The organism is Mycetocola miduiensis, assembly GCF_900115155.1.
In the GTDB taxonomy this organism is placed as follows: Bacteria; Actinomycetota; Actinomycetes; order Actinomycetales; family Microbacteriaceae; genus Mycetocola_A; species Mycetocola_A miduiensis.
Genome location: NZ_FOVM01000002.1, coordinates 348,579 through 402,971 on the forward strand (window position 1 = coordinate 348,579; position 54,393 = coordinate 402,971).

General features: G+C 64.0%; 66 protein-coding genes, 1 tRNA gene and 2 pseudogenes (2 of these 69 running past the window's edge). 41 read left to right on the plus strand and 28 right to left on the minus strand.

Annotated elements, in window-relative coordinates:
* The 4 genes in view from ileS to ndk are tightly spaced (at most 5 nt apart) and all read left to right on the plus strand, a layout consistent with a single transcriptional unit that may run on beyond the window.
* Positions 1 to 853, plus strand: partial view of an isoleucine--tRNA ligase gene (gene ileS / locus BM197_RS05355; RefSeq protein WP_090709508.1) — the 3' portion only. It extends 2,558 nt beyond the left edge of the window; the window shows 853 of its 3,411 coding nt (coding positions 2,559–3,411); the start codon falls outside the window, past its left edge; the stop codon is at positions 851 to 853.
* Positions 846 to 2,207, plus strand: a complete 1,362-nt coding sequence (locus BM197_RS05360) for a bifunctional folylpolyglutamate synthase/dihydrofolate synthase (RefSeq protein ID WP_090709510.1) — start codon at positions 846 to 848, stop codon at positions 2,205 to 2,207. Before ileS ends, BM197_RS05360 begins: the two co-directional genes overlap by 8 nt.
* Positions 2,195 to 2,563 (plus strand): DUF4233 domain-containing protein, encoded by a 369-nt coding sequence (locus BM197_RS05365; protein ID WP_090709512.1) that lies wholly within the window; start codon positions 2,195 to 2,197, stop codon positions 2,561 to 2,563. Before BM197_RS05360 ends, BM197_RS05365 begins: the two co-directional genes overlap by 13 nt.
* A gap of 5 nt (positions 2,564 to 2,568) precedes the next feature.
* Complete coding sequence (gene ndk, locus BM197_RS05370; protein WP_090709513.1) at positions 2,569 to 2,982, plus strand: nucleoside-diphosphate kinase; 414 nt, start codon at positions 2,569 to 2,571, stop codon at positions 2,980 to 2,982.
* An 825-nt stretch (positions 2,983 to 3,807) separates the two neighbouring features.
* Here ndk and BM197_RS05375 read toward each other — a convergent pair.
* Positions 3,808 to 4,407, minus strand: a complete 600-nt coding sequence (locus BM197_RS05375; protein ID WP_425435682.1) for a vitamin K epoxide reductase family protein — start codon at positions 4,405 to 4,407, stop codon at positions 3,808 to 3,810.
* A gap of 354 nt (positions 4,408 to 4,761) precedes the next feature.
* On the opposite strand from BM197_RS05375, the gene BM197_RS05380 reads away from it, so the two are divergent.
* On the plus strand, positions 4,762 to 7,215 hold the full coding sequence (locus BM197_RS05380) for an Rne/Rng family ribonuclease (protein WP_245762398.1): 2,454 nt from the start codon (positions 4,762 to 4,764) through the stop codon (positions 7,213 to 7,215).
* A 5-nt stretch (positions 7,216 to 7,220) separates the two neighbouring features.
* Here the strand turns inward: BM197_RS05380 and BM197_RS05385 are convergent, their stop codons facing one another.
* Entirely contained in the window at positions 7,221 to 7,526 is a 306-nt protein-coding gene (locus BM197_RS05385) for a DUF4031 domain-containing protein (RefSeq protein ID WP_090709516.1), read from the minus strand.
* 220 nt (positions 7,527 to 7,746) lie between these two features.
* Here BM197_RS05385 and rplU point away from each other — a divergent pair, with 220 nt between their 5' ends.
* The 15 genes from rplU (at position 7,747) to BM197_RS05460 (ending at position 19,860) form a co-directional block, all read left to right on the plus strand.
* Positions 7,747 to 8,055, plus strand: a complete 309-nt coding sequence (rplU, locus tag BM197_RS05390; RefSeq protein WP_090709518.1) for a 50S ribosomal protein L21 — start codon at positions 7,747 to 7,749, stop codon at positions 8,053 to 8,055.
* A 19-nt stretch (positions 8,056 to 8,074) separates the two neighbouring features.
* The gene (gene rpmA, locus BM197_RS05395) at positions 8,075 to 8,335 is read left to right on the plus strand and encodes a 50S ribosomal protein L27 (protein ID WP_090709519.1); all 261 of its coding nucleotides are present in this window, start codon (positions 8,075 to 8,077) and stop codon (positions 8,333 to 8,335) included.
* A 115-nt stretch (positions 8,336 to 8,450) separates the two neighbouring features.
* Positions 8,451 to 10,031, plus strand: a complete 1,581-nt coding sequence (obgE, locus tag BM197_RS05400) for a GTPase ObgE (protein WP_090709521.1) — start codon at positions 8,451 to 8,453, stop codon at positions 10,029 to 10,031.
* A 3-nt stretch (positions 10,032 to 10,034) separates the two neighbouring features.
* Positions 10,035 to 10,823: a glutamate 5-kinase gene (gene proB / locus BM197_RS05405; protein WP_090709523.1), complete on the plus strand. Its 789-nt coding sequence runs from the start codon at positions 10,035 to 10,037 to the stop codon at positions 10,821 to 10,823.
* Positions 10,824 to 10,869: 46 nt separating this feature from the next.
* Positions 10,870 to 12,159, plus strand: a complete 1,290-nt coding sequence (locus BM197_RS05410) for a glutamate-5-semialdehyde dehydrogenase (RefSeq protein WP_090709705.1) — start codon at positions 10,870 to 10,872, stop codon at positions 12,157 to 12,159.
* 51 nt (positions 12,160 to 12,210) lie between these two features.
* On the plus strand, positions 12,211 to 12,414 hold the full coding sequence (locus BM197_RS05415) for a hypothetical protein (RefSeq protein ID WP_090709524.1): 204 nt from the start codon (positions 12,211 to 12,213) through the stop codon (positions 12,412 to 12,414).
* 6 nt (positions 12,415 to 12,420) lie between these two features.
* A complete protein-coding gene (gene nadD / locus BM197_RS05420) occupies positions 12,421 to 13,020 on the plus strand; it encodes a nicotinate-nucleotide adenylyltransferase (RefSeq protein WP_090709526.1) in 600 nt (199 codons plus the stop codon).
* Positions 13,017 to 14,189: a hypothetical protein gene (locus BM197_RS05425; RefSeq protein ID WP_090709527.1), complete on the plus strand. Its 1,173-nt coding sequence runs from the start codon at positions 13,017 to 13,019 to the stop codon at positions 14,187 to 14,189. Before nadD ends, BM197_RS05425 begins: the two co-directional genes overlap by 4 nt.
* Positions 14,190 to 14,211: 22 nt before the next feature.
* The gene (rsfS, locus tag BM197_RS05430) at positions 14,212 to 14,589 is read left to right on the plus strand and encodes a ribosome silencing factor (protein ID WP_090709528.1); all 378 of its coding nucleotides are present in this window, start codon (positions 14,212 to 14,214) and stop codon (positions 14,587 to 14,589) included.
* 93 nt (positions 14,590 to 14,682) lie between these two features.
* A tRNA-Ala gene (locus tag BM197_RS05435) sits at positions 14,683 to 14,758 on the plus strand.
* Between the two features lie 173 nt (positions 14,759 to 14,931).
* Positions 14,932 to 15,162 (plus strand): helix-turn-helix transcriptional regulator, encoded by a 231-nt coding sequence (locus tag BM197_RS05440; RefSeq protein WP_090709530.1) that lies wholly within the window; start codon positions 14,932 to 14,934, stop codon positions 15,160 to 15,162.
* Between the two features lie 42 nt (positions 15,163 to 15,204).
* On the plus strand, positions 15,205 to 16,440 hold the full coding sequence (locus BM197_RS05445) for a tyrosine-type recombinase/integrase (RefSeq protein ID WP_090709532.1): 1,236 nt from the start codon (positions 15,205 to 15,207) through the stop codon (positions 16,438 to 16,440).
* 391 nt (positions 16,441 to 16,831) lie between these two features.
* A complete protein-coding gene (locus BM197_RS05450) occupies positions 16,832 to 17,410 on the plus strand; it encodes a hypothetical protein (protein ID WP_143094999.1) in 579 nt (192 codons plus the stop codon).
* A complete protein-coding gene (locus BM197_RS05455) occupies positions 17,407 to 18,573 on the plus strand; it encodes an XRE family transcriptional regulator (protein ID WP_090709537.1) in 1,167 nt (388 codons plus the stop codon). Before BM197_RS05450 ends, BM197_RS05455 begins: the two co-directional genes overlap by 4 nt.
* Before the next feature lie 300 nt (positions 18,574 to 18,873).
* Positions 18,874 to 19,860: an Abi family protein gene (locus tag BM197_RS05460; protein WP_177216729.1), complete on the plus strand. Its 987-nt coding sequence runs from the start codon at positions 18,874 to 18,876 to the stop codon at positions 19,858 to 19,860.
* Between the two features lie 745 nt (positions 19,861 to 20,605).
* Here BM197_RS05460 and BM197_RS05465 read toward each other — a convergent pair.
* Positions 20,606 to 21,612 (minus strand): annotated as a pseudogene (locus BM197_RS05465) (LLM class flavin-dependent oxidoreductase).
* Between BM197_RS05465 and BM197_RS16065 the strand changes: the two are divergent.
* A complete protein-coding gene (locus BM197_RS16065) occupies positions 21,593 to 21,895 on the plus strand; it encodes a hypothetical protein (RefSeq protein ID WP_143095000.1) in 303 nt (100 codons plus the stop codon). The pseudogene BM197_RS05465 and the gene BM197_RS16065 overlap by 20 nt on opposite strands.
* Positions 21,896 to 22,294: 399 nt before the next feature.
* Here the strand turns inward: BM197_RS16065 and BM197_RS05470 are convergent, their stop codons facing one another.
* The 5 genes from BM197_RS05470 to BM197_RS05490 form a co-directional block, all read right to left on the minus strand.
* Positions 22,295 to 22,906: a hypothetical protein gene (locus tag BM197_RS05470; protein ID WP_090709539.1), complete on the minus strand. Its 612-nt coding sequence runs from the start codon at positions 22,904 to 22,906 to the stop codon at positions 22,295 to 22,297.
* Positions 22,903 to 23,487: a DUF6286 domain-containing protein gene (locus tag BM197_RS05475; protein WP_090709541.1), complete on the minus strand. Its 585-nt coding sequence runs from the start codon at positions 23,485 to 23,487 to the stop codon at positions 22,903 to 22,905. The genes BM197_RS05470 and BM197_RS05475 overlap by 4 nt, the downstream gene beginning before the upstream one ends.
* The gene (locus BM197_RS16070; protein WP_143095001.1) at positions 23,484 to 23,699 is read right to left on the minus strand and encodes a hypothetical protein; all 216 of its coding nucleotides are present in this window, start codon (positions 23,697 to 23,699) and stop codon (positions 23,484 to 23,486) included. Before BM197_RS16070 ends, BM197_RS05475 begins: the two co-directional genes overlap by 4 nt.
* A gap of 158 nt (positions 23,700 to 23,857) precedes the next feature.
* Positions 23,858 to 24,052: a DUF2273 domain-containing protein gene (locus tag BM197_RS05485; protein ID WP_342714552.1), complete on the minus strand. Its 195-nt coding sequence runs from the start codon at positions 24,050 to 24,052 to the stop codon at positions 23,858 to 23,860.
* Positions 24,049 to 24,486, minus strand: a complete 438-nt coding sequence (locus tag BM197_RS05490) for an Asp23/Gls24 family envelope stress response protein (RefSeq protein ID WP_090709545.1) — start codon at positions 24,484 to 24,486, stop codon at positions 24,049 to 24,051. The genes BM197_RS05485 and BM197_RS05490 overlap by 4 nt, the downstream gene beginning before the upstream one ends.
* Positions 24,487 to 24,846: 360 nt before the next feature.
* Here BM197_RS05490 and BM197_RS16820 point away from each other — a divergent pair, with 360 nt between their 5' ends.
* From BM197_RS16820 to BM197_RS05505, 3 genes are all read left to right on the plus strand, one after another.
* On the plus strand, positions 24,847 to 25,188 hold the full coding sequence (locus tag BM197_RS16820; protein ID WP_425435689.1) for an MBL fold metallo-hydrolase: 342 nt from the start codon (positions 24,847 to 24,849) through the stop codon (positions 25,186 to 25,188).
* Positions 25,189 to 25,215: 27 nt separating this feature from the next.
* The gene (locus tag BM197_RS05500; RefSeq protein WP_090709549.1) at positions 25,216 to 25,530 is read left to right on the plus strand and encodes a protealysin inhibitor emfourin; all 315 of its coding nucleotides are present in this window, start codon (positions 25,216 to 25,218) and stop codon (positions 25,528 to 25,530) included.
* 1,257 nt (positions 25,531 to 26,787) lie between these two features.
* Positions 26,788 to 27,378 carry a CPBP family intramembrane glutamic endopeptidase gene (locus BM197_RS05505; protein ID WP_143095002.1) on the plus strand — a complete coding sequence of 197 codons (591 nt, stop codon included), beginning with the start codon at positions 26,788 to 26,790 and terminating at the stop codon, positions 27,376 to 27,378.
* A 791-nt stretch (positions 27,379 to 28,169) separates the two neighbouring features.
* On the opposite strand, the gene BM197_RS05510 is transcribed toward BM197_RS05505, so the two are convergent.
* A complete protein-coding gene (locus tag BM197_RS05510) occupies positions 28,170 to 28,439 on the minus strand; it encodes a DUF5652 family protein (RefSeq protein ID WP_177216730.1) in 270 nt (89 codons plus the stop codon).
* Between the two features lie 268 nt (positions 28,440 to 28,707).
* Here BM197_RS05510 and BM197_RS05515 point away from each other — a divergent pair, with 268 nt between their 5' ends.
* The 3 genes from BM197_RS05515 (at position 28,708) to BM197_RS05520 (ending at position 30,487) form a co-directional block, all read left to right on the plus strand.
* Entirely contained in the window at positions 28,708 to 29,247 is a 540-nt protein-coding gene (locus BM197_RS05515) for a hypothetical protein (RefSeq protein WP_090709553.1), read from the plus strand.
* 39 nt (positions 29,248 to 29,286) lie between these two features.
* A complete protein-coding gene (locus BM197_RS16235) occupies positions 29,287 to 29,457 on the plus strand; it encodes a hypothetical protein (RefSeq protein WP_177216731.1) in 171 nt (56 codons plus the stop codon).
* Between the two features lie 73 nt (positions 29,458 to 29,530).
* A complete protein-coding gene (locus BM197_RS05520) occupies positions 29,531 to 30,487 on the plus strand; it encodes a universal stress protein (protein WP_090709555.1) in 957 nt (318 codons plus the stop codon).
* A 181-nt stretch (positions 30,488 to 30,668) separates the two neighbouring features.
* On the opposite strand, the gene BM197_RS05525 is transcribed toward BM197_RS05520, so the two are convergent.
* The 5 genes from BM197_RS05525 to BM197_RS16240 form a co-directional block, all read right to left on the minus strand.
* Positions 30,669 to 31,127 carry an FMN-binding protein gene (locus BM197_RS05525; RefSeq protein WP_245762399.1) on the minus strand — a complete coding sequence of 153 codons (459 nt, stop codon included), beginning with the start codon at positions 31,125 to 31,127 and terminating at the stop codon, positions 30,669 to 30,671.
* Positions 31,124 to 31,651: a ferric reductase-like transmembrane domain-containing protein gene (locus BM197_RS16435; protein WP_218151820.1), complete on the minus strand. Its 528-nt coding sequence runs from the start codon at positions 31,649 to 31,651 to the stop codon at positions 31,124 to 31,126. The genes BM197_RS05525 and BM197_RS16435 overlap by 4 nt, the downstream gene beginning before the upstream one ends.
* A 247-nt stretch (positions 31,652 to 31,898) precedes the next feature.
* Positions 31,899 to 32,486, minus strand: coding sequence for a ferric reductase-like transmembrane domain-containing protein (locus BM197_RS16440; RefSeq protein ID WP_218151821.1), 588 nt, complete (start codon positions 32,484 to 32,486; stop codon positions 31,899 to 31,901).
* 240 nt (positions 32,487 to 32,726) lie between these two features.
* Positions 32,727 to 35,408 (minus strand): cation-translocating P-type ATPase, encoded by a 2,682-nt coding sequence (locus BM197_RS05535; protein ID WP_090709560.1) that lies wholly within the window; start codon positions 35,406 to 35,408, stop codon positions 32,727 to 32,729.
* 264 nt (positions 35,409 to 35,672) lie between these two features.
* Positions 35,673 to 35,909 carry a hypothetical protein gene (locus tag BM197_RS16240; RefSeq protein ID WP_177216708.1) on the minus strand — a complete coding sequence of 79 codons (237 nt, stop codon included), beginning with the start codon at positions 35,907 to 35,909 and terminating at the stop codon, positions 35,673 to 35,675.
* On the opposite strand from BM197_RS16240, the gene BM197_RS16075 reads away from it, so the two are divergent.
* Positions 35,892 to 36,038, plus strand: a complete 147-nt coding sequence (locus tag BM197_RS16075; protein ID WP_245762411.1) for a hypothetical protein — start codon at positions 35,892 to 35,894, stop codon at positions 36,036 to 36,038. The two genes, BM197_RS16240 and BM197_RS16075, sit on opposite strands and share 18 nt — an antisense overlap.
* 60 nt (positions 36,039 to 36,098) lie before the next feature.
* Here the strand turns inward: BM197_RS16075 and BM197_RS05540 are convergent, their stop codons facing one another.
* The 3 genes from BM197_RS05540 to BM197_RS05550 all read right to left on the minus strand — a co-directional run bounded on the left by BM197_RS05540 (position 36,099) and on the right by BM197_RS05550 (position 39,041).
* Positions 36,099 to 36,821 (minus strand): DUF4386 family protein, encoded by a 723-nt coding sequence (locus tag BM197_RS05540; RefSeq protein WP_090709562.1) that lies wholly within the window; start codon positions 36,819 to 36,821, stop codon positions 36,099 to 36,101.
* A 21-nt stretch (positions 36,822 to 36,842) separates the two neighbouring features.
* The gene (locus BM197_RS16245) at positions 36,843 to 37,082 is read right to left on the minus strand and encodes a hypothetical protein (RefSeq protein WP_090709564.1); all 240 of its coding nucleotides are present in this window, start codon (positions 37,080 to 37,082) and stop codon (positions 36,843 to 36,845) included.
* Positions 37,083 to 37,151: 69 nt separating this feature from the next.
* On the minus strand, positions 37,152 to 39,041 hold the full coding sequence (locus BM197_RS05550) for a heavy metal translocating P-type ATPase (protein ID WP_090709566.1): 1,890 nt from the start codon (positions 39,039 to 39,041) through the stop codon (positions 37,152 to 37,154).
* A gap of 155 nt (positions 39,042 to 39,196) precedes the next feature.
* Between BM197_RS05550 and BM197_RS05555 the strand changes: the two genes are divergently transcribed.
* From BM197_RS05555 to BM197_RS05580, 9 genes and pseudogenes are all read left to right on the plus strand, one after another.
* Positions 39,197 to 39,763 (plus strand): HAD family hydrolase, encoded by a 567-nt coding sequence (locus BM197_RS05555; RefSeq protein WP_218151822.1) that lies wholly within the window; start codon positions 39,197 to 39,199, stop codon positions 39,761 to 39,763.
* Between the two features lie 6 nt (positions 39,764 to 39,769).
* Positions 39,770 to 39,907: a hypothetical protein gene (locus BM197_RS16445; protein ID WP_218151823.1), complete on the plus strand. Its 138-nt coding sequence runs from the start codon at positions 39,770 to 39,772 to the stop codon at positions 39,905 to 39,907.
* Positions 39,871 to 40,068, plus strand: a complete 198-nt coding sequence (locus BM197_RS16450) for a hypothetical protein (protein WP_218151824.1) — start codon at positions 39,871 to 39,873, stop codon at positions 40,066 to 40,068. Before BM197_RS16445 ends, BM197_RS16450 begins: the two co-directional genes overlap by 37 nt.
* 15 nt (positions 40,069 to 40,083) lie before the next feature.
* Positions 40,084 to 40,764 (plus strand): annotated as a pseudogene (locus BM197_RS16690) (family 65 glycosyl hydrolase); the annotation flags it as partial.
* A gap of 45 nt (positions 40,765 to 40,809) precedes the next feature.
* Positions 40,810 to 41,388 (plus strand): hypothetical protein, encoded by a 579-nt coding sequence (locus BM197_RS16695; protein ID WP_281247402.1) that lies wholly within the window; start codon positions 40,810 to 40,812, stop codon positions 41,386 to 41,388.
* The gene (locus BM197_RS16700; protein ID WP_281247399.1) at positions 41,301 to 41,825 is read left to right on the plus strand and encodes a glycoside hydrolase family 65 protein; all 525 of its coding nucleotides are present in this window, start codon (positions 41,301 to 41,303) and stop codon (positions 41,823 to 41,825) included. Before BM197_RS16695 ends, BM197_RS16700 begins: the two co-directional genes overlap by 88 nt.
* Positions 41,826 to 41,963: 138 nt before the next feature.
* Positions 41,964 to 42,635 carry a BON domain-containing protein gene (locus tag BM197_RS05570; RefSeq protein ID WP_090709573.1) on the plus strand — a complete coding sequence of 224 codons (672 nt, stop codon included), beginning with the start codon at positions 41,964 to 41,966 and terminating at the stop codon, positions 42,633 to 42,635.
* Positions 42,636 to 42,692: 57 nt separating this feature from the next.
* The gene (locus BM197_RS05575; RefSeq protein ID WP_090709575.1) at positions 42,693 to 42,899 is read left to right on the plus strand and encodes a hypothetical protein; all 207 of its coding nucleotides are present in this window, start codon (positions 42,693 to 42,695) and stop codon (positions 42,897 to 42,899) included.
* On the plus strand, positions 42,875 to 43,342 hold the full coding sequence (locus tag BM197_RS05580; RefSeq protein WP_090709576.1) for a CPBP family intramembrane glutamic endopeptidase: 468 nt from the start codon (positions 42,875 to 42,877) through the stop codon (positions 43,340 to 43,342). Before BM197_RS05575 ends, BM197_RS05580 begins: the two co-directional genes overlap by 25 nt.
* A gap of 83 nt (positions 43,343 to 43,425) precedes the next feature.
* Here the strand turns inward: BM197_RS05580 and BM197_RS05585 are convergent, their stop codons facing one another.
* Positions 43,426 to 43,818: a hypothetical protein gene (locus BM197_RS05585; protein ID WP_090709578.1), complete on the minus strand. Its 393-nt coding sequence runs from the start codon at positions 43,816 to 43,818 to the stop codon at positions 43,426 to 43,428.
* Between the two features lie 448 nt (positions 43,819 to 44,266).
* On the opposite strand from BM197_RS05585, the gene BM197_RS05595 reads away from it, so the two are divergent.
* Together BM197_RS05595 and BM197_RS16825 are read left to right on the plus strand one after the other, a co-directional pair.
* Entirely contained in the window at positions 44,267 to 44,740 is a 474-nt protein-coding gene (locus BM197_RS05595) for a multicopper oxidase domain-containing protein (protein ID WP_218151825.1), read from the plus strand.
* A 174-nt stretch (positions 44,741 to 44,914) separates the two neighbouring features.
* The gene (locus tag BM197_RS16825; RefSeq protein ID WP_090709583.1) at positions 44,915 to 45,073 is read left to right on the plus strand and encodes a multicopper oxidase domain-containing protein; all 159 of its coding nucleotides are present in this window, start codon (positions 44,915 to 44,917) and stop codon (positions 45,071 to 45,073) included.
* A gap of 17 nt (positions 45,074 to 45,090) precedes the next feature.
* Here BM197_RS16825 and BM197_RS05605 read toward each other — a convergent pair whose 3' ends face one another.
* The gene (locus BM197_RS05605) at positions 45,091 to 45,531 is read right to left on the minus strand and encodes a universal stress protein (protein WP_090709584.1); all 441 of its coding nucleotides are present in this window, start codon (positions 45,529 to 45,531) and stop codon (positions 45,091 to 45,093) included.
* Between the two features lie 153 nt (positions 45,532 to 45,684).
* Here BM197_RS05605 and BM197_RS05610 point away from each other — a divergent pair, with 153 nt between their 5' ends.
* Together BM197_RS05610 and BM197_RS05615 are read left to right on the plus strand one after the other, a co-directional pair.
* Entirely contained in the window at positions 45,685 to 46,143 is a 459-nt protein-coding gene (locus tag BM197_RS05610; RefSeq protein WP_090709586.1) for a GyrI-like domain-containing protein, read from the plus strand.
* Positions 46,144 to 46,320: 177 nt separating this feature from the next.
* On the plus strand, positions 46,321 to 47,103 hold the full coding sequence (locus BM197_RS05615; protein ID WP_090709587.1) for an SDR family oxidoreductase: 783 nt from the start codon (positions 46,321 to 46,323) through the stop codon (positions 47,101 to 47,103).
* A 57-nt stretch (positions 47,104 to 47,160) separates the two neighbouring features.
* Here the strand turns inward: BM197_RS05615 and BM197_RS05620 are convergent, their stop codons facing one another.
* From BM197_RS05620 to BM197_RS05660, 9 genes are all read right to left on the minus strand, one after another.
* Positions 47,161 to 47,529: a DUF5655 domain-containing protein gene (locus BM197_RS05620; protein ID WP_245762400.1), complete on the minus strand. Its 369-nt coding sequence runs from the start codon at positions 47,527 to 47,529 to the stop codon at positions 47,161 to 47,163.
* A gap of 110 nt (positions 47,530 to 47,639) precedes the next feature.
* Positions 47,640 to 47,882, minus strand: a complete 243-nt coding sequence (locus tag BM197_RS05625; protein WP_090709589.1) for an acyl carrier protein — start codon at positions 47,880 to 47,882, stop codon at positions 47,640 to 47,642.
* Complete coding sequence (locus tag BM197_RS05630; protein ID WP_090709590.1) at positions 47,879 to 49,282, minus strand: dihydrolipoamide acetyltransferase family protein; 1,404 nt, start codon at positions 49,280 to 49,282, stop codon at positions 47,879 to 47,881. Before BM197_RS05630 ends, BM197_RS05625 begins: the two co-directional genes overlap by 4 nt.
* Entirely contained in the window at positions 49,275 to 50,255 is a 981-nt protein-coding gene (locus BM197_RS05635; protein ID WP_090709592.1) for an alpha-ketoacid dehydrogenase subunit beta, read from the minus strand. Before BM197_RS05635 ends, BM197_RS05630 begins: the two co-directional genes overlap by 8 nt.
* Positions 50,252 to 51,253: a pyruvate dehydrogenase (acetyl-transferring) E1 component subunit alpha gene (gene pdhA, locus BM197_RS05640; RefSeq protein WP_090709594.1), complete on the minus strand. Its 1,002-nt coding sequence runs from the start codon at positions 51,251 to 51,253 to the stop codon at positions 50,252 to 50,254. Before pdhA ends, BM197_RS05635 begins: the two co-directional genes overlap by 4 nt.
* Positions 51,250 to 53,052 carry an acetate--CoA ligase gene (gene acsA, locus BM197_RS05645; protein ID WP_090709596.1) on the minus strand — a complete coding sequence of 601 codons (1,803 nt, stop codon included), beginning with the start codon at positions 53,050 to 53,052 and terminating at the stop codon, positions 51,250 to 51,252. Before acsA ends, pdhA begins: the two co-directional genes overlap by 4 nt.
* 138 nt (positions 53,053 to 53,190) lie before the next feature.
* Positions 53,191 to 53,382, minus strand: coding sequence for a hypothetical protein (locus BM197_RS05650; RefSeq protein ID WP_090709597.1), 192 nt, complete (start codon positions 53,380 to 53,382; stop codon positions 53,191 to 53,193).
* A gap of 325 nt (positions 53,383 to 53,707) precedes the next feature.
* Complete coding sequence (locus BM197_RS05655) at positions 53,708 to 54,145, minus strand: universal stress protein (RefSeq protein ID WP_090709599.1); 438 nt, start codon at positions 54,143 to 54,145, stop codon at positions 53,708 to 53,710.
* A gap of 81 nt (positions 54,146 to 54,226) precedes the next feature.
* Positions 54,227 to 54,393, minus strand: partial view of an erythromycin esterase family protein gene (locus tag BM197_RS05660; protein ID WP_090709601.1) — the end only. The gene runs 1,138 nt beyond the window's last position; the window shows 167 of its 1,305 coding nt (coding positions 1,139–1,305); its start codon lies beyond the right edge, outside the window; the stop codon is at positions 54,227 to 54,229.

Genomic DNA, 54,393 nt, shown 5'->3' on the forward strand with positions numbered 1-54,393 from the left:
TGAGGACGACGTGCTCGTGCGGGCGATGGACTCGATTCGGGCGATCAGCTCCACGGTGCTCTCGCTGCGCAAGCAGGCGGGCCGCCGGGTCCGGCTGCCGCTCGCGAGCCTCACCGTCGTCGCCCCGGATCCTGCCGTGCTGGCTCCGTTCGAGGACATCCTCCGCGACGAACTCAACGTCAAGGAGGTGCGGTTCGTGCAGTTCGCCGAGTCCAGTGCCGCTGATTACGGCATCACGTCGCGACTTACCGTGAACGCTCGAACAGCGGGTCCGCGGTTGGGCAAGAACGTCCAGACGGTCATCAAGGCCGCCAGGGCGGGGGACTGGAGCGAGACCGACGGTGTCGTCACCGCTGGCGGCATCCCGCTGGAGCCGGGCGAATACGACCTCGTCCTGGAGACGGCATCCACCGACGGCACTTCGGATTCCGCCCTCGCGCTCCTCGCCGGGGGAGGTTTCGTTCTGCTTGACACGGCGACCACGCCTGCCCTCGAAGCGGAAGGACTCGCCCGCGACGTGGTGCGGTCGATCCAGGACACCCGCAAAGCGGCCGGGTTCGACGTCAGTGACCGGATCGTCCTCGGGCTGGTCTTCGCGGACCCCGGCGACGCGGATGCCATCTCGTTCGTCACCGACGTCGACATCGCCGCCGAAACGCTCGCGACGACCTCGTCCATCCATGTGCTCGACGAGGTCCCCGAAGTCAGCCGTGCCGGCACCCCGGCCGAATGGCTGCCCGCACTGTTCGACGGGCCCGTCGAGTTTTACCAGGAGTACGAGCAGGGTGCATTCGCGAACGCCGGATCATTCACCGTGGCCGTGCGCCGCGCAACCAGGAGCATTGATGTCTGAGCACGAGGACGAATACACCGAACAGGGCCGCGCGGTCTACGAAGCGCTGCTCGCCCGCACCGGTGAGGGCGCGCCACAGCCGCGACTCGAGCCGACCCGCCGGACGCTCGACCTGCTCGGCGACCCCCAGCGGGCTTTCCCGATCATCCAGCTCGCCGGAACGAACGGCAAGACGAGCACGAGTCGCATGATCGAGGGCATCCTCCGCTCCTACGGGTTGCGGACGGGGCTGTTCACGAGCCCTCACCTCGTGCACTTCAATGAGCGGATCGTCGTCGACGGCGAACCGATCTCGAACGAGACCCTCGTGCGCAACTGGGAAGACATCCAGCCGTACGTCAACATGGTCGACCTTGAACTCGAGGGAGCCGGCGAGCCTGCTCTGACCTTCTTCGAAGTCCTCACCGTCCTCGGTTTCGCCGTCTTCGCTGACGCTCCCGTCGATGTGGCTGTCGTCGAGGTGGGCATGGGCGGCGAGTGGGATTCCACCAATGTCGCCGACGCGCAGATCGCCGTCTTCACGCCAATCGACCTCGACCACACGAACCGTCTCGGCAAGACGATCAGCGAGATCGCGCGCACCAAGGCGGGGATCATCAAACCGGCAGCGACCGTCGTGACGGCGGCGCAGCATCCGGATGCCATGGCGCAGCTCGTCAACGCGGCGGAACTCTCCGAAGCGCCGATCATCGCTCAGGGCGTGGACTTTGAGCTGATCAGCGACGTCGTCGCCGTCGGCGGCCAGGTTCTCAACGTACGGGGACGGGCCGGCGTCTATTCCGACCTGTACCTTCCGCTGTACGGCGACCACCAGGGACAGAATGCTGCCGTCGCGATCGCCGCTGTCGAGACGTTCCTCGGCAACGGGCTCCAGCGGCTCTCAACCGATCCGCTCACCGAAGGGCTCACGGAGGTGGAGTCACCCGGTCGGCTCCAGCTCGTCGGCATCGAACCGACCGTGCTCGTCGACGCGGCCCACAACCCGCACGGCGCTCGTTCGCTCGCGGCGGCCCTTGGCAAGTACTTCGACTTCCGTGAGATCGTCTTCGTTCTCGGGGTTCTCAGCGAGAAGGATGCAGAGGGAATCCTCGAGGTACTCGCGCCGATTGCGCAGCGGCTCCACATCACGACATCCGCCTCGACCCGCTCGATCCCGGTGGACGAACTCGCCGACCGCGCGAGGGCAATCGTCGGCCCCGCCCTGGTGCACAGCTACGACAACCTTGAGGATGCCGTCTTCGAAGCGCGCGACTGGGCCAACGAAGGTGAAAGCCGACTCGTTGTCGTCACCGGCTCGGTGGTCCTCGCCGGTGAAGTCGTTGAGCTTGCCGAGGCGAACGGGTGGAAGAAGTGAGGCGGCAGAAGCGCGGGGTACGTCAGTCCCTCGCGTCGATCGTCCTCGCCTTCGAGCTGATCGTCGTCTTCCTCGCCTCCCTCGTGGCGTGGGGGCTCAAAGTGCAGCCGGGGCCTGTCGCGCTGGTCGGCGGGGGAGTGGTGTGCCTCGCGATCCTGTTCACGCTCGCCACGCTCCGCTACGACTGGGCATTCGTCGTGGGCTCGGTGCTGCAAGGCGTTATCGTTGCCACGGGCATCTTCGTACCCGTGATGTGGCTCATCGGCCTCGTGTTCGCGGGTATGTGGGTGTACTGCATGGTCGTCGGTGGCCGGATCGACCGACAGAACGCCGCCACACCCGAAACGGAAAGTTGAAGCACATGGTTGAAGAAACACTCGTACTGATCAAGCCGGACGGCGTTGCGCGCAACCTCACGGGGGAGATCCTCCGCCGCATCGAGGCGAAGGGATACTCGCTCGTCGACATTCGCCTCGTCGAGCCGGAGCTGTCCATCCTCGCTGCGCACTACGCGGAGCACGAGGGCAAGCCGTTCTACGAGCCGCTCGTCGAGTTCATGCTCTCGGGCCCGATCGTCGCCATCCGGGTGGCGGGCGACCGCGTCATCGAGGGCTTCCGGATGCTCGCGGGCACCACGGATCCGACCCTTGCCGCCCCCGGCACCATCCGCGGTGACTTCGGGCGTGACTGGGGCCTGAAGGTTCAGCAGAACCTCGTGCACGGCTCCGACAGCCCCGAGTCCGCCGCCCGCGAACTCGAACTCTGGTTCGCGTAGGCGTTTATGCTTCCGGCGGCATGCGTTTTCACGGGTGCCGCCGTTTCGCTGCCTGCGGGCGCTCCGCGGGCGCTCTGGGGGTTCGGTGATTCGCGGCTCGGCTGGGTGGGCCTTTGTGGTCGTTCGGGGGCCTGCCGAGTAGCCGTTGCGGCCCCCTCAGCACCGGAGCGGCCGGGCTGAGCCGTCGCGCTGCGGTCGATTGGGCCCGAAGGGTGGTTTGTTCGTGGGGGAGCAGCCCTTATGGCCCAATCGATTCGGGGAGCAGCCTTTTGGGCCCAATCGATGGCGTAGAGCGCCCGTTCGTTGGTTCTCTGGGGCTCGAGTCGCCAGTGAATGTTGCCTGCGGCATCCGCGGCAACAGAACACTGCAACTTCGGCGCGGGGGCGACCACAGTGATCGGGCCTTTGTGGTCGTTCGGGGGCCTGCCGAGTAGCCGTTGCGGCCCCCTCAGCACCGGGGCGGCCGGGCTGAGCCGTCGCGCTGCGGTCGATTGGGCCCGAAGGGTGGTTTGTTCGTGGGGGAGCAGCCCTTATGGCCCAATCGATTCGGGGAACAGCCTTTTGGGCCCAATCGATGGCCTCGTCTGTGGGCGATTGTTGCTCGCCCAGGGCGAGGGCGTCCACGTAGCGTTGCTTTCTGCATTCGGGCGGCGGCACAGTGCGGGGACTCGGGTTTGAGCGACCGTGCTTCGTGGCAAATGGACCCTCGCTCGACCGATTGGGCCCGAAGGGTGGTTCGTTCGTGGGGGAGCAGCCGTTATGGCCCAATCGATTCGGGGAACAGCCTTTTGGGCCCAATCGATGGTCGTGAAGCGGCGTCCCTGCTCAGAGGCTCCCGAGCACATCCAGGCGCAACTGGGCGAGGATCGTAATCAGCAGGTAGCAGCCGACAGTGATCAGCACGACCCAGCCGCTCAGCACCCCCGCAAGGCGCCGGATGCCAGCCGGCGCCGGGAGCATGCGGTCAGCAACGTTACGCAGGGTGACAACCCAGAACAACGGAATCGTCACGGCCCAGGTCACCATGCACCACGGGCACAGGGTGCCGAGCACGAAGATGCTTTGCGAGATGAGCCACACCACGAAGACGAACGCCGCCGTCACCCCGAGTTGGAAGAGAAGCCAGAACCACCGGTCGAACCGCCCCCCAGCGAGCAGCGCAGCGCCCACGACGATCGGGGCGACCCAGCCGGCGAGCCCAAGGATCGGGTTCGGGAAGCCAAATACCGACCCCTGCGGCGAATCGAGGTTGGCGCTGCACTGCACCAGCACGCTGACGTCGCACGACAACGCGGCATTCGGCGACTGGAGCAGCGCGAATTTCTCCACGGTGAGGGCGAACGCTGCGATCCATCCGACGACGCCGGCAACCATCAGGAAAGTCCCGAAGCCGACAGGGCGCCGGGCGATTTCGGGGGAGTTCACTCTCGGATTATGACACGGGCGGATGCCGTCCCAACCGCGTCGGCGCGCGGTTTCGGCCCGGGCCGTGCGATAATGGCTGGACGAGGACAGGGCCGCGCCCTGGACCCGTACAACAGAAGGCTTATCGGGAATGTGATCGTAAAGAAACGGTCGAGGCCCGATGTTCGATGGAAACAGAGTTTCGTCGGTCAGCACGATCGACACAGAAGGATCGACACAGAAGGTGTGTGACTAGAGCCAGAGGGCCGGTCGCTCACATACAGGATTTGCGGGGGGAACGCGCAAGCGGCTTCCCGCTCGATATTTCCCGCAGGGGCGGCGCGGTCGCCCCGCCGGATGAGGAGTACACCAGTAATGGTGAATAAAAATTCAGACAGCAACGCAGAACCGCTAAACGACGAGATCGGCCAGGGCGTCGCCGGGCCAGAAGCGTCCGAGCCTGAAACCACCGAGCCAGAATTGACCGGCACAGAATCGACCGGCACGGCCGAGACGGTCGACCAGGCAGCCCTCGAAGCGGCCACCGAGGCGGTAGCCGAGGACCCCGCACCTGCGGTCGAGCAAGAAGCCCCGGCAGCACGCGTGTTCACCGGCGCACCGACGACCGCGCTCTTCTTCCAGGCCCCTGACGTCAAACCCTTCCTCGCGCGTTCCGGGAACGACGAACACGATGACGATGACGACGACGACGACGAGCCGTCGACGGTTCGCCGCCGTGCGCGCCGCCGTTCCAACGACGACCGCCGCTCGAACTCGAACGACCCGGCCAATACCGTCGTCAAGGTCCGCCAGCCGCGTGAGCCGCGTGAGCCGCGTGAAGCAGAACTCATCACCGAACCGCAGCGGATCAAGGGTTCAACGCGCCTCGAGGCCAAGAAGCAGCGTCGCCGTGACGGACGGGATGCCGGTCGCCGCCGCCCCGTCGTCACCGAGGCCGAGTTCCTCGCCCGCCGCGAATCCGTGGACCGCAAGATGGTCGTGCGCTCCAAGAACGGCCGCATCCAGATCGGCGTTCTCGAGGACGGTGTGCTCGTCGAGCACTATGTCGCGCGCAACCAGGAAGCATCGCTCATCGGCAACGTCTACCTCGGCCGGGTGCAGAACGTGCTTCCGAGCATGGAAGCAGCGTTCGTCGACATCGGTCGAGGCCGGAACGCCGTGCTATACTCCGGCGAAGTGGACTGGGACGGTGTCGAAACCGGCAACCAGCCGCGTCGCATCGAACTCGCCCTCAAGCCAGGCGACCGCGTGCTCGTGCAGGTCACCAAGGACCCGATCGGCCACAAGGGCGCCCGGCTGACCAGCCAGGTCTCTCTGCCGGGCCGGTACCTCGTCTACGTGCCGAACGGCTCGATGAGCGGCATCTCACGCAAGCTGCCGGACACCGAACGCGCCCGGCTCAAGAAGATCCTCAAGGAAGTACTCCCGGAGAACGTCGGCGTCATCGTCCGCACCGCCGCCGAAGGTGCAACCGAAGAGCAGCTCACGCTCGACGTGAACCGCCTCATCAACCAGTGGGCTGAGATCAGCAAGCAGATGGAGAGCGTCCAGGCGCCCGCCCTCCTGCACAGCGAACCCGACCTCCTCATCAAGATCGTCCGGGATGTCTTCAACGAAGATTTCCAGAAGATGCTCATCGCCGGCGAGGACGCGCAGGAGGTCATCGAAAGCTACCTCCGTGGGGTCGCCCCCGACCTTCTCGAGCGCGTCGAGCGCTACGAGGGAACCCGGGATGCGTTCGACGAGTACCGGATCACCGAGCAGATCGAGAAGGCGCTCGACCGCAAGGTCTGGCTGCCGTCCGGCGGTTCGCTCGTCATCGACCGCACCGAGGCGATGACGGTCGTCGACGTCAACACGGGAAAGTTCGTCGGCTCCGGCGGCAACCTGGAAGAGACCGTCACGAAGAACAACCTCGAGTCGGCCGAAGAGATCGTCCGCCAGCTTCGCCTGCGCGACATCGGCGGCATCATCGTCGTCGACTTCATCGACATGGTTCTCGAATCCAACCGTGACCTCGTGCTCCGCCGGCTGATCGAATGCCTCAGCCGCGACCGCACCAAGCACCAGGTCGCCGAGGTCACGTCGCTCGGCCTGGTTCAGATGACCCGGAAGAAGCTTGGCCTCGGCCTGCTCGAGTCCTTCAGCGAGCCGTGCGAGGTCTGCGCCGGTCGTGGCGTCGTCATCCACCACGACCCCATCGTCAAGCACCGCCAGAGCCCCCAGCCCGAGACCAAGCGCCGTGGCAAGGGTTCAGCGAACGAATCGCGGAGCTCCAACGGCAACGGCAACGGCAACTCCAACGGCAACGTCTCGAACGGCGGCGGCGCACCCAAGGCGTCGACCCACGCGATCACCGACGACGCCAAGAACGCCCTGGCCAAGATCGCCGCCTCCACCATCGCCCACCACAGCGAAGAGGAGGCCGCGGTCGAGGCTCCTGCAGCCCAGGCGCCCGAACGACGCAACGAGTCGCGCAACGACCGGCGGAACGACCGCCGCAAGTCGCAGCAGCGGCCGGCGGCCGAGTCGGTCAGCGCGCCGGCAGAGGATGCTGCCCCCGAGGAGGCGGCAGGAACGGATGCCCCGGCACTCGCGATCCTCGACATTCCGATCGAGCCGGCCCGTCAGCCGCAGCGGGTCAACGCCCGGGCCGCAGAAGACCTGCTCGGTTCGGTGCTCGACGCGTTGCCTGAGCCCAAGCAGCCAGGTAAGGGCCGTGCCCGTCGTCGTCGGGTGACGACCGCTGCCCTCACCGGCACGCCGGTTGCACATGACGCAGACTCGGCTCACCCAGCAGGCGAGTAGAAGAACTACGAACGGCGGTTGTCCCCGGGTGGGGGCAGCCGCCGTTCGGCGCGTTCACGGGCGGTGATCCGCAGTCCGCTGCCGATCAGCCGGCGGACGAGTTCATGGCCGTCGACCGGCACAGCGCCCGCAGAGATGAGGTCCGCGTACCGCGAGGCGGGTACGTCGTAGTGGTCGAGGTCGAATCCCCGCCGGGGGATATCGTTCGCACCGGCGAAATCGTGGAGTTCGTCGAGCGAAGCGTCACTGACCAGGTGGCTCCACAGCGTGTCGTGGGCAGGCCAGCGCGGTGGATCGATGAGGATGGCCATGGGAGAATTCTAAGAAGACGCGACACGGCATCCGTTGCATTTGTGGGATTGGGTGCGATGAAGTAAAGTTTCCTGTTGGCGCACGTTGGCTTATCACCCGTTTGCCCATGGTTTTCTGTCAGCTTGACCTCCCTTCCCGCTGGGGTCTACCGCACAGTGAATTTTCCTTTGACAGATTGAGCTCGGAGCTATGAGCTCCCCAGAGAAGTAGGTACGAGAAGTGGTTTACGCAGTAGTGCGCGCCGGTGGTCGGCAGGAAAAGGTAGAGGTCGGCACCATCGTGACGATGGACCGGGTCAAGAACATCAAGGACGGCAAGGTCGAACTGGCAGCTGTCCTGCTGGTCGACGGTGAGAACATCACCACCGACGCAGAGAAGCTTGCGAACGTCAAGGTCACGGCTGAGTTCCTCGAGAACCTCCGCGGCCCCAAGATCCACATCCAGAAGTTCAAGAACAAGACCGGTTACAAGAAGCGTCAGGGGCACCGCCAGGAGCTCACGCGCGTCAAGATCACCGGCATCAAGTAGAGCCTGAGGGAGAACAGACATGGCACACAAAAAGGGCGCGAGTTCCACTCGCAACGGTCGCGACTCGAACGCACAGCGCCTCGGCGTGAAGCGCTTCGGTGGTCAGGTCGTCTCTGCCGGCGAAATCATCGTCCGCCAGCGGGGCACCCACTTCCACCCCGGCGTCAACGTCGGACGTGGCGGCGACGACACCCTCTTCGCGCTCTCGGCCGGTGCGGTTGAGTTCGGCGCGAAGGGCGGCCGCAAGGTCATCAACATCGTGACGGCGGCTGCCGAGTAGGCATCCGTTAGTTGTTCTCAGGGGCGAGCTTCGGCTCGCCCCTGAGTTGTTTGAACGCGGCGCTATCGTGACGCTGCGTCATTTGTGAAGTATTTAGTTCTATTGGAGGGCTCTCGTGGCCACATTCGTCGATCAGGTGACACTGCACCTGCGTGCTGGAAACGGCGGTAACGGATGCGTGTCTGTACGTCGAGAGAAGTTCAAGCCCCTTGCCGGCCCTGATGGCGGCAACGGCGGGAACGGTGGCGACATCGTCCTCGTCTCGGACGCCCAGGTCACGACCCTCCTGAACTACCACCGCTCGCCGCACCGCAAATCGGAGAATGGTGGCCCGGGCATGGGCGACCACCGCAGCGGAACCACCGGCGAAGAGCTCGAACTCCCCGTTCCCGTCGGAACGGTCGTCAAGGATGCCGACGGCAACGAACTCATCGACTTCGACGAGCCCGGGATGCGATACGTCGTCGCTGCTGCCGGCCAGGGCGGCCTCGGCAACGCGGCGCTGGCGACCACCAAACGCAAAGCCCCCGGCTTCGCCCTCCTCGGAACGCTCGGCTGGGAAGGCGACGTCACCCTTGAACTCAAGGTCGTCGCCGATGTTGCGCTCGTCGGTTACCCGTCGGCGGGCAAGTCCAGCCTGATCGCAGCCATGTCGGCGGCGAAGCCGAAGATCGCCGATTACCCGTTCACCACGCTGCACCCGAATCTCGGTGTCGTGCAGGCCGGCGACAACCGGTACACCATCGCCGATGTCCCCGGACTGATCGAAGGCGCCAGCGAAGGCAAGGGTCTCGGCCTTGAGTTTCTTCGCCATGTCGAACGCTGCTCGGCGCTCGTCCACGTGCTCGACTGCGCGACCCTCGAACCCGGCCGCGACCCGATCAGCGACCTGGAGATCATCCTGGGTGAGCTCGGGGCCTACCCGGTTCCCGAGGGCCAGTTGCCGTTGTTGGAGCGCCCGCAGTTCATCGCGCTGAACAAGATCGACGTGCCGGAGGGCCGGGACCTCGCCGACATGGTGAAGCCCGATCTCGAGGCGCGCGGGTACCGCGTGTTCGAGATCTCGACCGTGAGCCACGAAGGTCTCCGGCAGCTCTCCTTCGCCCTCGGCGAGCTCGTCGCCGCCGAGCGCGAAGCACGCCGGGTCGAAGCGGCTGAGAAGCCGCGGATCGTCATCCGGCCGAAGGCTGTGGATGAGTCGAAGTTCTCCGTGATCGTCGAAGGCGGAAGCTTTGGCAACGTTTACCGTGTCCTCGGCGCGAAGCCGGAACGCTGGGTGCAGCAGACGGACTTCACCAACGACGAAGCCGTGGGCTTCCTCGCTGACCGCCTCGCGAAGCTCGGCGTCGAAGACGGTCTGTTCAAGGCGGGCGCCGTCGGCGGATCGACCGTCATCATCGGCCGGGACAACGGTGTCGTGTTCGACTGGGAGCCGACCCTCACCTCTTCAGCCGAGATGATCACGACTCCCCGTGGGCTCGACGCACGATTGGACGCGAACAACCGTCCGACCCGCAACCAGCGCCGTGAGGAGTACTTCGAGCGGATGGACGCGAAAGCCGCCGCCCGTGCCGAACTTCAGCGGGAGCGCGAATCGGGTATGTGGACCGAGCAGTACGAGGCCGACGAGCAGGCAGCCGCTGCTGCGGCCGCCGAGCAGGCGACAGCAGCATCCGGCGCTGACGAGGAAAAGTAGAACATGGCGTTAACCAGCCGCGACGGCATCCGTTCAGCACGCCGTGTCGTCGTCAAGGTGGGTTCCTCATCGATCAGTGGAAAGAACGCCGGTCAGATCACCCACCTCGTCGACGCCCTCGCTGAGGCCCACGGCCGCGGCACCGAGATCATCCTCGTCTCCTCGGGAGCGATCGCGATCGGGATGCCGTTCCTCGAGCTGACGTCGCGGCCCACCGACCTCGCCACCCAGCAGGCGGCTGCGGCCGTCGGCCAGAACGTGCTCATCTACCGCTACCAGGACAGCCTCGACCGCTACGACATCGTCGCAGGGCAGGTGCTCCTCACGGCGGGCGACCTCGAGATCGACTCGCACCGAAGCAACGCCCAGCGCGCAATGGAGCGGTTGCTCGCCCTGCGCATTCTGCCGATCGTCAACGAGAACGACACCGTCGCCACCCACGAGATCCGGTTCGGCGACAACGACAGGCTCGCCGCCCTCGTGTCGATCCTCGTCGAGGCAGACGCTCTTGTGCTCCTCAGCGACGTCGACGCGCTGTACACCCGGCCGCCGTCCGAGCCAGGGGCCGAGCTCATCGCCACTGTTCCGGTCGGTGACGCACTCAGCGGAGTGACGTTCGGCGACATCGGAGCAGCCGGCGTCGGCACCGGGGGAGCGTCAACGAAAGTTTCGGCGGCACGCCTCGCGGCGGAGTCCGGGGCGGGCGTGCTGATCACCTCCACCGCCCAGGTCGCCCGGGCGCTCAACGGCGACGACATCGGGACCTGGTTCGAGCCGTCCCCGCGTCGCTGAGTCCAACGGGGTCCGGCGCACTGGCTAAAATCGCAGTATGACCACAATGACGAACTCCGCTCCGGTGAACGCTCAGCGGGCGAATCCGGCAGACGGTGTGCACGACCGGCTGAAGCGCGCACGGGTCGCGTCCCGCGCCCTCGCGACAGCGAACGGCGACGTCAAGAACCGCGCACTCGAAGCCCTCGCCGTCCAGGTCGTCGACGCGACTGCGCGCATTCTCGCGGCCAACGCAACCGACCTTGAAAACGGCGAACGCGCCGGGCTCGCCGCCGGGCTACTCGACCGCCTGCGCCTGGATGAGAGTCGGGTCTCAGCGCTCGCTTCCGCCGTGCGGGAGATCGCCGCCCTCACCGACCCGGTTGGCCAAACGCTTCGCGGATCCCGCCTGCCCAACGGTGTGAAAATCGACCAGGTGCGGGTGCCGTTCGGCGTCGTCGGTGCAATCTACGAAGCGCGGCCCAACGTGACGATCGACATCGCAGCGCTGGCGCTGAAGAGCGGCAACGCTGTCGTCCTCCGCGGCGGTACAGCCGCTGAGAACACCAACCGTGAGCTCGTCCGGGTGATCCGGGATGCCCTCACATCAGCCGGTCTCCCGGAGGATGCTGTGCAGACGGTCGACGACTTCGGCCGCGAAGGGGCCACCCAGCTCATGCAGGCCCGTGGTCTCGTCGACGTGCTCGTGCCGCGGGGGAGTGCGTCCCTTATCCAAGCGGTTGTCACCGAGTCCAGGGTCCCGGTGATCGAGACCGGCGCGGGCGTCGTCCACATCTACCTCGACGAGTCTGCCCGGCTCGACTGGGCCACCGAGATCGTCCACAACGCGAAGGTCCAGCGGCCCAGCGTCTGCAACGCCGTCGAAACGGTGCTCGTGCACCGGGATGCGGCCGAGCGGCTCCTGCCGTCAGTGCTGGACCGGCTGGCGGCATCCGGAGTCACCATTCACGCCGACGAGGCGGTAGCCGCGCTGTTCCCCGGTACCGTCCCCGCTGTCGATGAGGACTGGGCGACGGAGCACATGAGCCTCGACATCTCGGTGCGGGTGGTTGACGATCTCGACGAGGCACTCGACCACATCCGCCGGTATTCGACCGGGCACACCGAATCGATCCTGACCGAAGACGTCGCCGCAGCTGAGCGGTTCCTCGCCGAGGTGGACTCCGCTGTTGTCATGGTCAATGCGTCCACGCGGTTCACCGACGGCGGCGAGTTCGGTTTCGGCGCCGAGGTCGGTATCTCCACGCAGAAGCTGCACGCGAGGGGCCCGATGGGGGTTACCGAGCTGACCAGCACAAAGTGGACCGTCCGGGGTACCGGTCAGGTGCGCGCTTAGTCGGTAGACTGGTTCTGCGCCGACGCGCGCAGAGAATCGAATGGAGTACACATGTCGTTTGCGACAACCCTGATCGCCGAAGCAGCGCATCACGCGGAACTGCCGATGCCTGCCATCATGTACGGCGTGCTCGCGCTCGTTGTCTTCTCGTTTCTGGGCGTCGCAACCTTCAGCTACCGCGATGTTTCCAACCGCCACGGCGGTCGTGTCGCGGCTCGGGAACGCACCGGGTCAAACCAGGGAACCGGCCACTAGCCGGCAATGGCAGACCTGCCACGTCCGCCTCGGATCGGGGTGATGGGCGGAACATTCGATCCCATCCACAACGGCCACCTTGTGGCAGCAAGCGAAGTAGCACAGTCGTTCGACCTCGATGAGGTCATTTTTGTGCCAACCGGCCGGCCGTGGCACAAGAACGTGGTCACCCCCGCGGAGCATCGGTACCTGATGACCGTGGTGGCGACGGCATCCAACCCGCGGTTCACGGTGAGCCGGGTCGACGTCGACCGCGAAGGAACGACGTACACAATTGACACGTTGCGCGACCTGCACGAAGCGCGCCCCGACGCCGAGCTCTTCTTCATCTCAGGGGCGGACGCGATCCAGCAGATTCTGAGCTGGAAAGACGCCGCCGAACTCTGGTCGCTCGCCCATTTTGTGGCTGTGAGTCGGCCGGGACACGCGCTCAACATTTCGGGATTGCCACAGCAGGACGTAAGCTTGTTGGAAGTTCCGGCCCTGGCGATTTCCTCCACTGACTGTCGGAGCCGGGTGAGCCGGGGATTCCCGGTCTGGTATTTGGTTCCCGACGGTGTCGTTCAGTACATCACCAAACACCACCTATATCGGAGTAATGCATGACCCCGCTGCCCGACGAGCAACCACTCTCTCGTCGCCAGCTGCGAGAGCAGCAGCGAACGACCGAGACCAGCAGTACCCCTATTGAGCCGCGCTCACGACGCGTGTCGACGTCTTCCGTCGCCGGCGGAGACATCCCCGAGGTGATTACAGCGCCGGAGCCCGAGCTCTCCACCGAAGAGGTGGCCGAGCTGGAAGAGGCTGAGGCAGCGGGTCGCCCGCTCACACGTCGGCAGGCGCGCGATCTCGAGCGCGTGCGGACGGCGTCTCTAAAGGTCATCAAGCCGCAGAAGTCCACGACTCCGGATGCTGGAACGTCCGACTCGAAGGATGTCGAGGCTGATCTCAAGCCCGCTGCCGTCGAGCCCGCTGACGTTGAGCCCGCGGTCGTCGTCGAGGACGCCAAGCCTGCGGCACCGTCGAAGCAGGCGTCGAAGAAGCCCAAGCGCTCCGCGGCTCCCGCTTCGAACCGACTGCCCTCGTTTGTGCCGTCTTCCGCGCCCGCCCCGGCTGCCGAGGCCGAAGTGGTGGATGCGGAAATCGTCCCGGCCGACATTGACGTCGATTCTGAGCCTTCGGTTACGGAATCTCGGACCGCCCCGGCCGAGTCGGCATTCGGCCCGGCCGCCACCGCCCAGGCGGCGAACCGCGATGCGGCGCCGAAGGTGTCCAGCAGCTTCGGCCAGGCCGTCTTGTCTGGCGAACCCAGCAAGCCCGCGACGGTGGACCAGCCATTCGACCAGATCATCGCGCGAGGCCTCGAGGAGGCCGGCAGCGGCGTCAACACGAGCTCCATCATCCTGCCGTCGATGCCGAACGGGCATCCGCTGACAGGGCCGCTCTCAGCCAACGGCAACGTCGTCATCACCGGATCCATCGACCTGTCCTCGGGCATCGGCTCGACCGGCGCGCACCCGCATTTCGATCGGTCCGACATCGATGCCATGTTCGATGCTGAAGACGAAGCGCGGCCAGCGACGGCCGGGACTCCGGTCTCAGCGAGCAAGGCTGTCAGCACGCACACGGCGACCCGCGACGTGATTACGCCGCCGGCGCCCGCACGCAGCAACAGGCTGCTCCTCATCCTGGCCATCACCGCCGGCGTCCTCGCCGTGGCAGTGTTGTCGGTCATCATCGTCGGTATTGCGGCCGGCGCATTCCAGTCGCAATAACCACCCGAAAGGTAACCCCCACGTGACAGCACGCGAATCCACAATCGAGCAGCTCGAGATCGCTGCCGCAGCCGCACTCGACAAAGGTGCTGACGACCTGGTGGCACTCGACGTCTCGGAACCGCTTCCGTTCGTCGACATCTTCCTCATCGCCACGGGACGCAGCGAGCGCAACGTCGTCGCCGTCGCGGGCGAGATCGAAGACAAGATGATCGAAGCCGGGCACAAGACCCTCCGTCGCGAGGGCCGTTCAGAGGGTCGTTGGATTCTCCTCGACTTCGGTGATCTCGTCGTGCACGTCTTCCACGAGGAGGAGCGGCTGTACTACTCGCTCGAGCGCTTGTGGAAGGACTGCCCTGTCGTTCCCATCGCGGTGGCGGCTTCCGCCCCGACGGAATAGAGTCGCGGCTCGCCGGTCGATGCCTCGATTCGTGACCGAGCCAATTTTGTAGTAATCTAAACAGGTTGCTCCGAGAGATCAGAGCAACCGAATGGGTCTGTGGCGCAGCTGGTAGCGCACCTGCATGGCATGCAGGGGGTCAGGGGTTCGAATCCCCTCAGATCCACCAAAACCCCTGATGAACGCTAAGTTCTCAGGGGTTCTTTTCGTTAGAAAAGAGCCTCAAAGGCCCTTTGGGGCCTTTTTGGGGCCTTTTTGAAATCGCCCCGCGATCCACAGCGATCCACACCGGATCACGCCGGACAGCGAAGAACCAGGGTTTGTGCCGCACTCATAAGGAGTATGAGCACATCATCCGTTCCGACCACCTATCCGCCCGCGCGCTTCATCGAAAGCCTCGGGGACTATATCACCGTCGACGAGCTCGCGGAGTATCTGCAGCTGTCCAAAGAGACGATCTACCACTGGCGTCTCGAGGGCACCGGCCCGAAAGCGACCAAACTCGGCAAGCACTTGCGCTACAGCCGAGCAAACGTCGAGGCCTGGCTGAAGTCCAGAACCGACCGACGGTGACCCGGTCGGCTGTGCCGCGCTCCTCGGACTGAGGACGATCCGATGGCACGACGCAAGATAGAGCCGGGCTCACACGGCGAGATCACGTTCCAAAACCTGCCCGACGGCCGCGTCCGTGGCACGCTGCGCTACCGCCGGATCGACGGCGGATATGGCAAGATTCGCGTTCGGGCGAACTCCACCGCGGCGGCACGACGTTCGCTGCTGTCGTCCGTGGAGGAGCAGAAGCAGGCCCCGCTCGGCCGGATCGACGAACTCACGCCCGACTCCTCGTTTCTGGCGCTGGCCCGCGAGTTCATGGACCATGTCGAGTTCACTGGGGATCAGCGAGACACGACCCGCCATGAAAACCGCAGGCTCGTCGAGAAGAAGATAGCGCCTCACATGGGTGCGCTCGCGATCCGCGAGATCAAGTCCAGCACGGTGCTCCGGGTGTATAAGGCGATCCATAAGGAGACCCCAAGTACGGCCAGGAACGTGAAAGCGCTCGTCAGCCAGATCTGTTCGTACGCCGTGATGAACGACTTGATGGTTGCTAACCCCGCCCGTGAGGTGAAGCGAGTCAAGCAACAGCCCAAGCCCATTTACGCCCCCGACCCGATGGAGCTCGAAGAACTGCGTGGCATCATCCGGGACTACCAATGCCGTACGGACAGAATGGGGCCGAGGCCCTCCGACCTTCTCGGCGACGTCGTCGACTTGATCCTCGCGACCGGTGCACGGGTCGGCGAAGCCGTCGGCCTCAAATGGGAATACGTCGACATGGACTCGCCCAAACCAACCATCACGATCGCAGGCAAGGTCGTCGACTCGAAAGGCCAACCCAAACACTGGGAGAACTACCTCAAAAACGAGTCCGGGTGGCGGCGCATTAGCATCCCACCGGAACTACTTCCAATGTTGCGGCGCCGAAAGCTCACTAGCGGCGGCAACGAGTTCGTTTTCCACACCAGCACGGGGGCTCCCAACGGCACCCAGGACGTCCATCGCGCGCTTCAAAGCGTCCGCGCTTGGGCCGACATCGGCGACGAGCTTGTCCCACACGCCCTGCGAAAGTCGGCCGTCACCACAGTCTCCAATGCACTTGGCCTGGAAGCAGCAGCACGGTTCGCCGGCCACAAGCGCTCCCGTGTCACCGAGCAGTACTACGCCAAGCGCGCGATCGACGCGCCGGACACCTCGGGAGTCCTCGGACACCTTCAGGGCGCCCCGAAACAGTCTGCACCCGTTTTGAAGGTTGACAAGGAGCGCTGGGGTCGCCGAGAGGCAAGCTTGTGAGCGTGCGGTGCGCTTGACCGCAGGGGAGTGGCATGGGGTCGGGAACCCTCTAGGGAAACCTCTAACGTGACAGGTCAGAAATGGTCTTCGGCACCCCCATTTTTCGAGTTGATAACAAGCCATGCGCGCTGACGCGGGGCCGCACCGCCAGCTTTTTGATCGAACCACGTCGGAAACTAAAGTTCTGTGGTACGTTGTTGTCCTACTCGAAAGCGGAGGCAATATGAGGCAGCACCCTGCGAGACCTTGGCACGGCGAGTTCACAGACGAAGGCCTTTCCGCTGTTAGGCACGCCATTCCGCTCGGCATTCATCTGAGCCAAACTCGCAGCGCGAACGCCCACACGGCGTACGACGACAAGGATGGCGACAGGTACGTATATGGAGCCGGCATGTCCCGGGGTGTTTACAAGGAGCTCGTTCAATTGCTGAGTGAAGTGTCCGGGTTTCGAGAGGTCGAAGTGGAGGGAAGTCGCAGAAAGCTGATCGCCATCGGCAATGTCCATTTATATCCGCTGCGCATCGGGCCAAAAATGCCTCGAAACTACCATCGCGTGCGTGTGGCGTATATGCCCGAACAGCGTCAGGAGATGTTTCGGGCTTCGAGCACGACGAAATTCGATGAGCCCGCACTGTTCGACGATCCCCACTTATCGACCGCAGACGACCCTGCGAGCATTAGCGAGGCTCTCGCACACCAGAACCGCATCGACGAGCGCAAGGCGCTCCTGGTCGCTTACTACAGCTGCACTCCCGCGGGAGTCGGCTCGATCTACTTGGCACCAGCCAAACTGTCCGGCACGCATTACCTCGAATTTACTTCGCCGGAAAGTCTCAGTTACGTCGTGGAGGCTGAGACCTCCGCAACACAGCCGGCAACTACTGTCAGCTCAAGAACGTTTGCAGACGGCACTCGTCCGCGTACCGCAGCCAAGCTTCGCACCACCCCGAAGGATCCTGATACTCAATGATTGACGCCGTGTACTCCGACTTCGACCGGACATCACTGCTAGAAATCGCGAGGGTCTTCGACCCGTCGCGGCTGATCCAGGCCCGCCAACTGAGCCGACTAACGAAGACTGATCTGCATCGGGCGGTTGGGGTTTCAGCTGCGGCGATCGGCCAGTATGAACGCGGAGAGGCGACGCCGCGCGTTGACACCTTGATCTCCCTGTCCAAGGCACTCAACGTCCCCCCGAATTTCTTTGCGCTCGGACGGCCCCGCGCACGGCTAGACGTCGCTCAAGCTTCCTTTCGCAGATTGCGAGCGACGTCCGTGGCGCAGCAGCAGCAGGCCGTTTCATACGTCGAGCAGGTATGGGAACTCAGCAGTCATCTGGAGCGAAGTGTTGAGTTCCCGGAGCTGAATCTCCCCCAGTGGGCGATGGCAGATGAACCTGAGATGGCAGGGCGCCCCGATCCCATCACGGCCGCTCGCCACATCCGGAATCACTGGGGGCTTGGCGTCGAGCCGATCAAGTTCCTTGTTTATGAACTTGAGCAGCACGGCATCCTCACTGTGTTCTTCTCGATGAAGGAGGATGAAAACTCGGACGAAAAAAGCCACATCGACGCTTTCTCGACGAGTTCACTTCCTCGGCCGATTATCGTTCTTACGCCTGACAAAGCAGACGATGTGATGCGTCACCGGTTCTCGGCCGCACACGAACTGGGCCACATTGTGTTACACCGTTGGCGCCCGGGGTCGAACGCGGAACTTGAGCGGGAAGCGGATGCTTTTGCAGCAGAGTTTTTGACGCCGCGGGACGTCATCAAAACCGAGTTGCCGACACGGTTCAACCTTGGAAAGCTCGAGGAGCTCAGCCTTCGTTGGGGAGCGTCGATCAAGTCACTTGTCTTCCGCTCAAAGGAGCTCGAACTCATTTCGGAGGCCACGGCGCGCCGGGCGTACGTCACCCTCAACTCGCTGACAAAGGACGGAACCATTCGACCGCGACCGGTGGAGGATTTCCCGGGTGAACAACCCGAACTGCTCAAGAACGCCCTGGACGTACTAGACGAAGTAGGCATCCCGATCTCGCAGATCGCCCGCGAACTGCATGTCACGCCCAAACACGTGCGCCGACTCACTGGGATCAAGGACGCGCGGCCAAAATTACGCTTGGTTCGGTAGGCACATTCGGCTGGTCGGGTCGGGAACGCTCGGCGGGAACCCTCAACGGGACAGTCGATGCTCGAGTGCCTTTTCCGGTGGAGGATCGTCCGCCCATGACTCGGTGGCCACCACTGATACTCTGCATCGACACCGAAGGCGTCATCGAAGTAGCGAGAACTGGAGTGCTCGATGGTGTGTACTACAGGGTGCGCACGGCCCCGCCTGTCCAGTAGATGTCTGCTCGCCGTGCTACATTTGGGAGATCACGATCAGCCCGTTGCCGCAAGGCGCGGGCTGATTTTCTTTTAGGAAGAGCACATGGTGGAGTACACGAAGAAGTGGCTGTCGCTCGATCAGCAGGTTGATCGGCTGATCGATCGAGGACTCGAGGTCGAGGACCCCGGCCGAGCCGCAGCATTGCTCAAGTCGATCGGCTACTACCGTGTTACGGGCTACCTCTACCCGTTTCTTCAGTCGGACGAGTGCGTGGACGATGAAGGCCAACCGCAATTCAGAATTCTGAACAAGTACCGGCCGGGCACCGCCTTGCATCATGCGGAGTCCATCATCGACTTCGACCGACAACTGCGCATCCTGGTACTGGAGGGTGTGGAGCGCATAGAGGTCGCCGTGCGCATGCGAGCCGGCTATGTCCTCGGGAGGTCTTCGGCGTTCGCTCACGAAGACCCCGCGTGCTTCGATGACTCTTTCACTCGACCGGGTACCGACAGCCGGGACCCGCACTCCAGTAAGCACGTGGAGTGGCTGAAGCGAGTCAAGGACCGGCGGGACAACTCTGACGAAATGTTCGTCGGGCACTTCCGCACGAAGTACGAGGACCGCATGCCGATCTGGGCGCTCACTGAGCTGCTCGAGATGGGGCATCTCTCCACTCTCTTTCGCGGGATGCTCCAGAAGGACGCGGAGGAGCTTGCTGACGCCTTTGGCGTCTCGAAGAAGAAGCTAATGACCAGCTGGCTCGCCAGCTTGAACTATGTACGGAACGTCGCAGCACACCACGCCCGGCTCTTCAACCGGAAACTCCAGAATGCGCCGTCGCGACCAACGGTAGGGACCGTGCCAGTGCTCGACCACCTCCGAGCGCCCGATGCACCCAAGCAGGATTTTGGAACCTATAACGCTCTGGCGGTCATCGCATACCTCTTGCAGTCGATCGAAGCGGAGCCGGTGTGGGCCAATCGCCTCGGCGAGCTATTACGAGAATTCCCGGCGTCGCACGCCTTGACGATACAATCGATGGGTGTCCCCGAGAACTGGGAGTCGCTCAACCTCTGGACGAAGTAGAGCCGGGCACTCGCTTAGTCTCGAGAACGGCCTTACCGAGATGATCCATACGAGACTTGCCTTGTGAGACCCAAGAGGCCATGAGATCTCAGTGTTGGGGAGCGTCTCGTCAGAGTGATATCCACGAGACGATCATCCTCAGTCATTCGCGGCGCACCAAGTGCCGCGTCGGCTGGGGAGGCTGGTTGGCATGGATGAAACCACGTTGCTCGCGGGCATGGTCGACAACTACGACGAGCAGTACCGCGGCACTTCTGACTCGGAGACGTCTTCGTACACGGGGTGGAGTTCGGACGGAAAGAACACCCCGAACCGAGACGACCACCAACACGTGCACCGACGCGGTCGGTATCCGTCGCGACTACGAATCCCACGACGATGACGGTCAGACTGGGACGTCGTCGATCATCATCAATGACGCATGTGGCATCTCAACTGGTCCAAGAATCGTTTGTAAACATCGCGATCAAGACGACTCCCTGCTACATCGAGGAGAACGCCAATGGAATGCTCGTTTACAAGGCGAAACTAGACATCAGAAAGGTATCGGCGATCTCGAGATCGCGGGTCGCCGAACGCTGAACGGGCAATGCCTGAAGATACGCAGGCGAAACCCCGTCGGAACCTGGAACCGTGTCCTGAAGCAGCGAGGCACCCCGAGCGCTCGCTCGAAAGCCCCGGAAGATCTGCCGATCTGCCGGGACTTTGCGTACACGTCTTCCGACCAACAATCACGGAGCCAGTTCTAAAGCGTTCGGGCCGGCGTCGCCCCTACCAAGCCCGCCGCCTCCGCCAGCAGTTCTACCGAACGCAGCTGCCCTGCCACTCCGGGACTCTGGTGTGCCACGATCAGTTCGTCCGCACCGGAATGCGCTGTGAACCTCGTCAGGTAATCGACGACCGCGTCAGGGGTGCCAACAGCCGAGTACTTCATCATCTGGGCGATCTGCTGGCCTTGAGGGGACTCCAGGATGAGATCCGCCTCGTCATCGGTGAACGTCCGACCCCTGCCCAGCATCAGGACCACCCGTTCACGCAACGTCGCCCGGAACATGTCCTGGGCCTCGCCGTCGGTGGCGGCCGCCACGACATTCACGCCGACCATGACATGCGGTTTCTCGAGCTGGGCGGAGGGTTCGAACTCCCGTCGGTACACGGCGACCGCGTCGTGCAGCGCGTTGGGTGCAAAATGTGAGGCGAAGGCATATGGCAGGCCAAGAGCGGCGGCGAGCTTCGCACCGAACAGCGATGACCCCAGAATGTACAACGGAACGTCGGTGCCCTTGCCCGGGATCGCCTCCACACCGGGAATCCGGGTCGGACCGGTCAGGTAACCCTGCAGTTCAAGGACGTCCTGAGGGAAACTGTCCGAAGAACTCGGGTCACGGCGCAGCGCCCGCATGGTGTTCTGGTCACTGCCGGGCGCACGCCCCAGGCCGAGATCATCCGCCCGGGGTGCAGGGTCTCCAGGGTCCCGAACTGTTCGGCGATGGTCAGCGGCGAATGATTGGGAAGCATTACACCGCCAGCACCCAGACGGATGGTCTCGGTGTGAGCTGCGACATGCGCGATCAGCACGCTGGTCGCCGACGAAGCGATCGAAGACATGTTGTGGTGCTCGGCATACCAAATCCGGCGGTAGCCCAGTTCCTCTGCCCGGCGCGCCATGGCCACGCTGCCGGCAAAACTCTCCGCGGCGGTCTGCCCGGGTCCGATGGTCGCCAGGTCAAGAATGGAAAGCGGAACAGTCAAGATCTACCGGTCTTTCGTCGAGCGGCTGCGCCGAGTGGTTCGGGGTCTATGGACAATCGGCCAGATACCGCTGATCCATACCCCGGCACAACGCGGACAAACGTCCTGGATTCCACTGAGCTGTACCGCGAAGACAGGCAAGCCTACCCCGCTGGGCCAGGGCATTTTCGGCTGCATCACCAACCGCGAGGTGATGCCTGACACCCCTCACGACGACCTTGACGGCACCCCAGTCGCGCAGAACGTCCGCTACCTCGTGTCCGCTTGTGACAAGGACGCTTAGTCGTCCGGTGGGTTCTCCGCCGGAGCGCTCAAGATGGCCGGCACGGAGGCCGGTGACCTCTACATCGTCGACACGAAAGAGACCCTCGCCGCCAACAAGGTGAAGTAGACACCGGACGACGAAATGCCCCATTTCTGCCGACAGAGCGCGACCACGATGTTGTGCCGCGCATTACGTTGCTACTACGCATCACACGGGGCAGCTTCCTTCAGAATGTTCCAGCACTCCACCAGAGAACGGCATCGATCGCGGTAGTCGGGGCGGCGGACCAGGATCCGAGCTGACGGGCGAGCATGGCACTCCGATCGGGGGGCGACCGGCCGGGCCGCCTTGGATGGGAGGTCGAATTTCGCTCGCCCTCCGAGGCCCCCAGCCCAGGTCCACATTTTCGAAGGATACCTACGCCGGTATCGAGATGTCGGGGGCTGTGTGGCGCGTACGGAAGCCCCCGCGAATTTGCACAACTGCGGGGATCTCGGTGCCGGCAAAGATTTCGAGGTCGTTGAGTGAACTGTCGACGATGTCGCCGACGATCTGCGGCGACGCGCCCCGTCGGCAGGTCACCTGGATGGAGAGTATCGGTGTGCGGTGAACCTTATATGCGGAGACATGGGAGGCAACGAGCCCGGGTTGCCGAGACAGCACCTCGTTGAGGATGTCGGCGGCGACTGCCGCATCGATGATCGTCGTCCCGCCCTTGACGGCATCGTTCACGATGAGACGATTCGTGCGTCCGCGGCCTTGCCGGAGGATGAATATGGCGAGGAGGACGATCCCGAGGAGGAGAACGGCAACGGCGCCGGCAGGGAACCAATTCGGCGAGGACTGCGTGGCGGTTGTCCCCTGGAGCAAGGTCTCGATCCCCGTGAGAACACCCGGCGCGATCTCGTCCCACCCTTCGGCGAGGGCTGGGGAGGTGGCCAGTCCGATGGCTGCCGCACCAAGCACGACCGCGGTCAGGCCCACGAGCAGAAGCAGGAGGCGATTCGCGAAGCGATTCGTACTGTTCACGCACCTACCTTCCCCTCACGGGCGATGGACAGACGGGGTGGTTCCAACGTGGGCTGGAGTTGGTAGGAGTCGAGTTCGTCGGTCACGACGTTGAGCACGGCAGTCCGGTCGAGGAGAATCCCCGACGTCGGCGTAAGCCGGACTTCGACACGCTTCCGAGACACGGTGACGCGTACTTGGTCGAGGCCGATGCCGGCCGCGGAAGCGGCGTGCCGGGCGAGCGCCGAGGCGATGACGTCGTCATCGACAAGGATGACCGTGTGCGTTGACTCCAGGATGTGTCGCCCCCGGCGGCCAGGAGTCACTGCAAGAGCGATGAAGGCCCAGCCGGTCAGCGCGATCACCAGACCGCCACCGACGAGACTCGCGGCAGGCAGCGAGGTGATCTCGACGAGCGCTGTCGCCATCACGCTGGGCGCCACCAGGATGGGCGGCCGGTTGAGCATACCGAGGACGATCTCTACGGCCAGCCAGGCGAACGTCGATATCAAGACGATCGCCAGGATGATGGCGGCGACCGATCGGGGAGAGCGGGTCTCGCGGCGACGGATACGCTGGTAGGTGGACCGTCGGCTGCTCATCTGACGCGAGCCTCGGGCCGCATCGTGGCGCCGGTGAATCGGATCGTGATGTTGCCGAGGGTGGAACCGGTCAGAGCTGCCACGCGATTGCGAAGCAACTGCTGGGCGCGCTCGGAACGGTCCAGGAGCGACCCGCCCGACCGCTCGAGCAAGCGGCCGGTGCCCCCTGACTTGCGCAGCTCCGTCACCGGAACGCTGGTGCTGACGCTCACAGCAAGCGCACCTCCTTCGTCATGAAGTTCCACGCGGACGGTTTCCGTCCGAACGCCGAGGCCCTCGGCGGCGACTGCGGAAATGACGCGGCTCAGCGCGCGCGGCGTCACTCGCGTGCGACCTCGCGATGGCTCGGCGTCAGGCTGACCCTGGATGGTCATGACGAGGAACGCTTACCCCGTACCGCGTCGACAACGCCGCGGACGTTGAGCTTGCCGTCCATGATGCGGCCAGCCAGACCACCGACGAGCATTGCGCCCGCCACGAGGACAAACGCCCAGAACCCGAGAACGATCCACGTCAGGGCGAGAACCGCTCCCACGAGAATGCCAACTCTGGTGGACGAAATCATTGCACCCGGGCCACCACGACAGGAGCAGACTGGTCGTCGCCATCCTCAGAGGCGATATACACGTCATTGATCGTGATATTCACCTCTGTGACCTCCATACCCACCAAGGTCGAAATCGCGTTGATGACCGCAGCGCGCACATCGTCGCCAACCTTCTGCAGGGGCACTGGGTAGTCCGCGACGATGCTGACGTCAACAGCAACCTGCGTCTCGCCGACCTCGACCCTGATGCCCTGAGAAAGGTCTGTAGTGTTCATCGCATCGCGGATGGCACCCATCATGCGCGCCGCCCCGCCACCCAGGCCATGGACACCAGCAGTGTCACGCGTTGCAATGCCTGCGATCTTCGCAACCACACCTTCGTTAATCGTCGTCTTGCCGTGTCTCGTTTCGATGCTTACCGCGACGGCCGGCGTGGACGTTGTATCTGCCATGCTCTCTTCTCCTCGATCATCGGGGGTCGCCCCGCCGGGACGACCGTGTACGACTGAGGCAACGCGCGATGTGCGCGCTGAACTGCGGAGGATCTCGTCGGCGCTGTCTGATGGAGCGGCTCCCGACCTTTGCGCGGTGCGACATTGTTCCCAGTCACGTTCCCCATGGTCGGGATGCTACGCGCACGATGGCGACAAGTAAACGGGCCGAAGGTCCCGCGAAAATCGTCGCTGGGTTTCTCCCTTGATCGGGAAGATATCGGGAAGCTACCTACATTGCGCTGCTGTCGAGGCTGACACCTTCTCGCGCGTACTCCTCCAGCCAAACCAGCAGGTCGGAATGACTCATGGGGGCTGCTGCTGGTCGATGCGGGGCCGGGGGTGTTGGCCGAGCTGGTGGCCCGGCACGACCTCGCTGATCTGCGCGCGATCGTGGTCACGCACCCGCATGCCGATCACAGCCTGGACCTGATGGCGCTGGCCTATCGGTGGACGTTCCCGGTGCGGTTGCCGCGGATTCCAACCCCTCACCTCGCGCCGGCCGTCATCTCCGCTGAGCCCTCAGGCTCGAGCCTGCCCGCCATAAAGAACACGTTGACTTGGCCCTCGTGGTTGGAGACCAGGTTGGCATTCCGATCGCCGCGAGCCACCCTGTCTTCGACCGCATGCCGATGGCTTATGGACCTTCAACAGTGTGCGTAAGCGTGTGAGCGGAGTACCATCGCGGTCATGAAAGTGACCGAGACCCGAAGCGGCGGGTTCGCTGGTATCCCACGGCGCTGGCAAGTCTTCCTGGAGAAGGAGCCCGACGAGGAGTCGTGGCTGGCCTTGCTCCGCAGGCTCCCGTGGGACGATTTGCCTCGTGACGCCCCCCAACCGGACCGCTACCTGTATCGGATCAATTGCGAACCGGACGAAAGCGTGTTCCGGGAACCGCGGGAGGCGCTCATACCGGAGCAAGACCTGACTGGGGCCTGGCGCGAACTGGTCGAGCGAGTCTGTAAACGAGACGAGCAGGAACATCAGCCTCGGCCCGAGGACTGAAGACTTCGTCAGGCGGGTCTCCGACCGCTACGGTGCTGGCCACCGACCTCAAACGTTCTTCGGACCGCAGATCAGCCTTGGCGTTCGTAGAACATACGTGAGGCTTGCTGGGGACAGCATCGCGAGTTTCGTCTGAATCCGCTGGAGTCGCCCGGACAGGGTTTGTGACTTTTGTTGGAGGGCAGCGCCTCCCGTTCAATCGTGACCAGTCCACCGGCGCACTGGGGGCGCTTCCTCAAAGCCGTGCGCTTCAATGCGGCAACGACTTGCAAGTCGACTTGGGTTCTATTTGCTCCGGCGGATTCGAGTGCCGCTGAGATGACGTTGACGTCTTCAAACCGGATCAACCGATGACCGCGACGGATGGAGTTGAGGACAGAATGCTGCCGCACGGCGCGAGCGAGAAACGCGGCAACATATGCGGTGAGAGAGATCGACTCACCCGTGTCGCTGCGATGCTCGTGAATGGACCTTCGTCCGTAGTCCATAGGCGTTCCGGGCGGAAGGCGGCACCGGGTGCAACAGCTATTGCAGACGGAATGGCAGCTGGGAACGGCCGGACGGCCCTCGTAGCGGTCTCCCCGCGTGCGTTCCAGGCCGGCGGCGTCGCCGTCGCTGAAGTTGTCCGAGACGCTCATGTGTCGGGGCCTTTTTGGGTCCCTTTTGACAAGCGAACAACGGCAAATATCCACATCAAATGATGAGTGCTCATCCGACGCGATCGCCCTTGCGGCCGTATGATTACTGGTATCCACAACTAAAGACGGCGCGGACCCGCACTTCAGCGTCTGTCAGGGGGTCAGGGGTTCGAATCCCCTCAGATCCACCAAAACCTCTGGTGAGCGATAAGTTCTCAGGGGTTCTTTTCTTTCGGAAAGCGCCTCCGGGGCCTTATTGGGGCCTTAATGATTTTCATCGAAGGTTCCGGGGACCACTCCCGAGGTCGCTCAGTCGGCCGAAAGTGCTGCGAACGGCGGTCGTGCCCACCTGGTGGTATTCGAGCGGTCGCTCCATCTGCTCATTGGTCCGTGCGACGAGTAGAGGAGAAAGACCCTTTCACGGAATTCTGAGCCCATTGAGGGACTTTCGCCCTTGTCGCCGCACCGCATGCGCTCGTAGCTTCAGACGGTGCGGTCGCAATCTACTGACAACGTAACCTCTCCATGGACTCCACCGCCCCCGCCGCAGCCTAGATGGGGCGGGTCATCTCTCTGGACTGCGATCGCCGCCATAGAGGTTGCGCTCGCTATCACGACAGTGATTCTGGACCTGTTCATCCCAGCGCTGGTCCTGCTCGTACTTGGTGCGTTCTCGTTAGCGCTTCGGCGACAGAGCCTCAAGACGCTCGGAGTGTGCCGCCCGCCTGCAGGCGCCTCCAGAATGATCATCCACGTCGCCCTGCTGACGCTTGGCTGGAACATCCTCACCTTCCTCCTGTTCCTTCCGTTGCTGGAGCTCGCAACCGGTACCGAACAGGATGTGAGCGGGTTCGCCCCGATACAGGGCGACTTCCGTCTGTTGCTCCTCATGCTTGCGCTGTCATGGACTCTCGCAGCCGTGGGTGAGGAGTTCGCGTTCCGCGGCTATGTTCAGACGCGAATGCGCGAGCTGCTCCCGGGGCGTTGGGGGCTCGCCACAGCGATCATATTTTCGTCGTTGCTGTTCGGGCTGGTACACACAGAACAGGGAATTGTCGGAGTGATCGTCACGACCGTCGATGGTGTTTTCTTCAGCCTCCTGCGCTACCAGTTTCGAACGCTGTGGGCAGCCGTAACGTCGCACGGCGTTAGCAACACGATGGGGCTTATCGTCTTTTTTCTGTTCGGCCCGGTGCAAGCTCCCTGGTGAGCAGTCGTGCTCAGGCGGGCACCATCAAACCTCGAGTTCGCCGGGTGATCATGTGCCCCGTCACCCGGAGCGCTCATGGACTTTACCTGCAACAGGTTGTTGGAGCCGTCGACACGCAGAGAGAGGAATCGCTGGGGAATTGTTGGCTATCGCCAACCGTACTTGTGAAGCGTATGCGGAGCAGCGCGCGCCTCACGGAGTCGGATTGTCCGTTCGCACATCAAGTCCGAGCGTCGAGAGCACCTTCGTCGCCCAAGTCTCGGCGCGTTGGAGTTCCCCTTCCAGAAGGGGACCTTCATACCCATGCACGCAAAAGGTTTCCTGCTTCACCGACGTTTCGAATCCGAGGGACCGCAGTTCATGCCTCGCCGCTTTTGCGGCTGAGCCAGGGAGGCGCGGCTTGTCGACTCGAGTATCGAACGCGACGGCCGGAACCTCTGATTCAACCCTGTCGAGTGCGTTAAGCCACCCCGGATGCCCCTCGTTGGTGCGTGCGGTGCAGAGTGAGATTTGACGGCTTCGGCGCGCGTCGCGGGCCGTGTCATCGAGAACGCCTGCGTGGGTCCACCAACGACGACAAGACCGTAGCCGCTGGCCGATCCGGGCGCAGAATCGGAGTCCATGACGTCCACGGTGCCGACGGGGGTTAGAACCTTTCCAACGACCCGAGCGACTTTTTCCGTATTGCCCCACAGGGACTCATAAACCACAAGTGCTTGCACTGTTGCTCCTCAGATTGAGCGACCCGCGAGGGTCCCGGTTATGGAGGACAACGGCCTCCGATGGTGCGCTTAGGTCTCTTGCCTATGCCCAAGCTGTTCTGGCTCACCGGTCGAGGCACGGATAGAGGCTTCGCTGCGTTCCGCACGGCGGCGGGCCCCGCTCACACCGAAAAGGTAAATGGCGTCGAGGACCCCTAGCGTGTTCGAGATGAGCAGTGTGACGAACCAAGACCTGCTGTCATCTTTTGCCGCGCGCCAGAGCGAGGCGCCCTTCCACGCGAGCGTCCATGCCACAAGGGCGACGAGAACCGAGCGGCCAACTGTGCCACGCGTGTCCACTAGATGAGTGGAGCTACTAACCTGATAAATCTTCATGACGAGCCAATCTCGTGGTGGTCCCCCTGCGCAGGTCCTGTTACTAAGCGGGGACGACACGGCGGAACGCTGCATCGGTCGAACTCCACTGTGCCACGGAAGGGGAAAGGTGGTAAGCCCTCGTCGCATAAACGGCACTGGCTCGCCGGAATCGGGACTTTCGCCCTGTCGCATGCCCGCTGAGTGAACTTCACTGGGAATGCACAAGCCGAATTGGGGAAGGGAAAACACTATGCACGGCTCGCAATTTCGGGCGGTGATCTATTGGACGCTCCTCGTGGTCACCATCTTCAACGTCGTGTCCGCGATCGGTGGCGGGGTCGCCATGCTCGTCACAAACGGGCTCGGGATGCCCGTCGCCAGCCTCGCAGGAAGCCCGTTTGATTCCTTTGTGTGGCCGGGAGTAATCCTGATCGTGGTGGTTGGGGGAACGCAAGCTCTCGCGGCGGTACTGCTTCTGTTGAGGCGCGAGTCGGCCTTGCTTTGGTCAGCTGTGGCTGCACTGGGAATGCTGATTTGGATCTTTACTGAAACTGGTTTGATCCGGGGATGGTCGTGGTTGCAGGTTGTCTACTTCGCCACCGGAACGGCGCAACTCGTGTGTGTTCTTGCTTTGCTCGGTGTTGCTGCCTGGCTCCCGCGGGAGCCGCTGAGGGAACCGGTGACAAGCGCCTTTCAGGTGACACCGCGCACGGTCACCGGCATCCGGTCCCGCTCTGCCCGGCGCGCCTCGCAGCCGCGCGCGGAGCAGGTACAAGCGAGGTCGTCATAATGGTCCCGGGACGTATGACAGAAGGGCGCGCGCGTAATTGTGCGAGACGGGCCGTGGGGCTTCTTCTTCCTTGTGGCCTGGGTGGGTGCTGCTATCTACTTCGTCTCTGAGTCTGATGGCTCATTCTGGGGCGTTATTCTCGGCCTGCTGCAGGCGATCGTCTGGCCGGCGTACGTCGTCTTTCATGCGCTGACGTTGATGGGTGTCTGATCGCGGGCACACACAGCCGGGCAGCGAATGTTCGCTGACCGGCGACCGGAACAAGAGAAGTGAGGAACGAACGATGGACACACCAGACATCGAGGGAGCCGTCCAGATTCTGCCGGCGCTGGAGGACCACCAAGTCGACCCGACCACCGAGCGGGTACTAATAGCAACCGACGGGGGAGACGCGGGAGAATCGGCCGTGCGATGGGCCGCAAACCGCTCGAAGCTCCATCGCCTCGACATCGACCTCATTTCCATCATCGAGGTCGACCCGATCACGAAGAAAAGTTACGGGGAACAGCTCCACGAGGAAGCTGAGGTCGCGGTGGATCACGGGCGGAAGCGACTGCTCGCGGCTACGCCGGGTTCAGACATCCACACAGAGGTCGTTTTCGGTGACGCACGCTCAATCCTCGACGAACTGTCCGCTGAATTCAACCTCCTCGTCGTCGGCAGCAACCGCACTGGCCGGCTGACTGGTTTGCTTGGCAGCACTTTCTCCGTGAAGGTTGCGGAGAGTGCCCGTTGCACAGTCGTCGTTGTCCCCAAGAACTGGAGCCCCTCTCAAGGACCGGTCGTCGTGGGGATTGGAATGGACGATTCCGATCAGCGTGTGCTGGCATATGCGGTCCATGAGGCTCGAGTGCTACACGGCCCGGTGAGGCTTGTCCACGCATTGCAGCTGCCAGCATATTTTCCTTCAAGGGCCAGCACAGGCCACGGGGGAGACATGAATGACATCGTCGAGAGGCACACCTCAGCTCTCGACGATCTTGTCGCAAACCTGCGGGCTCAGAATGTGGACCTGGAGATAGAAGGAGTGCTTTCCGTCGATGATGCAGGCGAAGCGCTCCGGCGGGAGGCGAAAGGGGCCACCATGCTCGTGGTGGGAAGTCACGCCCGGAGTGCCGTGGACCGGTTCTTCGTCGGCTCGGTGAGCCGTGACATCCTCTGGAGGCCGCCCTGCCCGATCGCCGTAGTTCGTGCGCATGAGCCGGAGTCGGCGTCACCCGGTTCGGCGAGCGGTAAGTAGCGTCGGAACGACTGGATGAAGCAATCACGGCGATCTCCGCGAACCGTTCGGCGGCTACCCAAGTCGAACCGCGCATCGGCATCCGCGAACAGGGCGCGCACCCGGTCGATGGCCGCGGCGTCGGCATCCGCCCGCAGCGAGACGACGGTTCCCATCGTCTCGAACACCCACGGCGTACGCATCAGAACCCTGCCGCGTCGAGGGCGGACTGTAGCGAACGGAGGTATCCGTCACTTGTGTAGGTCGCGCCGCCCACCGTGGCGACCGAGGCCGACTGGGCCGCGAGCACCTCAGACCGCAGCACAGGTACCGCCCGGTTGCTGATCGCGACCGAACGACGGTCGTGGTCGGTGGCCTGCAGGGCTGTGACATCGGTGATGGTGCCGTTCACGACGGTGACCTGCACCTGCATGGTGCCGAACGGAGTCGAGACCGCTGGGCCGACGAAGGTGCCGTCGGTTGCCGTCTGCGGAGCGACCGGTGCCGTCGTGGCCGGGTCGCTGCGCCCGGTATCCGGGGTTGTCGCCGTTCCCGCGACCGATGCCACGGGTGGCGATGTCGTGATTGTGCCCACCTGCCAGCCGACGACGAGGACAACGGCTGAGGCGAAGATGCCGCCGAGGAGTGCTCGTGTCCTCACCAGTCGAACCCTTCTATGTGGAGTTGGAGGTCGGGCAGACCTGCATCGCATGCTGCTGCCACAGCGAGTTCGGTCCATTCGGCGGGGCCGCAGATGTTGAGATCGGAGGAGCGGAGATCGGGAAAGATGGTCTGAATCGACACTCCCCGGGCGGCGTCCGCTGCCGAGAGCCACGACGCGCTCTTCGCCGGCCGCGGCCCGATCGACACATAGAGGCGGGCGCCGTCTCTACTCGACAACGCCTGCATCTCATCCCAGAGGAACATCCGACCGTCGGCCGAGTAACGAAGCAGGATCGTGGCTTCACCTGGTGCCGGCGTGCTCTGCTCGAGCAGGGCCCGCACCGACGTCACCCCGATACCCGACGCGAGGATGGCGAGTCGCGGCGCCGTTCGGGCCTGGTCGGTGAAGAGCCCGTATGGTCCCTCGAACGAGACGCGGGTGCCTGGCCGGACCGCGAGCATCCGCTCCGTTCCGGCTCCGAGCGCGCGCACCGTGATGCGGGCGGCGTCGGGTGTCGGCACCTCGGAGAGCGAGATCGGGTGCGAGTGCCACCAGAGTCCATGCCCCCAGAAGCGCTACTGAAAGTATTGTCCGCCTCGCGCCTGCAAGCGGTCGAGGTTGCGGCCCGTGAGGTGAAGCGAAGCCGTGTCGGCCGAGTGCCAGACTACGGAATCGACGCGAACCGTGTGTCGAAGTGACGACACGATGGGCTCGAACACCCGGAATGTGAGGATCGACCCAAGCGGCGAGCACGTAGAGCCCGATCCACTAGCCCCGCAGAACGGTGCCCTCCGCGAGCACGCCGCCGGCGCTGAGCTGGTGCGGGAGCGCGGTGAGCACGGCTGCATAACCAAACCACACCTCATACGGGAACCGGCGCCGAACCGCGACGAGCGAGGTGACGACGATGAGGATCAGCAGCCCGAGTGCGATGAAGGCGAGGGGCATGTCGGGCGTCGCGAGCAGTGAGTACATTTCGGCAACCGGGTTGATGCCCTCGGTCATCGCGTAGCCAGCGAGCAGCAGCACGGCATGGCCGAGGAGCAGGTACAGCGCCGGTTTGCCGAGCGACCGGTGCGTTGCGAGGGCCCGGTCGTGGCCGATGGTCGCGTCGACGACGGGGATGCGCGCCGCGAGTATGAGCATGACGAGAACAAAGTTCGTGCCGACGAGCCCCGCGAGGATGCCCGAGCTCGTGACCGTCTCGGCCGGGGTGGTGAAGTCGCCCGCGCCTCCCTCGCTGAGGAACAGTGTTGCGGCAAGCGGACCGGACGCCCAGAGGGCGATGACAGGGAGTCTGCCCGGGCGAGACGGCGGCGCAACCGGCGCGCGGCATCCGTGTGGTGACTCCGGCATCCTGGCAACCCTCGACTGCCCGGCGCGAACCGAGGGGACGGTCGGCCGTTCGAGCTGCGTCGTCAGGTTCGCTCCTTTCACGGGTGCCTGGGACTACAGGCTCCGCCCGGAAGCTATGAGCGCACTATGAGACGGGTGGCGGAGAACTGTGACTTGCACGTCGCACTCGTAGGCGGGTCGGTGCGGCCGCGGCCTGAGAAGAGGAATGACCCTGGAAACCGAGCGCGTTCGAAGTGTTCTTCACGCCAGCGATGGTTCCCGCCGGTGCGATGACCGCCGCACGAGTTTCTCTGCCTCTACGATGAGTAACACGCTGGATCCGACGCCGAGACACACGGCCCATTGCCACGGGCTGAGCGGAGTGAGCCCCAGGATTTCGGCTGACACAGACCATTGCATCGCACCCCAGTGTAGGAGTAGCGCTCCGACAGAGGTGAACAGCAACAGTTTGTTGCCGAGCGGGTTCAACTGGAACAGCGAGCGATATTGGGCCCGGGCGCTGAGCACCTGGAAGAAGTTCAAAGCCACGAACACGGTCAGAGTGAACGTACGAGCCTCAACCTCTGGCATCCCGCTCTCGAATGCCCAGGTGAAGACGACCAGAATGGCCACGGCCATCCACGTCGCCGTAATTCCAGTGCGATACCAGAGCGTGCGCGACAGGAGACCTTCGGTGCGGTCCCGAGGTGGCCGTTTCAGCTCGTCACCCTCGGCAGCCTCGAGCGCGAGGGCGATGTCCTGCACCCCGTTTGTGACGATGTTGATCCACAGCATCTGCAGCGGAAGAAAGAGCAAAGGCTGGTTGAGCACCACATTCGCCGACATGGCAAGAAGTGCAGCAGCACCGGTCGACAACAGGAAGAACGTGGCCTTGCGAATCGCCGCGAACGTGACACGGCCCTGTTCGACGGCATGAACAATCGTGACGAAATTGTCGTCGGTCAGCACGAGGTCAGCTGATTCGCGGGCGACATCGGTGCCAGACCGGCCCATGGCCACTCCGATGGCTGCAGCCTTCAGCGCCGGTGCGTCATTCACGCCGTCACCGGTTACCGCGACGACGTGGTCGGCGGCCTGCAGCAGGCGCACGATACGCAGTTTGTCCTGCGGTGTCACCCGCGCGGCCACACTGACTTCCGCAAGCCGTACGGTCAGCGCATCGTCATCAAGTTCTGCCATCTCGGCCCCGGTGAGGGGAGGCACGTCGGTCGGCAGCCCCAGGCGTTTCGCGATCGCAGTCGCGGTCAGCGGCTGGTCGCCGGTGATCATCTTCACAGCGATCCCGGCTTCCTGGCAGGCACGTATTGCGGCTGCCACGTCAGCGCGAGGTGGGTCCGACATCCCCTGAAGGCCAAGAAAAGTGAGCCCGCTCGGTGTGGGAAGCGGCGACGATAGTTCCTCACCCGGCTCGAGTGTTCGGGTGGCCGTCGCGATAACACGCAGCCCGTCAGCAGCCATCCGACTGTTGGCGTCCTGGACAAGTTTATGGTCGAGTTCGCTGGTGCCGGAGTGGCGGGCGAGGGAATCCGACATCGAAAGCAGAGTGTCAGCGGACCCCTTCACGTGCAGGACCCGTCGGCCGCGCTCGTCGACTCGAACCGTCTGTGAGTACCGGAGATCCGGTTCGTATGGCATATGGGCGCGGGGGGTCTCCGCGCGCTCCTCCTCGCTCAGCACACCGAACTCGAGCGCCGTCCGGGCCATTGCGACGTCGACGGCGTCACCGGTGAGTTCGGAGTGAGATCCGCCTCTCGTCGCCTCGTTTGTGAGTGCCCCGGTCAGCAGGACCGCCTTTATCGTCGGAGACTCCGTTGCTTGCCCGTCGGCTGCTGTCACGTCGACGGTGGAATCCGGTGTCCAGATGCGCTCGACGGTCAGCCGATTCTGGGTGAGGGTTCCGGTCTTGTCCGATGCAATGACGGTTGTGGAGCCAAGGGTTTCAACCGACGGGAGCGTACGGAGAATCGCATTGCGCGTCGCCATCCGTGAGACTCCGACGCTCATCGCCACGGTTAGGACGATTGGCAGGGATTCCGGGATGGATGCCACGGCAAGGGCAACAGCGGTTCGAAACATCTCCGAGATACTGTTTCCGGTGAGCACTCCGGCGACGAACACGGCGGTCACGCTGACGAGCACGATCAGCCCGATGCGCCGCTCCAGCTTGTGGGTGAGCATCTGGAGCGGGCCCGTGCCGGCGGGTCCTTGAACGAGCGCGTTGATCTCACCCAATTGGGTGTGAACACCGGTCGCCGTCACAACACCCACTCCACGGCCGCTCGTCACAAATGTGCCGCTGAACGCCATGTTCGACCGCTCAGCAGAGGGAGAGTCGACCGGCACGGCGGCGGAGCGCTTGCTGGCCGCGACGGATTCGCCTGTGAGCATGGACTCGTCGACCCGCAGGGCGTTTGCCTGGAGAAGGCGCATGTCCGCTGGGATCCGTTCACCGCTTTCGATGAGCACGATATCGCCGGGCACCACGTCGGCGGCCGACACGACGTGCTCCGTGGCGTCCCGCAACACCCGGCAGGTATCGACGGAGAGGGACTGGAGTGCACGCACGTCGGCTTCCGCTTTGCGTTCCTGCCAGAACCCGAGAGCGGCGTTGAGGCCAAGAATGAGAGAGATTGCGATCGCATCGACTGGATGGTCGGTGGCGGCGGAGATCACTGCTGCTATAACGAGGACACCGATCACCGGGCTCAGGAACTGGCGCAGCAGGACACGCCACCACGGCGTCGAGCTCGCGTAACTCAGCTCGTTTGGCCCGTACCGCTGCAGTCGGCTTTCGGCCTCGGTTGAACTGAGACCATTCTCTGAGCTCATCAGCTCGCGAAGTGCCTCCTGGCTGTTAATCAAGAACCATTTTCGTTGCGCAAGGAGAGCGGGGTCTGCGTCAGCCGCTCGTTGTGTCGCCATGACCCCTCCCGGTGAGTGGGGCTTCCATGCTAGCCGTGGCGTAGCGCGGGTTCGAGGCCCATGAGGCACCTACTCGGAAGCGACGCTGGCGATTTCGCGCGGGGATGGCCACTTCCGAGGGACCCGTTGTCGCCACGAGCGAACTCGCAGAGCATGTGCGGGCCATCTATGACCGCCACACCGCCGGTCGCGGTCCAGTCCGGCCGCCCCATCATTCCCTTTGTCGGGATCCACGAACGTCCTCCCACAGCAACACCGCCTTCCCTATGCCAAGGTGACGAGACCGCCGCAGAGCACTGCCAGTGACATCGCGATGTCGGGAACGGCTGTCACCATGCGTGGCCACGCTTCGATGAGCGGCAGACCCGTCGCCCACAGGGGTATGAGGACCGCGGCGGCAAGCGGGAGCAACAGGTCAACTCCAACCGACCCAGCCGTCATCCGGCGCCGGTGAGGGCAGGAGATGCTTTCCTTGCCGGACTTGTGTTGAAACTCGCTCAAGGCCAGCCGATTGAGAGCGCGTTCCGCACAGCCGTCGCCGCGGGAAGTGCCACCGCGATGAGGCCAGGCACCGAGCTCTGTTCTGCCGACGACGTTGCGAGGTTAGAGCGCGAACTCGAGTTCACCTGAGTGGAGGGTTGGCGCAAGAGGGGGTTGTCCTCGGGAAGAGACCGGAGAGCGGGGTATCGGTTAACCGGTTCCCGAAACGGGGGTCCGTTGACCCAACCGGATCAATGCGATCCCCACGGCGATGAACCACACCCAAAGCAGCACGCCGTACCCCCAATAGAACAGCGGCGCCGCATGACGCAGCGCTTCACTGACGATCCCCAGGGCACCGGTCACAACCCCAAGCCAGGCGACGACGCGCGGCAGCACACCGCGGGTCATAACGATGGAAATCAGTAGGATGCCGGCGGCTGAGAGTACACCGACGATGGCAGGTGTGTTGTTCTCGGCTACGATCGCCTCGGCGGCTGTGGCGAACCTGTCACGCTCATGGACGGATGCCTCGGAATACCGGTCGCTGAGGTACACCAACGATAGCGAGCCTCGGCTCGTCACCGGGATCGCGAGGATCAGCGCCCACGAGAGCCCGCCGATCACGCTGGCGATCAGAGCAAGGCTCTTGTTGATGGGCTCGAGCGCGACGAACAGTGCAACGAACACCAGCACAGCGAGCGCGTTCGGCAGAATCCAGAGAATCTGCTCCAGCACGTAGGGCACCGTGTTGGCGGCGATGAACTCGAGCGTTGCTGTACCTCCGTGGACCGGCGGGGGCGCGATGAAGTCCACGATGAGCGCAGTGATGAGCAGCAGCACGAAGAGGATGGATGAGATTCCCGCAATGAGGTATAGCGAACGCCACGTCTGTTGGCCAGTATCGGGCCGTATCGCGGACTTGATGGTCATGATTCTTTCCCGTCGGCATCCCTACGAGCTGGTGATCCGGTCTGAGGCACGATCAGTGTCGGCTGCTGGCCGTTTCGTGAACAGGTCTCGTGCGACGGCGCCTGCGACCAGTCCGATACCCGCGCCGATCGCAGCACCAAGCGCGATGCCCGGGGCACCGGCGATCGCGACGCCGATGGTGAGGCCGGCTCCCGCGCCGAGCGCTATTCCCAAACCGGGAAGGGCCGGATAGAGCGACGAGTTCGTTCCTGAGTGTGTCATGCCGCCACGCTAGTTACTTTCGACCGCTTGTGACAGTGACTTAGGTCACAGCGTCTGGACGGAAGGACGCTAGTGCTTTGTTTCCGCGACCGTGCGGCCACGTTGCGATGCGGTGACAGCCGAATCTCGGTTGTCGAGTCGACCGCCCACAGCACGCAGCGCGGCGAGGATTGTCGCCAGGTCGACGAGCTCCTGAATGATGGCGCCGGCGACCGCAGGAATGAAGCCGAAAGCGGCGATCAGCATCAGAACGACCGAGATCGCAATGCCCAGCCAGATGCTCTGCAGGGCAATCCGCACGGTGTCACGTCCAATGCCGACTCCGACCGCGACCCGGGAGATGTCGTCAACGAGGATCACGGCATCCGCCGATTCGCTGGCGGCCGTCGCCCCTTTGGCGCCCATCGCGATGCCGACGTCCGCCGCAGCGAGTACAGGCGCGTCATTCACGCCGTCACCCACCATGATCACCGGCCGTTCCGCGAGGCCGGCCACCTCAGCCACTTTGTCTGCCGGCAGGCACTCCGCACGCACGCGGGTGATGCCCAGCTCGGATGCCACGTGCTGCGCCGTTTGGACCGCGTCGCCGGTCAGCATCATCGATTGCCGGACGCCCAGAGCCTCGAGCCGTTGCAATGTGGCACGCGCATTGGCCCGCAGCGGATCGCTGGCCATCAAAGCGCCGGCGTATGCCCCGTCGATCGCCACGTAGACGGCCAGTTGGCCGGGCCCGATCTTCGTGCGCCGCGCATCCGGGGCATGCTCGGCGACGAACGCGAACTTGCCGACAACCACCTCTCGACCGAGCACTCGTGCAACCACCCCGTTGGTGGCGGCCTCACGTGCGTCCTCCGCTTCGTGCAGCGGGAGTCCACGGTCCTGCGCGGCCGCGATCATCGACGCGGCAAGCACATGGGATGAATACTGTTCGACACTGCCGACGAGGGTCAGCACCTCGTCGGCAGTGAACGGGGGCTCCGACCGCACACCGGCAAATGCCGGTGCGCCGTGAGTCAACGTGCCGGTTTTGTCGAACACGACGGTCTTCGCGGCTGACAGCTGCTCGAGTACTCCGCCGCTCTTCACGATGATTCCGTTTCGGGCTGCCCGGCTCATGCCGCCGATAAACGCCACCGGCGCGGCAATCAGAAGGGGGCACGGCGTGGCGAGGACCAGTACTTCGGCGAACCGGACCGGGTCACCACTCAACGACCAGGCGACAGCCCCAAGAGCCAGCGCGAAGATCGTGAACGGTACGGCGTACCGGTCCGCGAGCCGAACAACCGGCGCCTTGCTCTCGGCAGCGCGGGCGACCAGGGCGACGATCTGTTGATATTGGCTCCCCGCGGCGGTCTCCGTCGCACGAATCTCGACAGCGGCTTCACCGTTGACGACACCGCTGAGCACCGCGTCGCCCGCATGTTTTTCCACTGGAATACTTTCGCCCGTGATGGAGGATTCATCGAAGGTCGTCTCGGCGGAAAGTAATACGCCATCGACCGGCACGATCTCCGACGGGCGCACGAGCAGCACGTCGCCCACATTGACTTCAGAAACGGGCAGGTCCCGGTAACCGCGCTCAACGGCGAGGTGGGCCAGTTGAGGCGCCCGGCTGAGCAGGGCATCCAGTTCGCGTTTGGCTCGCTGATTCGCGTACGCCTCCAGCGCTTCGCCACCGGTCAGCATGAGGACGACCAGCAGTGCCGCGATGTACTCGCCGACGAGAACGGTTGAGACAATGGCGGTCACAGCAAGGATGTCGAGCCCGAACTCCCGGCGAAGCATCGCCCGCACCATCCCGACAGCCTGCCACCCCGCCACGGCGAGGGAATACGCGCTGAACAGCCACGGCACCAGCCAGCTGGCGCCGAGAAACGCCAGGATGATTCCAGCGAGGCCCACAGCGATGGTGAGCGTGACCGGCCAGAACCGGAGAGCCAAACCTGCGACGCGGGTCATAACATCAGTCTGTCGGATAGACCGCCGCATGTCAGGATCTTCCGAACTGCGGTCAGGTTCCGTTCGAGTCCGGCGGCCTTATCGACGACGTGCGTGGCGTCCCTTCAGGGACAAGGGGTGGCCTACCTGAGCGCCCGGCTCCTAGACTCGCTGACGTGGCCCAGGAAGCGGAGTGGACTCGGCGCTACGAAGCCGTCATCTTCGACTTGGACGGCGTCGTCACCGACACAGCCACGGTGCACGCGGCCGCATGGAAGCGTCTTTTTGATGAGGTGCTGCCCCTGCTGAAACCGGATGCTCCACCCTTCGAAGAGGTCGAGGACTACCGTCGGAGCATCGATGGTCGACCTCGCGAAGACGGCATTCGCCTGTTCCTCGCTTCGCGCCGGGTCACACTTCCTGATAAAGCTGAGAACCCAGAACTCGCCTCAGCGACGTCGCCGACAGTACAGTCCTTGGCCGTTCGCAAACAGTACTTTTTCGAACGGGTGCTCAACGAGAACGGGGTGAGCGCCTATCCGGATGCGGTGACGCTCCTGCACCGTTTACGGCAGTGCAGCGTCCCGACAGCTCGTGTCACGTCGAGCCGGAACTGTGGGCTGGTGCTTCAGACGGCCGAAATCGCGCATTTGTTCGATGTCACCGTCGACGGCATCGACGCGCAGCGGATGCACCTCCCGGGCAAGCCCGATCCGGCCGCATTTCTGGAGGCCGCCCGGTAGTTGCATGTGACGGCGGCTGAGACGGTCGTGCTCGAAGACGCGAACTCAGGGGTGGCTGCGGCGGTGAACGGCGGTTACGGCTGGGTGTCGGCGTCAGCCGGCATGGTGTGGATCAAGACCTGCTGGCGGCCGGCGCCCACCTGATCGTCACCGATCTGAGCGACCTTGACACCCGTCTCGCGGACACGCACCCGGGCTGGGGCGGTGGAGAGTCGCAGAACAACCCGTGGAGACTGCACTACATCGGTTTCGATCCGGCAACGGAGCCGCTGCGCGAAACTCGGTGCACGCTGGGCAACGGCTAGTGGGCCTCTCGCGGTGCCGCACCAGAAGCGAATTCGGCGGCGCCGCATTATGCCGGCACCTACCTCGCCGGCGTCTACAACCGGCTCCACACCCGCGTCGATGGCCGCAGCTTCGAAGACGAAAGCCTGGTGAACGCCCCGAACTGGTTGCCCTTCAGGTTTCGTATCGGCGATGCAGACACCTGGTTCGACCTTGCGAGGTCCGAACTCCTCGACTACGAGCAGACATTGGATCTCGGGCGTGCCGTGCTCACTCGCGCCTTCCGAACCCGGGATTCGGCCGGCGGCATCACGCGCATTACTCAAGAGCGGTTCGTGTCGCAGGAGGATGACCACGTGGCGGGCCTCACGGCGACATTCGAAGCCGAGAACTGGTCAGGTCCGGTCGTCTTCCGCTCGGGATCGGAGGGCCGAGTCGCCAACCGCAATGTCTCCGAATACCGTCTCCTGGCCGACACTCACCTGGTACCGCGCGCAACCACCGAGCCGGACCCTGACACGGTGTTGCTCGAAATGGAAACCTCCCAGTCCGGGATCCATATTGCGATGGCCGCCCGTACGCGGACGCTCGTCGGCGGTGTCGTCCAGCATCCGCCACGCCGTCTGATGACAGATCCTTCCGGCTGGGTCGCCCATGAGATGTCACTGGAGGCGGGAGAGGGGCAGCCAGTGACGATGGAAAAGACAGTGGTCGTCTACACCTCCCGCGACAGGGCCATTTCATCACCCGCGCTTGCGGTGATGAAGCGCATACGCCGACTGCCTGATGTTGCGACGCTCCTTACCGCGCACGAGTCGGCATGGCGAGTCCTGCGGAACGAGTTCACGGTGCTACTCGCAACGGATTCAGAGCAGATCGAGAAACGCCCGCAATTGGCGCTGAACGTCAATACATTCCACGTACTGCAAAGCGCCGCCGCCGTCACGGCCGACCTCGATGCCGGGCTTCCCGCCCGCGGCTTACACGGTGAAGGATATCGGGGACACATCTTCTGGGACGAGATGTTCGTCTACCCGACGCTCTCTTTGCACCGTCCTGAGATCACTCGGGCGCTGCTCGGTTACCGCTATCGCTGGCTCGGTGAAGCACGGGAGGCAGCACGACGGGCAGGTCACAAGGGGGCGATGTTTCCCTGGCAAAGCGGCATTGACGGGCGCGACGAATCCCGACCGAATCGTTCAACCTGCGTGACGACAGCTGGATGCCCGATAATTCCCGGCTCCAGCGGCACGTGGGGCTGGCCATCGCGTACAGCGCGTGGAAGTTCTACGAATCCACTGGCGAGATCGGCTATCTGGTCGAGGAGGGGGCTGAGCTGATCATCCAGATCGCCCGGTTCGTCGCCAGCCTGGCCACACACGATGACACAACGGATCGGTACGACATCGCTGGAGTCATGGGCCCCGATGAGTTCCATGACGGATATCCGGACGCTCCCGGTGAGGGGCTTCGCAACAACGCCTATACGAATGTGATGGCTGCCTGGGTGATGCTACGTGCCGTGGACGTTGTCAACGTGCTGTCGCCCCGGTACGCCGACCAGATGTGGAACCGTATCCGACTGCGACCGGGGGAGGTGAAGCAATGGCGTCTCATCGGTAGCCGGCTGCGGGTCCCCTTCCACGCCGACGGCGTGATCAGCCAGTTCGAGGGCTACGAACGACTGAAGGAGTTTGACTGGGCAGGCTACCGCGCCCGCTATGGCGCGATCGGCAGGCTCGACCTGATTCTGGCCGCCGAGGGGGACACCAGCTGAACGGTCTAAAGCGAGTTCGCTGACCGTGGCCGCCCAGAGCCGCCAGTGAATTACTCTCGCGGGACCTTAGGCCCTGCCTTCGCTGGCCGGTGATCTGCACAATGTGAACAGCGAATCAGCGAGTCGAAAGGATCCGGAATGACTGCCTTGAATACCCAACCCCCGCGTAACGACAAGACGATTCAAGCGGCCGTTGAAGAGGAGCTCGAGTGGACACCCGAGGTTAACGCAGCTCATATTGGGGTGGCAGTCACCGACGGCCGCGTGATGCTTTCGGGGCAAGTGGACAGCGTCGTGGAACAGAGCGCCGCTATCAAGGCCGCACTCAGGATCAGCGGTGTCACCGGGGTCGAAGACGACCTCGCGGTTCGCCATCACACCGACTCGACGACGGACGCTGACATTCAGCAAACCGTCGATCGAGTGCTCGAGTGGACCAGTGGTGTCCCCAGCTCGATTAAAGCCAAGGTGCATGATCGCAAGGTCGTCCTCACCGGACAGGCGGATTGGAACTATCAGCGCTTAGCCGCTGGGAAAGCCGTCGAACGGGTCTTCGCAGTGCTTTCGGTCGATAATCAGATCACGTTGAGGCGTCGGCCGTCGGCCGACGACACTGCTGAGCGCATCAAGAATGCCTTCGTGCGGAATGCCACTCTTGACGCGAACACCATCACGGTGAGTGTTTCTGGAAGCGAAGTAACCCTCAGCGGGTCTGTTCATTCGTGGGCCGAAAAGAAACAGGCTGGCCTGGCCGCCTGGGCCTCTCCCAATGTCACGGACGTCAAGAACGAGATCACCGTCGTCGCGTGATCGTAGGCGTGGGCCGGTAGCATCTGAATGGTTTCAAGGGCGCCCGCCACTGCCCTCGTGGGGTCGCCCGTCCTTCTGGATCGTGTCGGCATTGTCGAAGTCGCGCTGGCGGTCACGGCGGTGCTCATGGATCTGTTCATCCCCGCTTTGGTTCTGCTGGTGCTCGGGGCCTGCTCGCTTGCGCTCCGCCGGCAGGGTCCCGCAACGCTCGGGGTGTCGACCGAAACGCGCTGGCAGAAATGGCCGCACAGGTTGCGGTTCTGACGCTCGCCTGGAATGTGCTCACCCTACTGATGGTTCTTCCACTGCTTGAGCTGGCGACGAACACTCAACAAGATTTCAGCGGATTCACCGCCCTTCAGGGCGATCGGCGCCTACTGCTGATCATGCTGGCGCTGACGTGGACGCTCGCTGCTGTGGGAGAAAAATTTACTTTCCGCGGTTATCTGCAGACGCGGATGCGCGAGTTGCTCCCAGGACGGCTGGGGCTCATAACCGCTGTTGTTCTGTCATCTGTATTGTTCGGGCTGGTTCACACGGAGCAGGGCATCGTCGGCGTGATCGTAACTACGGCGGACGGCGTCTTCTTCAGCGCCCTCCAGTACCACTTCCGCACGGTCTGGGCAGCCGTCGTCTCACATGGCGTCAGCAACACCGCGGGAATGGTCGTCTTCTTTCTGTTCGGCGCCGTGCACGCTCCGTCGTGACAGGCTCCGTCAAGCTGCAGCAGGGACGCGTCGCGTCGTCGACGCACTCTCGGCGCTTCGCCGTGCAGTCTCTCGAGCGCGAGTCATGCGGCGGCGGGCGATCCCGCAGGAACGGCCGCGCGTGGTCCGTGCGGTTCGGTGAGGAGGTACACGAGCATGGCGATGAGCCCGAATCCGAGGAGGCCCGATACCAGTAGAATCACGAACCAGGTCTTGTTCTCCAGCGGAGCGGTGTTGATCAGGGCGCCGATCCACGCGACGAACTGTGCGACTGATGCAGCGACGATCACGAGAACCGCGGATGCACCGACAGCAACCGTTCCCCAGCCGAACGCCGACTGGATCCCTACGACATCAGAGCCGTCCATCGTGAAGCTGCTACTTCCGAACGCGATCGCGGCTCCCAGCACGGCAATCGCGATGACGATCGCGATGAGCGACCCGTAGAAGAGCTTTGCGATGACTGACCTGGACATGACCTGCTACTCCTTTGGCTCTGTGCGATCCATGATTCTCACCCCGCGGTGTGTGGTGGAGGGGCTTTGGTCCCGGTTACTGAACCGCCCGTGGGGTCATTTCGATGGCGGGACGTTCGGCCCTTTTTCTGCCAGCATGCACAGGACGATCCTGAGGAGGTGGGCCTTTCTGTGATTGTGGGCCGGAGAAACCGCCGCGGAACTACGTGACAAGGCAGATAACCATGGACATCACACGACGAACGCTTTTTGGTGCGACTGCGGCGTCTGGCGCAGCGCTGCTCCTGCCGATGGGGACCACCCGACGGGCGACAGCGATCTCTCTGCCACTGGGGATGCCATTCAGCGAGCAACTGCCGACCCTCGCCGGGTTGGGCGTGATCGACGCAACGTCCGGGGTGGCACGGTCATCGAGATGGTCAACGCGTCTCACTCTTTTTCCAGTGCGATGCCGCCCACGCCAACGCTCGCGTATCGTGGCGGACCCGCTCTACAGACCTACCTGGGACCCACCATCGTGGCACGGCAAGGAGTTCCGTTCGACGTCACGATGATCAGCAAGCTGGGTGAGCACCCACTTGCCGAGGCCATCGATCACGAGATCGACGGCGTGACGTCTACTGACGCCACCAACCCTCGCGTTTCCACGCACCTGCACGGAGGCAACACGAGTCCGGATAATGATGGGGATCCTGTCGACACGTTCACGAGAAGCGACGGACCGCGCGTCTACCATTACGGCAACACGCAAGAGGCGGCCGGGCTCTGGTATCACGACCACGCACTGGGAATCACCCGCCTCAACGTCCTTGCGGGGCTCGCGGGTGGATACCTGATTAGCAACGATGATGACCCCGGGACGGGACCCGGCGCGCTGACGGCGGCGCCCTTCCTCCGGCGCCCGACTTCGAGATGCCGTTGATCATCCAGGATCGATCGTTCAACGACCGTGGGACCTCTTGCTGCAACCTACGGTGGTCAGCCGATTGCGCCGAACACGGGCCCGTTCCCGCCGCCGCCTGTTACTCCCTTCCTGCGCGGCGGAGCGCGGCCACCGCCACCCAACGAGCGGGGATGGAAGGACACAGTGCGGAGCATGCCGGGTGAGGTCACCCGGATCGTCGTGCCATTTGGCGCCGACGCTGCAGGATCCACCACAGCATTCCAGGCGTCCTTCCTCGGGGACTATGTGTGGCATTGCCACATCCTGGAACATGAAGACAACGAGATGATCCAGCGTTACACCATCGTCTGAGTACCTCGATAGTGCACTCACGGAGTGCGGGGTCGATGCACCACCAACACCGGACAGTGGGCATGCTCGGCGCATGCGGCGCTGACCGATCCGAGGAGCATCCCGACGAACCCGCCATGCCCGCGGCTACCCAGGACCAGCATCCGTGCACCCTTACTCAACTCGATCAAGGCCCGCGCTACGGGCCCAGGCGCCGTCGTTGTGGTGAGGCCTGGCGGTGGCTCGTCGTGAAATGCCTCCCGGATCGCCGCGGCGAGTACGGTTCTCGCGTCCTCTTCGGGCGACCACACCGGAATGGGAGTGTACTCGACCACGAGGGGGAACTCCCAAATGGTCACCGCCTCAAGGGGGACACCGAGTGCCCCGGCCATTTCGGCCGCCTCGCGAAGCGCGTCAATCGACGACTCCGAACCGTCGACCCCCACAACAATCTGGCGTTTGCTATTGCTCTCTGTCATCCGACCACGGTGCTCGGTGCGGCGTTCGGGCGACAGGGCCGAAGGTCACCTGTCGCATGATTGTCGTAACTAAGTGCATGTGGACAACCTTCGCGGCAATCCCCGGGACCTTCGGCCCTACGCATTGCTTCTCGGTCCGCCGAGCATCCCCTTATGACGAATATCGCTCTCACCGAGCACGACGAACAACCGACCGCCGGGGTCAGGAAAAGAGTGCCCATGTCGGAGCTGACCGGCTTTTTCTCGCGCGCGTTCCAGGACACGATGGCGGCGCTGCAGGCCCAGGGCGTGCACCCGACCGGCCCGCCATTCGGCAAGTACTACGGCATGCCTACTGAAACCGTCGACGTGGAAGCGGGCTTTCCCGTTTCAGCGACGATTACAGCGGCTGGCGACGTCGTGCCGGGATCGCTACCCGGCGGACGGTGCGTGGAGGCTGTCCACGTCGGACCGTACGACACGATGGAGCGGACCTACGCAGAGATTGGACGCCACTTCGTAGACGCCGGGCTGACCCCGGGCGCTGTTATGTGGGAAAGCTACCTCAGCGACCCGGAGGTGGAGCCGGATCCTTCGGCCTGGCGAACCCGGATCTGCTGGCCTGTCGGCTGAGTGCGCTCGGTTCATCGGCGATCACCGCGCCCGCTTCTGTCTCCAATGCTTGGCCGGAGTCGCGGCAAGGCTGGTGGGAGCGAGCGCCAGATGACCAAAGTCCCTTGTTCGGCGGTGGCAGCCGGGAAACGATGGGGTGTGCCGGCGAATCTCCGGCCCTGAGACCAGGAGAATCAGATGAGCCGCACATATGTCGTGACCGGGGCAGCAAGCGGAATCGGAAAGTCGACGTCAGAACTGTTGACCGAGCAGGGCCACAGGGTGATCGGAACCGACCTCCGGGACGCCGAGATCGTCGCTGACCTCAGCACTGCTTCCGGTCGCGAGCAGCTTGTGGAGGAAGTCACCCGAGTGAGCGGCGGGGGAGTCGACGCCGTCCTCGCCGTGGCAGGGCTGGCAACGCCCAACGCAGCGACCGTCGCGGTGAACTTTTACGGGACGGTGGCAACGCTCGAAGGGTTACGACCCCTGCTCCTCAGGTCCCCGAGCCCGCGCGCGGTCGCGGTCAGTTCGATGGCTGCGCTGTTTCCTCCCGATGAGACCCTCCTGAATGCACTGCTTGATGGCTCGGAAACCGAAGCCATGGCCAGGGCCGCAGAACTGGAGGCAGGGGATGCCCAAAGGAGCAGCCTCATCTACGGCACGGCCAAGCGTGCCTTGTCACGATGGATACGAAGGCAGGCACCCACCGCAGAATGGGCGGACGCATCCATACCGCTGAATGCCGTGGCACCGGGCGTTGTCTACACGCCCATGACGGCCTACATCATGAGCGACGCCGCAGCCAGATCACAGGTGGCGGCCATGGTGCCGATGCCCCTGAACGGATTCTTCGAACCACGGGGCGTCGCGACGCTTCTCGCGTGGTTGACGAGCGAGGACAACGCGCACCTCTGCGGCCAGATCATTTACATTGACGGTGGATCCGATGCGGTGCTGAGAGGCGACACGGTCTTCTGACCCGATCGCCAACCTCACCGGGCAGCTTTGATCATCGGGGTGGACCGTCGTCGGTGATCACCGTTCGGTGATCCGGCGGTAGGCCTCTTCGATCCACCTGATCAGTTCATCGTCGACATCAGCGACGGCACGCAGTTCGACGTGGTGCATCCATTGCTTCGTCGACGTGTGTGCGACTTCCTTGATCCGCTGTGAACTCAGCTCCCGACCGAGCGCGAAGGACGCAACGACGGGAACATCGCTGTTCACGTACATCCCGGGCCGCCACGCAAACGCGAAAGCGCGCCCGGCGCGGAACGCCACCTGGCTTTTGGACACGTGAGCCTCGATTCCGCCACCGAACGCGAACACCCGTCTCGCGAGCGCGCGATAAATCTCGCGTGCCTCCGCCTCAACGAAGAACTGCTCACCGGGAACTGTTCCCATGGCGACTCCTCAGACGCGAATGTCTGGCCGATGCCAACGGCGATCAGCTTCATCCACCGCGTGCGCACAGAAAGGGCAGCGTCCCTGTGCGAAGCGGAGGGACCTCGCCATCAGCTGTGCGCGGCGATGTAATGGATGAGGCGCTGAACGCTCGTCAGGTCGGCATAGTCTTCTTCCGGGGTGCTGACTCCTGTCGACTGCGCGAGGTTTTCGAGCAGCCGGAGGAAGTCGAGGGAGTCGAGCTCGAGGTCCTGGCGTAGCCGCGAGTTGGCGTCGAGTCGTTCGGTGTTGACGTCGGGCGCGACCTCATGAATGGCCGCGAGCACCGCGGCGCGGGCTTCGTGTTCGTTCACAGCTTTTCCGGTTTCTGTAGCAGCTCGTCGATGCGGGCGAGGAATAGGCTGCCGCGCAGTCCGTCACTGGCGCGGTGATCGGCGGAGAGCGTCGCGGTCACGGTTGGGCGCACGCCGATCAATCCATCTATAGCCCGTGGTTGACTCACGACTCGACCGAAGCCCACGAGGGCGACTTGCGGGGGGTAGATGACGCCGAAGACTGTCTCCACGCCGAGGTCACCGAGGTTGGTCACGGTGATAGTGGGATCGGCCATCTCCGCGCGCTGGAGATGACCGGCACGGGCACGGACGGTGAGGTCGCGAAGCCTCTCCATGAGCTGGTCGAGCGCGAGGGTGTCGGCATCGTGGAGCGCCGGCGCGACGATGCCACCACCCCGCAGGGCCACAGCGACGCCAAGGTGCACGGCCGGGCTCGGTTTGAACACGCCGTCGATGAAGAATCCGTTGATGTCGGGGACCTCCTTGGCGGCTTTGGCTGCAGCCGCGAGGAGCAGTGCGGCGGGTACCAGCCGCGTTGCAATCGGTCGTTCGGAGTTGATGCGCTGCATCCAGGCCATGGCAGCGCCGAGGTCGATCGTGGTGCTGAGGTAATAGTGGGGGACCTCGCGTTTCGAGCGCGCCATCAGTTCACCCACGGCGCGGCGGAGTTTTGCGATTCGTTCGGCGGCCTCCGTAGCCGTCGCGGTCTCGGCCGTCGGCGCTGCGGTATCGGATGGCGGCGCGGCTCCTCGCTCGGGCACCGACGCGGATAGGGGAGCGGCGAGCGCCTCCGCTCGCAGGTCGGCCTCGGTTACGGCGTTGCCGGGGCCGGTTCCACGAACTCCGGCGAGGTCCACCCCGAGTTTGGCGGCGAGGCGACGAGCGCGCGGAGACGACCGGACCCGGCCCATCGTTGGCGTTGGCGTCGGCGTGGGCGTTGGTGCCGCTGGCGGTGTGGCGGCGGGAGGCGCCGGTGCAGCGCTGCGTTCAGCGGCCGCTTCGACGTCGGCCCGCGTGATCGCGCCTTGTCGCCCAGTACCGTGGAGGTGCTCGATCTCCACGCCGAGTTCGTGTGCCAGATGTCGGATCGGCGGAGTGGCATGCCCTACCGACTCCAGAGGCGGTTGCACAGCAGGCGTCGCGCCGGGTGCCGCCTTCGGCGGGACGAGGGCCCCATCGGCGGGCGTCCCCGTGATGCGAGCGATGGGAGTGCCTACCGGTACTGTCTCGCCGAGGTCGACGAGGAACTCTGCGACGATGCCCTCCTCGAACGACTCGACTTCCATAACGGTCTTCTCGGTGTCGACCTCGGCGATGAGGTCGCCGCGGTGCACATAGTCGCCAGGCTTGACCAGCCACTCGACGACCTTGCCGTGCTCCATGTCCGCGCCAAGCGACGGCATCCTGAACTCACCCACCAGCGCCCACCACCTCGCGTGCCGCCGCGCAGACACGCTCGGACGAGGGAAGCGATGTCTGCTCGAGGTGCCGGGCGTAGGGGATGGGAACCTCCGCGCTGCAGACCCTGGTGACCGGGACGTCGAGGTCGTAGAACGCTGACTCGGTGATGCGGGCGCTGATCTCGGCGGAGATCCCGCCGCTGCGCCACCCCTCGTCAACCACGACAGCGCGATGGGTCTTGGCCACGGATGCGAGGATCGCGGCGTCGTCGAGGGGGCGGAGGGTGCGCAGGTCGATCACCTCGGCGTCGATGCCCTCGCCGCTGAGCGTCTCGGCCGCCTCGAGCGCGGTCGACAGGGTGCCGCCGTAGGTGATGATCGAGAGACCCGCCCCCTCCCGGCGCACGACCGCGTGGTCGATATCGACCGACCCCGCGTCGTCCGCCAACTCACCCGAGACGTTGTAAAGCGAGCCGTGCTCGAAGATCAGCACAGGGTCGGGATCTTCGAGTGCCGTCCACAGCATGCCGCGCGCGTCTTCGAGCGTTGCCGGAGTGAGGATGCGGAGCCCCGGGATGTGCGCCAGCCAGCCCTCCAGGCTGTGCGAGTGCTGGGCAGCGAGTTGGCGTCCGCCGCCTGTCGTCATGCGAATGACGACGGGAACGTTGAACTGCCCGCCCGACATGTGCAGCAGTGTCGCTGCGTTGTTCATGATTTGGTCGAGTGCGAGCAGGCTGAAGTTGACGGTCATGATCTCGATGATCGGTCGCATGCCACCGAGTGCTGCGCCGATGCCCGCACCGACGAACCCCGCTTCCGAGAGGGGTGTGTCACGAATCCGCACCGGACCGAACTCCTCGAGCAACCCCAGGCTCACGGCGAATCCGCCGCCGTAGCGCCCGACATCTTCGCCCATCAGAAAGACGCGGTCGTCCTTTTGCATTGCTTCGCGGATCGCTGCGCGCATCGCTTCCCTGTAGGTGGTCTTCATGGTGCCGTCCGTTCGCTGTATACAAAGCGTGTGAGCTCCTCGACGGGCTCGAGCGTGCCATTCTCCGCGAAGGTGATAGCGGCCTGTATTTCCTCGTCGACCCCCCGCTGGAGTGCCGACCACTGGTCGGCTGAAAGTTGCCCATGCGTCTCGAGCGCTGAGCGGAGCGACTGGATCGGGTCACGTTCCATCCAGCGTTCGACCTCGGTCTTCTCCCGATAGCGCTCCGGATCGAACATCGAGTGAGCCCGGAACCGGTAGGTTCGCAGTTCGAGGAAGTGCGGGCCTGCACCCGCACGCACCGCGTCGATCGCTCGACGCGCCGACTCTTCGACAGCGAGCACGTTCATGCCGTCCACGGTCCAGGACGCGATGGCGTACCCGGATGCCTTCAACGCGATATCGGTCTGAGACTCCGATCGATCGAGGGCCGTTCCCATCGCGTAGAGGTTGTTCTCGCAGCAGAACAGCACGGGCAGGTCCCAGAGCGCCGCGAGGTTGATGCTCTCATGAAACTCGCCCTCCGCCACGGCACCCTCACCGAAGAAGCACACGGTCACCCGGTCGCGGCCTGACATCTTATCGGCGAGGGCCAGCCCGACCGCGAGCGGCAGCCCGCCGGCGACGATGGCGTTGCCGCCGTAGAAGCGGGTGGCGGCGTCGAAGAGGTGCATTGACCCTCCGCGTCCCCGGCAGCATCCCTCGGCGTGACCGTACATCTCCGCCATGATGGCGTTCGCCGCGACTCCGCGAAGCAGGGCGTGCCCGTGCTCTCGATAGGTGGCGACGACCGCGTCATCCGGTCCGATCGCGGACATGACACCGGCAGCGACCGCTTCCTCGCCGATGTACACGTGCAGGAACCCGCGGATTTTCGCCGCGCTGTACTGCTCGACGCACGCCTCCTCGAGTCGTCGCACGCGCACCATCTGGCGGAGCAGGTACCGTACATGCTCCGGGTCGCTCACGATGGCCGCGGCCGTCTGCTCGTCGGTCATCGCCCCGCCTCCAGTGTCGACGTGTCGCCCTCGGGCAGTCCGAGAGCTCGGGCTTTCAGCAAGCGGCGAAGGATCTTGCCGCTTCGCGTCTTCGGAAGTGCCGGGGTGAACTCAAGCTCTCGTGGTGCGACGGCGGCTCCGAGTCGCTTGCGTGCGAATCCGATGATGTCGAGCCTCAGGGCGTCTGACGCCTCGAAGCCTGGCTTGAGCTCGACGAAAGCCTTGACGACTTCACCGGCGACGGAATCTGGCACACCTATGACGCCCGCCTCGGCGACGGCGTCGTGTTCCATCAGCGAGCTCTCCACCTCGAAGGGACCAATCAGGTGCCCGGAGGATTTGATGACGTCGTCGCCGCGCCCGACAAACCAGTAATAGCCGTCCTCGTCCCGCCGCGCGAGGTCGCCGGTGAGGTACCACCCGCCGGCGAAACACTTGCGATACCGCTCCTCCTCATTGAGGTAGCCGCGGAACATCGACGGCCATCCGGCACGCAGGGCTAGCTCGCCCATCGTGTCGGGATCGCTGACGAGTTCGACGTGGCCGGCGCGCACGACCGGTGCGCCCGTGTCGTCGCGGGCGACGATGGCGGCCTCGATGCCAGGCAGCGGGCGCCCCATTGAACCAGGGCGAATGTCCATCGACAGGTAGTTCGAGATCATGATGCCGCCGGTCTCGGTCTGCCACCAGTTGTCATGGATCGGGTGGCCGAATGCCTCCTGCCCCCACACGACGACCTCGGGATTGAGCGGCTCTCCGACGCTCGCCACAAACCGCAACGACGAAAGGTCGTGTGCCTTCGCACGCGCTGCACCTGCCTTCATCAGCATGCGCAGCGCGGTGGGGGCGGTGTACCAGACGGTGACCTTTTGCTCGGCCAGGATCCGGTACCAGCGCTCGGCGTCCATATCCTCCTCATCGACCACGGTCGTCACGCCGTGCACGAGCGGGGCAATGATCCCGTACGAGGTTCCCGTCACCCAGCCGGGGTCAGCCGTGCACCAGTAGACGTCGTCGGGGTGCAGGTCGAGGGCGAAACGTCCTGTCGCGTAATGTGCAGTGACCGCGTCGTGAACGTGTACCGCGCCCTTCGGTCGGCCGGTGGTGCCGCTCGTGAAGTGAAGCAGGGCCATGTCCTCCGGCTGCATCGCAGCGATCGCACCATACGGCGGTGCCTCGGCGATAAGGGCTTCCAAGTCGAGCGTGTCGCGTTCGGGTTCGCCGTCGGCATCGATGAGGAGCACGTGGCGCAGGGCAGGGAGCTCGCTGCGAAGGGCCGCAACCTTCCTGCGGTAGAGCGTCCGGGTCGTGACGAGCACACTGGCGGCCCCGAGTTCGAGTCGCTGTCGCACTGGTTCAGGGCCGAATGCGGAGAACAGGGGGCAGAACACAGCGCCGTGCTTCAGCGTGCCGAGCACAGCCGTATACAGGGCGGGCGAACGGCCGAGGAGGGAGAACACGCGCTCGCCGCGTTGCACGCCCAAGGACCTGAGGAGACTGGCGAAGCGGTCGCTATCGTCGGCCAGCGCAGCGTAACTGCGAGAGAGAATACTGCCATCCGCTCGCACGAAGCGCAGGGCATCCCGCCCGGCGCGTTCGCTCTTCGCATGCCGGTCGACGGCCTCGTAGGCGATATTCACGCCGCCCTCGGGTAGCCCACCCAAGGCGAGTCGCTCGTCGTCCCACGAGAATGTTGCGCAGGCCCGGTCATAGTCGAGCAGATTGGGCGTCACCGTGTCCGCCGTGACATCCTTGGCAATTACAGGCCAGCGGGTCGACGCCGGTGTCGATGCTTCCATGACTCGAGGCTATATCCACCATTGCCTTTCTCCGCGGGACCTTCGTCCTCCCTCCTCGAACCCGAGATCGTACCCGGCAGACACCAATCACGCCGTTTCATCAGAGCGTTCTGTGAGTCGCCGGAGTTTTATGTCGCGTCAGTGGCTCCGATACGACTCGGGGAGGACGCCAAAGGCACGGCTCTGCGATGAAACAGGCAGGGGCATGGGATCGGCGGCCAGTTGCTCGTTGACCACATCAGTGAGGTCAATCGGCGCTGTCGGAGGTAGTGCGATGTCGGCCGGGCCGATCGTGGCCGGGCGTACCGGCGGAGTTATGCGGATGCTCATGATCTTTCTCCTGGTTCGAAGCTCGTGTTGAATCCGTCCGACTAGTCGGCTCGCTTTATAGAGTCCGAGCGCCTGAGGTCCGCGGTCAGGGCCGAAAGTCCCGATCTCGGGAATACGGCGCGAATCGCCGCAGCGAAGGGAACGAGCAAAGATCAGCGCGCCTGTACTGAAGCGCGGCGGGCGCAGGGTCGAGCTGAAGCAGGGCCAGTCGGGCATCCAGCACTTCGCGTCCGCATTTTCCAAATCGCAGCGCGAAGCCCGCTAGCTTTGCGTCGACATGATCGCTCTCTGAACTCGGTAGCCCCTGCGTGGTGCATGCCGCCGGTTAAGCCGGGCGCGGCCGATGTACGACCAGGACCGGGCAATGTGCATGCTCGGCGCACGCAGCGCTGACCGAACCGAGTAGCATCCCCACGAACCCACCGTGCCCGCGGCTGCCGAGCACCAACATGCGGGCGTCTTTGCTCACCTCGATCAGCGTTCGCGCGGCCGGCCCGCGAACGGTTGTCAGCTCAAGGTCCGACGGAGGTGCATCAGGGAAGGCCCGGCTCACCGCTGAGGAGAGTATCTTCTTCGCATCCTCCTCCGGGGACCAGTCCCGAATCGGCGTGTACTCGCCCATGACGGGGAACTCCCATGCGGTGGTGGCCTCCAGAGGAACGTCCAGTGCTTCCGCGATCTCCGCGGCCTCGCGGAGCGCCTCGATGGATGAATCCGAGCCGTCCACTCCGACGATGATGTGATGCTTGCTGCTGTCTGTCATCGTCCCAGAGTCGATGTTGCGGAATCCGACCGGTAGGGCCAAAAGTCCTCTGCCGAGATCGAGACGCCGTGGTGCACGCGCTCAGTACCCGGTTGGCTCGGTTTCGTATTCGGCTTCTTCAGGGGTTCTCTCGTGAGCGAGTGGCCGCAACGCGGATGTGTCTTCGAGCCAGATCAGCGCGTCGTAGCGACGGCCCATGACAGTCGGTACGTAATTGCCCCATTCGCGGTCCGGGTCGTAAACCACGC

Excerpts from the sequence above, each read along its gene's own strand:
- BM197_RS05360 (WP_090709510.1), top strand. The coding sequence starts at position 846 with ATGTCTGAGCACGAGGACGAATACACCGAACAGGGCCGCGCGGTCTAC.
- ndk (WP_090709513.1), top strand. The coding sequence starts at position 2,569 with ATGGTTGAAGAAACACTCGTACTGATCAAGCCGGACGGCGTTGCGCGC.
- BM197_RS05380 (WP_245762398.1), top strand. The coding sequence starts at position 4,762 with ATGGTGAATAAAAATTCAGACAGCAACGCAGAACCGCTAAACGACGAG.
- BM197_RS05385 (WP_090709516.1), bottom strand. The coding sequence starts at position 7,526 with ATGGCCATCCTCATCGATCCACCGCGCTGGCCTGCCCACGACACGCTG.
- rpmA (WP_090709519.1), top strand. The coding sequence starts at position 8,075 with ATGGCACACAAAAAGGGCGCGAGTTCCACTCGCAACGGTCGCGACTCG.
- proB (WP_090709523.1), top strand. The coding sequence starts at position 10,035 with ATGGCGTTAACCAGCCGCGACGGCATCCGTTCAGCACGCCGTGTCGTC.
- BM197_RS05410 (WP_090709705.1), top strand. The coding sequence starts at position 10,870 with ATGACGAACTCCGCTCCGGTGAACGCTCAGCGGGCGAATCCGGCAGAC.
- BM197_RS05415 (WP_090709524.1), top strand. The coding sequence starts at position 12,211 with ATGTCGTTTGCGACAACCCTGATCGCCGAAGCAGCGCATCACGCGGAA.
- nadD (WP_090709526.1), top strand. The coding sequence starts at position 12,421 with ATGGCAGACCTGCCACGTCCGCCTCGGATCGGGGTGATGGGCGGAACA.
- BM197_RS05425 (WP_090709527.1), top strand. The coding sequence starts at position 13,017 with ATGACCCCGCTGCCCGACGAGCAACCACTCTCTCGTCGCCAGCTGCGA.
- BM197_RS05440 (WP_090709530.1), top strand. The coding sequence starts at position 14,932 with ATGAGCACATCATCCGTTCCGACCACCTATCCGCCCGCGCGCTTCATC.
- BM197_RS05445 (WP_090709532.1), top strand. The coding sequence starts at position 15,205 with ATGGCACGACGCAAGATAGAGCCGGGCTCACACGGCGAGATCACGTTC.
- BM197_RS05450 (WP_143094999.1), top strand. The coding sequence starts at position 16,832 with ATGTCCCGGGGTGTTTACAAGGAGCTCGTTCAATTGCTGAGTGAAGTG.
- BM197_RS05455 (WP_090709537.1), top strand. The coding sequence starts at position 17,407 with ATGATTGACGCCGTGTACTCCGACTTCGACCGGACATCACTGCTAGAA.
- BM197_RS05460 (WP_177216729.1), top strand. The coding sequence starts at position 18,874 with ATGGTGGAGTACACGAAGAAGTGGCTGTCGCTCGATCAGCAGGTTGAT.
- BM197_RS16065 (WP_143095000.1), top strand. The coding sequence starts at position 21,593 with ATGGAAAGCGGAACAGTCAAGATCTACCGGTCTTTCGTCGAGCGGCTG.
- BM197_RS05475 (WP_090709541.1), bottom strand. The coding sequence starts at position 23,487 with ATGAGCAGCCGACGGTCCACCTACCAGCGTATCCGTCGCCGCGAGACC.
- BM197_RS05485 (WP_342714552.1), bottom strand. The coding sequence starts at position 24,052 with ATGATTTCGTCCACCAGAGTTGGCATTCTCGTGGGAGCGGTTCTCGCC.
- BM197_RS05490 (WP_090709545.1), bottom strand. The coding sequence starts at position 24,486 with ATGGCAGATACAACGTCCACGCCGGCCGTCGCGGTAAGCATCGAAACG.
- BM197_RS05500 (WP_090709549.1), top strand. The coding sequence starts at position 25,216 with ATGAAAGTGACCGAGACCCGAAGCGGCGGGTTCGCTGGTATCCCACGG.
- BM197_RS05515 (WP_090709553.1), top strand. The coding sequence starts at position 28,708 with ATGCACGGCTCGCAATTTCGGGCGGTGATCTATTGGACGCTCCTCGTG.
- BM197_RS05520 (WP_090709555.1), top strand. The coding sequence starts at position 29,531 with ATGGACACACCAGACATCGAGGGAGCCGTCCAGATTCTGCCGGCGCTG.
- BM197_RS16440 (WP_218151821.1), bottom strand. The coding sequence starts at position 32,486 with ATGCCGGAGTCACCACACGGATGCCGCGCGCCGGTTGCGCCGCCGTCT.
- BM197_RS05535 (WP_090709560.1), bottom strand. The coding sequence starts at position 35,408 with ATGGCGACACAACGAGCGGCTGACGCAGACCCCGCTCTCCTTGCGCAA.
- BM197_RS05540 (WP_090709562.1), bottom strand. The coding sequence starts at position 36,821 with ATGACCATCAAGTCCGCGATACGGCCCGATACTGGCCAACAGACGTGG.
- BM197_RS16245 (WP_090709564.1), bottom strand. The coding sequence starts at position 37,082 with ATGACACACTCAGGAACGAACTCGTCGCTCTATCCGGCCCTTCCCGGT.
- BM197_RS05550 (WP_090709566.1), bottom strand. The coding sequence starts at position 39,041 with ATGACCCGCGTCGCAGGTTTGGCTCTCCGGTTCTGGCCGGTCACGCTC.
- BM197_RS16695 (WP_281247402.1), top strand. The coding sequence starts at position 40,810 with ATGAAGCGCATACGCCGACTGCCTGATGTTGCGACGCTCCTTACCGCG.
- BM197_RS05570 (WP_090709573.1), top strand. The coding sequence starts at position 41,964 with ATGACTGCCTTGAATACCCAACCCCCGCGTAACGACAAGACGATTCAA.
- BM197_RS05580 (WP_090709576.1), top strand. The coding sequence starts at position 42,875 with ATGGCCGCACAGGTTGCGGTTCTGACGCTCGCCTGGAATGTGCTCACC.
- BM197_RS05585 (WP_090709578.1), bottom strand. The coding sequence starts at position 43,818 with ATGTCCAGGTCAGTCATCGCAAAGCTCTTCTACGGGTCGCTCATCGCG.
- BM197_RS05595 (WP_218151825.1), top strand. The coding sequence starts at position 44,267 with ATGCCGCCCACGCCAACGCTCGCGTATCGTGGCGGACCCGCTCTACAG.
- BM197_RS16825 (WP_090709583.1), top strand. The coding sequence starts at position 44,915 with ATGCCGGGTGAGGTCACCCGGATCGTCGTGCCATTTGGCGCCGACGCT.
- BM197_RS05605 (WP_090709584.1), bottom strand. The coding sequence starts at position 45,531 with ATGACAGAGAGCAATAGCAAACGCCAGATTGTTGTGGGGGTCGACGGT.
- BM197_RS05610 (WP_090709586.1), top strand. The coding sequence starts at position 45,685 with ATGACGAATATCGCTCTCACCGAGCACGACGAACAACCGACCGCCGGG.
- BM197_RS05615 (WP_090709587.1), top strand. The coding sequence starts at position 46,321 with ATGAGCCGCACATATGTCGTGACCGGGGCAGCAAGCGGAATCGGAAAG.
- BM197_RS05620 (WP_245762400.1), bottom strand. The coding sequence starts at position 47,529 with ATGGGAACAGTTCCCGGTGAGCAGTTCTTCGTTGAGGCGGAGGCACGC.
- BM197_RS05635 (WP_090709592.1), bottom strand. The coding sequence starts at position 50,255 with ATGAAGACCACCTACAGGGAAGCGATGCGCGCAGCGATCCGCGAAGCA.
- pdhA (WP_090709594.1), bottom strand. The coding sequence starts at position 51,253 with ATGACCGACGAGCAGACGGCCGCGGCCATCGTGAGCGACCCGGAGCAT.
- acsA (WP_090709596.1), bottom strand. The coding sequence starts at position 53,052 with ATGGAAGCATCGACACCGGCGTCGACCCGCTGGCCTGTAATTGCCAAG.
- BM197_RS05650 (WP_090709597.1), bottom strand. The coding sequence starts at position 53,382 with ATGAGCATCCGCATAACTCCGCCGGTACGCCCGGCCACGATCGGCCCG.
- BM197_RS05655 (WP_090709599.1), bottom strand. The coding sequence starts at position 54,145 with ATGACAGACAGCAGCAAGCATCACATCATCGTCGGAGTGGACGGCTCG.